Raw genomic sequence first — 57,671 nt, 5'->3', positions numbered from 1 at the left:
TTGTATTAGCTGATTACAACGCCTCGACGTTTGTGGATGCAGTCATCCAAGAACGGGCGTACGAATTTTTGTATTTGGGCAAACGTTGGCTTGACCTCAAACGAATTGGAAAAGTGAAAGAGGCGATAAAAGCGGCCAAAAATGTCAATGTTGCTGATAAGCATTTGCTATGGCCTGTGCCAACGTCAGAGCTTAACTTTAACAAAGCAATGGATCCTGTCAAAGACCAAAATCCAGGCTATTAGCACTTGGGACTTTAAAAAACTATTTTATGGAAAAAATGAAACGAAGAGCGGCATTAGCCTCATTAGGAAGCCTTTCGTTGGGAGTATCGACTCCCATATTGGAAAAAGGGGAGGTTTTCCAAGCGCCTTATTCCGTAAAAAAAACGAGCTTAAAAACAGATATATTGGTAGTTGGTGGTGGCACAGCAGGGGTGATTGCTGCCATTCAGGCAGGGCGTGCTGGCCGTAAAACCATTTTGGTTGAAAACGGAAGCCAATTGGGCGGCACCACTACTACTGGAGGTGTGGCTTTCCCTGGTATTTTTTTTGCGTGGGGCAAACAGGTCATTAGTGGGATTGGCTGGGAGTTGGTACAGGCTGCCGTCGCTATGAACGATGATCAATTGCCGAATTTTTCTATTCCCCACGGTAAAAATCACCCACGGCATCAAGTGCGCCTTAATGGTCAGTTATACGCCATGCTTATCGAAGAAAAGTGTGTGGAGGCAGGAGTACAATTGCGTTTTTATGAAACCCCCACCAAAGTAACGCCGCAAAAAAACGGTTGGCTGGTGCAAACAATGGGAAAAGGAGTGATTGCCGAAATCTCTTGTAACCAACTCATTGACTGTACAGGAAACGCGTTTGTGACCTCAATGGCAGGTTTTCCTGTACTACGTGAAGCCGAGACGCAGCCAGGTTCATTAATGTTTCAAATTGGAGGATATGATTTTAAATCGTTGGATTTAAAGCTGATTCAAGCGCGTTATCAAGAAGCTATCCAGAAAGGAGAGTTGGTAAAAACCGACTTTCGTAACAATATCGCAGGGGTGCTACGCTCGGCAGGTGACAACATTTCGCACGTCATGGGGGCTGATTCTACTACCTCCGAAACGCACACAGTAGCTAATCTGAAAGGACGGAAAGCGTTATTAGATACGCTACGGTTTTTGCGCAGCTTACCTGGGTTAGAAAAAACAAAACTGATTGACATGCAAAACGAAACGGCCGTTCGCGAAACGTTTCGGATTGATGGTCACTACAAAATTACCCATGCCGACTACGTAACGGGTAAAATGTTCGACGATTCGGTTTCGTATTCATATTATCCGATTGACGTTCACGATGAGAATGGCGTCGTACCTGATCACTTGAATGAGGGCATTGTCCCGACGGTTCCGTTGCGAGCGTTGGTGCCCAAAAACAGCCGTAATTTTTTGGTGGCGGGTCGTTGTGTCAGCAGCGACCGTTTGGCCAATTCGGCATTGCGGGTACAGGCATCTTGTATGGGAATGGGGCAAGCAGCAGGAGCTACGGCGGTACTGGCAAGCCTTCAAAATAAGAGCCCACTCGAAGTATCAATAAAAGATATTAAACAGCTTATTGAAGAGCACGGCGGTATTGTGCCCACGTTTGTATAAATAGAATGGTGAATACATGTTGGGTAGGCACGCTATGGCCTGCCCACATTACTTACTTATATGTCGTTGAAACTAATAAGCGTATTGAAGTTAACTGCTTTATTTCTTTTACTGTGGGGAATCAGCGGTTTTGTCTCTGAAGTGGCGGAGCCTATCCGTTATTTTCGGCCATACACACTTGCATTACCCGTTGCCAAAACAATCCCTTATCTTGTTGATTTTGAAGAGGAAACAGGTACAGATACTTTGTTTCAGGCAGTATCTCAGGAAGGGTGTCCTGTTTCGTATTTTAGACACATCCAAAACAATGTTTGCTTTGATGGAAAGTGCCGTATGTTGGTAGCTACGCTTTATTGGAATCCCACAGGTCGATATTTAGGGTTTGAGCTACCCAAAGGAGAGTTTTTGAGTAAAACCGATCATGACCCTTTTACTCCCGAAGAATACACACGTTTGAGCGAGATACTTGCTGATTCTTTATCGCCTCTCGGCACTTTTACTTACAATGCTTTGGTGCCAAAAGCTGCTGTGGACGTTCAAAAAGTGGATGCAGTGTCGTCGCCTACTGCGCCCGACGTCCTCGACTACATCATCAAGGGCGCAGCTTATACAACTTATAAATTATGGCATTTGGTGTATGGGCCAACTCAGCTAGAAATAGAAAAGTTGACCCAAAAAACACTCTCGGCTGATTTACTTTTGAAAATACTGGAAAGCAATGATTTGGGGGATAAAATGTGGGCTGTTCGTCGTGTCCGACCTTTTATTTCAGCACACATTTTGTTGCAGCAAAAAGTAATATCGCTTATTCAGGACAATCAATATAATCTTTCGGAACAAATCATTAGGGAATTACCTACAACAGACTCGACGATTCAACGAGGTTTGGCAATGGCTTTTTTGAAAAACAACTACGCGATTAAAAAACTTATTGTGGAAAAGCTAAAAATGGCATCTTCGTTGACACCAGAGATGGTGGCTTTATTTACTTCGGCTTTGCCCTCACTTCAAGGGGAGTCGGTGGCTAGTATATTGGAGCTTTTGAGAATAAAAAAAATAAATGACCCTGTTACGGGGCGGGCTATTGCTGATTTATTACGTAGTGACAATAATTTTGTGGCTCGTAAAGCCTATGATTTTTTAACTAAACAAAAAATCAATGACCCGTACATTGAAGAGCAGTTAACGCGCTTTCAATCAAAGCAAAAGTAAAATTTCTACGCTTGTCGCTTCTACTGTAAAGTTATCCTGCACGCGCTATGAAATGGGTCAGTTCTTGGTTTGTTGCTATCTCTTTGGCTCTTTTTACTTTTTCTTCCTTCAAGAGCCCATCGTCAACTTCTCGTCCCAACATCATTTTCCTCCTCACCGACGACCACCGATGGAACTCCTTGGGAGCGATGGGAAATCCGATTATTAAAACACCGCATTTGGACCAACTTGCCTCGCGTGGCGTCCTTTTCAAAAAGGCGTATGTTACGACGGCCATTTGCTGCGTGAGTCGAGCGAGTATTTTGAGTGGGCAGTACATGTCACGGCACAAAATCGAAGATTTTAATACAAGTTTTAAGCCCGCTGCTTTGGCCAATACTTATCCGTTATTGTTGAAAAAGGCAGGTTATCAAATCGGTTTTATTGGAAAATACGGCGTTGGAGAACCCAAAGCACAGCCTAGCAATGCCTTCGATTTTTGGGCGGGTTCGGAAAAACCACAGTCCGATTACGAAATGAAGGACGCACAAGGTAATTTTATTCACCATACCGATAAAGTCAACAACGATATTCAACAGTTTTTGGCGCAAACCCAACCCGATGCGCCGTTTTGCTTGTCGGTGAGTTTCAAAGCGCCGCATATTCAGGACGGCGACCCGCGTCCGTTTATTGTTCAAGAACGTTATAAGCCAATGTACGCCAACGATTCGATTCCTGAACCCGAAAAAGCCGACCCGAAGTACTGGCAATCGTTTCCCGACTTTTTCCGAACCGATAAAAACATTGCCCGCGAACGCTGGTATTTTCAGTTTGACGGAAACCGAATGTACCAAGAAAGCGTGCGACAGTATTATCGTTTGATTAGCGGCGTGGATGAAGTTGTTGGAAACATGGTGAAAACCTTGCAAGACAAAGGCTTGGCTTCTAACACCGTGATTATCTTCATGGGCGACAACGGCTATTATTTGGGCGAATACGGCTTGTCGGGAAAATGGTTTGGCCACGAAGAGTCGATTCGGGTGCCGCTCATTATGTACGACCCGCGTATTCCTCAACTTCGTAAAAAGACGTCCAACCAATTGGCGCTTAATATCGACATTGCCCCAACGATTTTGAAATTGGCGGGAGTTCAGGTGCCTGCGGAAATGCAAGGTGTGAGCTTGGCAGAACTCGTGACGAAGCCAAAACAAATCGCTCGAAGCGCCTTTTTCTACGAGCATACGTTTTTGGGTTCGCCTCGTTTGCCTAAGGTGGAAGGGGTAGTCCGTAACGACCTCAAATACATGAAGTACATTGAGCATAATTATGAAGAACTGTACGACCTCCGCAACGACCCCGACGAGAAAATCAATCGGGCTAAGGACGCAAACTACCTTTCTCAACTCGAAACCATGCGCACTCAGTACCAAACTTGGAAACAAAAAGTGCGTTGATAACAAATGGGTAGGGTAGTGAAGGATAGTTGTGGGTAGTATTTCTTCCAACTTTACTCGTAGTAGTAGTGAAAACCCTTAACTGATATGTTTCAACGATTTTTTTCCTTGGCAGCCGCCCTGCTGTTGGGCGTTAGCGTGTATGCACAGAGCGACCTCAAGGCCGTTTATTTACGGTGCGAGTATAAAATCAACCCCGTCACGGACGTAACTCAGCCGCGTTTGAGCTGGGAGCTGACTTCGGCCGTCAATAGTCAATACCAAACGGGCTATCAAATTTTGGTGGCGACTTCGGTGGCGCTGTTGGAGGAAGGTAAAGCCGATTTGTGGGACAGTAAAAAAGTGGCAGGAGAAACTACTTCCCAAATTGAATATGCGGGTAAACCGCTGGAATCGCGAGAAATCTGCTATTGGAAAGTAAGGAGTTGGGATAAAAAAAATGTGCCTGGGTCGTGGAGTGAACCTGCAAGATGGGAAATGGGTTTGCTGCAAAAAAACGATTGGAAAGCCAGTTTTATCGGGCTTAATCTGAACCATTTAGGAAAGGGCAAAGAATACCACCTACCACCCGCGCCGTTTCTTCGCAAAGAAATTGACGTAAAAGGCCCCATCAAAAAAGCGCGATTGTACGTGACGGCACTTGGGCTGTACGAATTTCAAATCAACGGGCGAAAAATCGGGAATGATTACCTGACACCAGGCTGGACTGACTACAACAAACGCCTCTATTACCAAACGTTTGACGTAACTAAAGAACTGAAACTTGGCAAAAATGCGCTGGGGTCTATCCTTTCTTACGGTTGGTACGCGGGCTATTTGGGGTATGCGTTGTTGGTAGGAAATCCTGTCGTCAAAAACTTTTATGGTGACGTGCCTGCTTTGAAAGCGCAGTTGGAAATTGAATACACCAATGGCCAAAAAGAAACGATTGCGACTGATAATACGTGGAAAGCCAACTATGGCCCCATCGTGGAGTCGGACATTCTGAACGGTGAAGTGTATGATGCTAACAAAGAACTAACGGGCTGGAATCAAACGGGATACAATGAAACCGCTTGGAAAAAAGTCGTGACGGTTTCGGAAAAAGCCGAACGCCTACTTCAATCTTTTCCTGGCGACCCCGTGCGGGAAGTAGCCCGACTTACTCCCAAAAATATTAAACCTGTTGGTTCAAAAGCGTATTTGGTTGACATGGGTCAAAACTTTGCGGGCATCATCAAGGTACGTTTCAAGGCTGCCAAAGGCGATTCTATTCTTTTTCGGTTTGGTGAAATGCTGTATCCCGACGGAAAACTCATGACCGAAAACCTCCGAAAGGCACGCGGTACGGATTTGTACATTGCCAAAGGCGACCCCAACGGCGAAATTTATGAACCCCGTTTTACCTATCACGGCTTTCAGTACGTGCAGGTCGAAGGGCTAAAAAATGGTCTTGGAATGCAGGATATTTTGGGATTGGTGCTGTCGTCGGCGACGCCAAAAGCAGGAACATTTGAAACGGACAATGCTTTTGTTAATCAATTGTATCATAATATTGTTTGGACGCAACAGTCTAATTATCTGGAAGTTCCGACCGACTGCCCGCAACGCGATGAGCGTTTGGGCTGGACGGGCGATGCCCAAGCGTACGTAAAAAGTGCCACGCTCAACAACGATATTGCGGCTTTTGGGACAAAATGGGTAGTGGACCTCAACGACGCTCAACTTCCCAACGGAGCCTATCCGCTGTACGCGCCTGCGCCATCGGTTCGCAAAACCGATACCTATTCACCTGGTTGGATGGAAGCGGGGATTGTTTACCCGTACCAAATTTTCCGCTCCTACGGCGACACCCGAATCATCAAAGCGCACTGGTCAGAAATGAAGAAATTTATGCAGTTTCTGGAAACAAAAAGCAAAGGCGAGTACGTGTTTAAGGAAACGGCCTTTGCGGAAGTTGATCCCAAAGGCGGGTTTGGAGATTGGTTGAGCGTGGGTAAAAAAACACCGCCCGATATGTTGGCCACGATGTATTACGCGTACTCCGCCCAATTGATGCAGGAAATGGCCTTGGCCATTGGCGACGAAAAAGAAGCAAGTCATTTTAAAGAAATAAATGCCAAGGTGAAGTCGGCTTTTCTCAAACATTACACCAATGCCGATGGAAAGTTTGTTTGCAACGCCGCGGCGTACGGCGACGGTCGGGGCTACGTGGACGGTGAGCAAGGGTTTGATGGACATACCCAAACAGCCTACGCTAATGCGATTTTTATGAATCTTTTGGACAGCACCCACACGCTCAAAGCGGCCAAATGGCTGAATGAATTGGTGGTTAAAAACGGCAATAAACTCACCACGGGCTTTTTGGGCGTGCGGCCCATGTTGCCAGTGCTTTCAAACACAGGCTACAGCGAAACGGCCTATAAGTTGTTGTTCCAAAAAGAATATCCTTCGTGGGGTTTTGAGATTGAAAACGGGGCTAATACCATTTGGGAACGCTGGAATAGTTTCACCAAAGAAGGTGGATTTCCTGCGGGAATGAACTCGTTTAATCACTATGCGTTTGGTTCTATTTGCGAATGGATGTTTGAAAATATGGCGGGAATCAAAGAGACGTCGCCTGGATTTAAGACGTTTCTGATTCAACCTGAACCGATGAATGCCAACCTCAACTCACTCAAAGCTACGCATCGATCGCTCCACGGAATGATTACTTCGGCTTGGCAAAAAAAGGGTGACCTAATTACGATGACCATTGAGGTACCTGTCAACACCACGGCCACGATTTGTTTGCCACCAACGCCAACCAATAACATCACTTTCAACGGAAAAACGCTGGTGGCCTCTACTGTTAAGCCCAGGTGGATTAATCGCCGTGAGCGCAATACCGTGACGGTGGGCTCGGGGAAATACGTGTTGAGTTACAAAAAATCGGCTTTGTCAGGGTTTTAACAATGAACGCAATAAAATGAATTATGAAAACCTTCATTTTGATTTTCTTGGGTGCTTGGGCAGGCATTAGCTTTGCCCAACGTCCTGCCCAGCCCCCGATGTCGCAGGAGCAATTTACGCCCGAAAAACTAGGGTATTCCCTATTTTGGGAAGATAATTTTAATGGTAATCAACTCGACCCGAAAAAATGGGCGGTGAGGGGAGTGGGGCCGCGTGCCTTAGGGTATGTGTCGCCCGAAGCGGTGGAAGTGAAAGATGGCTTGCTGAAATTGCACGCTATCCAAAAAGGAGACAGCATTCTGATTGGAGCGGTGGGCACGCAAGGAAAACTGATGACCAAATACGGTTACTTTGAATGTCGGGCGCAGTTGCAAAAATCGCCAGGCGTGTGGGCGGCATTCTGGATTCAGTCGCCCGATATTTCCAAAGGCGAAGACCCCGCCGTTTATGGAGCCGAAATAGATATTTTTGAGTTTTTCAAAAAACTGGGTGTGGATATTGTCTCCCACAACGTGCATTGGGCGTATGGCCCCAACCAAAAAAGTACGCGCGGAATGCAAAGTTATCTCAAAGGAGTGAGCGAAGGATTCCACACTTTTGCGTTGGAATGGACGCCCGACAAATACGCTTTTTTTATTGATGGCTACAAGTTTTACGAAGTAACCATCGGTATTTCACGGATTGAAGAGTACCTGATTTTGAGCATGGAGCTTCCATCCGAAAAGAAAGATTTACAATACACTGTTTACCCCGACGTATTTTTGGTGGATTACGTAAAGGTGTATAAAAAATAGTTTTTTGGCTGTGGTGTTCAAACATAGTATTAAGTTTTTGTGAAATGGGGCATGAAAAGTAGTATTTTGCACGGTCATTTCGTAACCTTGCCAAAATTCATCACACCATGAAATTTTTTTTTATTTGTGCCTTATGCTATCTATTATGTAGCTGCGGAGAGCAATGTGGTATCACAGCCGAACCAGTAGCTGCTATCCAATTCCCCTTTAACACAGAGGCTTCTATCTCCAAGGTGTCTATATTAGGAGCGTTACAAGATGTGTCTAATGAGCGTGTTCAATTCCCGCTCAATCTCAATGCAGATTCCACCACTTACATTTTTACTCAATCTAATCGTATTGATACATTAACTGTTTACTACAAAAAGCGTATCTACAATGCCAGTAATACCTGTGGTTATGTACTGGATCTAGAAGCACCCGCTTCTGGTAAAACCCACACGACTACCTTCAAACAAATTGAAGTAGAATATCGTAGTTATTATACTCCCTCGCATGGCGCCAAATTATATTATCCAGAAGAAGAAAGTGGTATTATTGTCAAAATCAATGAACTATGAAAAAATTAGGCTACTTGATTTTTGTATTGATACCTCTTTCGATTCAAGCCCAAGATAGTACGTTGAAAATAAGAGCTGTTGGGGTTGACGTAGTTAAGAATGTTACGCATTACGTATCTGGCTTTGATTTCCAAAATCCAATCATCGCCGAATGTTATGTGCAGTTTTTTACCCCTAAACCCAATCATTATTTTAGTGTAAGTCTAGGCTACGCAAGTATGGCACGAAGAGCCCAAAATCATTTTTTACAATCTTTTAGAGGTTATTCTGTTAAAACGACTTGGGAACAATACAGTAAAACTAGCAGAAAATTTTTCGGCTATAGTGGGGTGTTCTCATATGGGACAGTAAAAGGTGAATTAGAAATTCAGGGTAATTATTTCCCTAATTACAAAACAGGCACGCCCTACAACCAAGGTATAGGAGTTGCCTTAGAGGGGTTTGCTGGAACCTCAGCTTTACTGTTTAAGCGTATAGAAACGCGATTTTTACTTCGAGGGGGTACCATCATTGCTGATATAGGCAATCCTCAATTCCCTTACTTAACAGGTTTAGGAATTTCTTATTTGCCAGAAATGCTTTCCTTTAATGTGGGAGCGACTATCCAATTATTTTATCTAATCAAACGTGCCCCCAAACATCATCTCACAAATTGATTTTTTGTTTTCGATTCAAAAACCGAAATTTGTACTAATTACCATTAACATAAATAAAAATGCTTTCTCGCCGCCAAGAACGTGAACAAATCAAAAAATCCCTTGGGTTTCGTATTTGGAGCGTTGCTTTTACTATTTTTTACCCAGTGATTTCGCTTTTTACGTGGATATTTACGGGGATTGTTCTGCTATTTTCGGGGCTTTCGCGAGGGTTAGTGTGGGTGTTGAAGGGAGGTCGTAGCATCTAATGACCAACTATGTGGTGGAGCTGCTGGAGGAAAAAGTAGCTCAGTACAACCAGCCCAATTTTATTCCCAACGACCCCATTAGTATTCCGCATCAGTTTTCGAAGTTGCAAGACATCGAAATCATGGGTTTTTGGGCGGCAGTATTGGCGTGGGGACAGCGAAAAACGATTATCAACAAATGCCAAGAGTTGATTCAACTCATGGATGGTGCTCCTTACGACTTTGTACGTAATCACACGGATACTGACCTAAAGCGCTTTTTAAACTTCAAACATCGGACGTTCAACGCGACCGATACACTCTATTTTCTTCATTTTTTTAAGCACTTTTACCAACATCATCACTCGCTAGAAGAAGCGTTTGTTCATGCTCTTCCCGTGGAGGCACTTCACGTTGAAATGGGTCTTGCAGGCTTCCATGAGTTGTTTTTTAGCCTCGAAGATTTTCCAGAACGTACCCGTAAACACATTGCCACGCCCGTGCGAAAATCATCGTGTAAGCGGCTCAATATGTTTTTGCGCTGGATGGTGCGCAAAGACGATAAAGGAGTTGATTTTGGCCTTTGGAATGCCCTGAAACCTTCGCAATTGATATGCCCGTGCGATGTACACGTAGATCGGGTAGCGCGTAAACTGGGTCTTATTCAGCGTCCCACTACCGACTGGCAAACAGCCTTAGAACTCACCGAAAACCTCAGACAACTCGACCCCAACGATCCCGTTAAGTATGACTTTGCCTTGTTTGGGCTGGGTGTAGAGGGGGAAATGTGAGAACTTAAGCCATAAACGCAAAGACAACCGCATCTTCATGCCCTTCAAAGACGGTTGTTACTTGCTTCATGCCCGCTTTTTCTAATACGTGCCGTGAACTTTGATGATTGGGGTGGATGAAGGCAATGATGGGGCGTCCTGCAAAATTCGTTTGAAGATGTTCGATGGATGCACGAGTCACTTCGGTGGCGTAGCCTTTACCCCAAGCTTCGGGCACAAATCCGTATCCTACTTCGATGGCATCGGTGTTTTCTACGTGTTTGATTTTGACAAGACCTACAAACGCACTACTTTCTTTCTCGTAACAAGCACATAATCCTAACCCTTCGTTTTCGGCGGCATAAAGAAGCTCATTGGCGATGCGCTGGCGGCTGTGCGAAATGTCTGCTGCTGGGGTACGGATGAATCGCATAACATCGGCATCTCCTTCGATTCGGAATAGGTCAGCGGCGTCTTCGGGTTGGAAAATACGGAAATACAGGCGTGGGGTTTCTAAGTAAAGCATTGTAAGGACGTTTTGGGTAAAAATAAGGTAAATGCGTCGGAGACGCAAAACCTATTTGCGCCCCAAACTGGAATTTGGAGCGGATGCTCGTCCCGAACTGTGTTTCGGGACGGTTGTGGTATTGCGTCTCTGACGCCACTATTCTATTAAATGCGTTGGAGACGCAAAGCCTTTTTTCGCCCCAAACTGGAATTTGGGGCGTTGGTGCTCGTCCCGAACTGCGTTTCGGGGCGGTTGTGGTATTGCGTCTCTGACGCCACTATTCTATTAAATGCGTCGGAGACGCGAAGCCTTTTTTCGCCCCAAACTCCAGTTTGGGGCGGGCAGGCACTCGTCCCGAACTGTGTTTCGGGACGGTTGTGGTATTGCGTCTCCGACGCACCTTCAGCCATAAATGCTAGTAATGTCAAGAAGTCCTTTTTTTCCTACATAATTTCGTGCAGAGCTATATAGATATTCTTCGGGATACTCTACAATGGCTGCTCTTACTGGGTTTTGATGAATGTAGTTTAGTTTTTGTTCAATGTACGCAAACGAAAAACACTCTTTGGCATGATTTCCCGCTTGCCAAAATTGATACTTCTCGTGGCTAGATTTATATTTTGCATTCCATTCCATTCAAACTTATGCATTAACCACTCTTTACGGCTTTCATTTTCAAACTGAACAGCTTCAAGAAGGCGATTGGCGGTGAATCGTTTGAAGTCTCGCATAATGTCACCTAATAACTTACCCTCTTTGGCTTGAACCAGTAAATGAAGATGATTACTCATCAATACCCAGCCATACAGCATTAATCCTTTATGAGATTGACAATAACGTAGGGAGTCCACGATGATATCTTTGTAGATGGGTCGAGTAAAGACATCTACCCAATCCACAACGGTTGATGTGAGAAAATACACTTCTTCAGGATTACGAATGTAGTACTTACTTGAGGCCATCGGTTACGATATTCTTGGTTTGCTATCGTAAGGTCGGCGAAATAGAAAGATGAATTTTAAAATATCCTAGAAGATTTTTTGGAATGAGCTGATTGTTAGTGTTTTGGGAGATTTTGTGCTTTGTGCTCGTCCCGAACTGTGTTTCGGGACGGGTATGGTACCGCGTTTCTGACGCCACTATTGTATTAAATGTGTCGGAGACGCGAAGCCTTTTTGCGCCCCAAACTGGAATTTGGGGCGAGCTAGCGCTCGTCTCGAGCTGCGTTTCGGGACGGGTATGGTACCGCGTTTCTGACGCCACTATTGTATTAAATGCGTCGGAGACGCGAAGCCTTTTTTCGCCCCAAATTGGAATTTGGGGCGAGCTGGCGCTCGTCCCGAACTGCGTTTCGGGACGGGTATGGTACCGCGTCTCCGACGCGCTTTGATTTATGCAGCAGACCTATTTTTGAGCTGATTTGATTTTTCCTTGAACTCGGTAGGGGAGAGGTTTTTCTTTTTCTTGAAAATACGGCAGAAGTACGAAAAGCTATTGAACCCACTGGCCATAAAAGCCTCTTTGACGCTCATTTTAGGGTCACGAAGCAGACTTTCTGCTAATTTTAGACGCTCTTCGATGATAAAATCAATGGGAGTAGAACCTGTCTCGTGCTTAAACGTACGATAAAAATTGGACTCACTCATGTAGGCTTTTTCACTCAGCAGCTCAATGGTAAGGTCTTCAGTGATATTTTCCCGAATAAAGTTAAGGACAAACGAAATACGGTCGTTGTTGGGCTGGGTGTAAGACTTTTTAAGGTAAATACTCTTCGATTCAGTTTGCAAAATGCGGATGATAAGCTCTTGGAGCAGCATATCGGCAAAAATATCTTTAGAAGGGTGGTTTTCGGTGAAAATAAAAATAAGCCGTTGCAGGATTTGGTTGATGGCAATGTCGTTGGTAAAATGATAATTATAATCGGTCATGCTCCATTCCTTCCCATTTTGTTTCAGCCCACGTTCATTGAGCAAATTGACGGCCTGTTGGAGCTTCGCTTCGTTGAAAGCCAACGCTAGGCACTGCGTAGGGTTTTGTTCGGTAGCTTCTGGAAAATCAATACACATCAATTCGTTGGAGGGCAAAATCACTGATTCTCCAGGTAAAAACCCGAACGAAGGCGTGTTCTGAAGGTGCATAATTTTCTTACCGCGTATCATACTTGCCAACACAGGTTCGCTAAACTGCAACATCACTTGCGCCGCCTTTTGATGCGTCTCAAAAATGTTCAATTCTGCATTGTTAAGCGTATGCAGGGTACGATTTTCTACCAACGTTTCGAGGCGGCGGTTTTGATAATGCAAGGGATTCAACTCAACCATGGGTATATGTTGCTAAAGAATTTGTTGTATTAATTCTTAAAATCATACTAAAAGTACTTCAAAAACGCATACAATGGTAGTATAGTACAACAGTTGATAGAATAGTGCAATCAGTTGATAGGATAGGGAAAATGGTGAGCAGAATAGGTCAATTAAATGTGATTTTTTGAAGGTTGTTTTGTGCAAAATCTTTTTGAAACACAAAGCCCTTATAACTATGTCAACTGTAATCACCCAACAAAACAACTTGGTAGCGAAGCCAATCTTTAAAACCCACTATGATAACTTCATTGGCGGACAATGGGTCAGCCCTGTGAAAGGAGAGTATTTTGAAACTACTTCTCCTGTTGATGGTCAGGTATTTACGAAAGTAGCTCGTTCGACTGAAGAAGATATTAACCTTGCTTTGGATGCCGCTTGGGCCGCCGCTCCGCAGTGGAATAACAGCTCGGTGACGACGAGAAGCAACATTTTGCTAAAAATTGCGGATGCGATGGAGGCAAATTTGGAACTGTTGGCAAGTGTAGAAACGTGGGACAACGGCAAGCCAATTCGTGAAACTAAAGCCGCTGATTTACCCTTGGCAATCGACCACTTCCGCTACTTTGCAGGCGTAATTCGGGCCGAAGAAGGTTCAGCTTCGGAGTTGGATTCCAACACATTGTCGTTGATTGTACACGAACCACTTGGTGTAGTCGGACAAATCATTCCTTGGAATTTCCCGTTGTTGATGGCCACTTGGAAAATTGCACCTGCTTTGGCCGCAGGAAATTGCGTGGTGTTGAAGCCTGCCGAACAAACGCCCGTGGGAATCATGGTGTTGGCTGAATTGATTCAAGATTTGTTGCCAGCGGGTGTACTGAACATCGTCAACGGCTTTGGCATTGAAGCAGGTAAGCCATTAGCATCTAGCCCTCGTATCAATAAAATTGCGTTTACGGGAGAAACGACAACGGGGCAATTGATTATGCAATATGCGTCTAAAAATATCATTCCTGTTACGCTTGAACTGGGAGGAAAATCACCAAATATTTTCTTCAAAAGCATCATGGATGCCGACGACGAATTCTTCGATAAGTGTTTGGAAGGTGCAACCATGTTTGCCCTCAACCAAGGCGAAGTATGTACGTGTCCGTCGCGTATTTTGGTGGATGAATCTATCTACGATGCTTTTATTCAGCGCGTAGTAGAGCGTATTGAGGCCATTAAGTTGGGACACCCGCTCGATCCAAGTACGATGATGGGAGCACAGGCATCGAACGACCAATACCAAAAAATTCTGCATTACATCGACCTTGGTAAAGAAGAAGGGGCAGAGTTGCTCACAGGTGGTGGAGCTGCTTATAACGAAGGACTTGAAGGTGGATATTATATCAAACCAACGTTGTTCAAAGGCAATAACAAAATGCGCATTTTCCAAGAAGAAATTTTTGGGCCAGTGGTGTGCGTAGCTACCTTCAAAACGGAAGAGGAAGCGATTGCGATTGCCAATGATACACTTTATGGCCTCGGCGCAGGGGTATGGACGCGTGACACGCACCAAGCCTACAAAGTAGCGCGTGCGGTACAAGCGGGTCGTGTTTGGGTAAACTGCTACCATGCGTATCCTGCTCATGCGCCATTTGGTGGCTACAAGAAATCAGGTATTGGCCGAGAGACGCATAAAATGATGTTAAATCATTATCGTCAGGCCAAAAACATGTTGATTTCGTACGACAAAAATAAATTAGGGTTCTTTTAGGCTAGTAGGGAAGAGGGTAAACCTGTGGGGCTAAACCCTCACAGGTTTTTTAATAAATATCGCTATGGCTAGAATTGCAATTACGAAAGAAGCAGCGCAGGGCATTGATACATTACGAGCCAAATTATTTTTTGTAAGCCACAGTCACATCATGTGAGCAGGGCTTGCCATTGAGTGTATAACTTACGAGCAAATCGGCAAAAAGGGCGTCGTCTAAACCGACTGAGGGTTCGAGCAAAGTGTTGAGCTGAATTAGTTTTTTGAAGCTTTTCTTACGGCTTTTGGAGTCGGTGTTTAGGCTAACGGCAGGGTTTATGAGTGTACTTCCCATGAGTATTGATTCGACCTTCAACCCACAACTCGACTCATTTTTAAAGCTCAAATTTACATCGTAAGTATGCCCTTTAGCTTTGCTTGTGCCTTTATAAATAACCGTGCCTTCGATTGTAAGTGAATAATTGCCTTGCTTGGTCGTACAATTACAGGACGATTTTTGTGCTTTGACTACAAATACAGAAATCAAACAGGAAAAAACCAGAAGCAGATATTTCATAGGTAATGTTTATGATAGTTGTAAAATTGAAGCTGTCGCTGAGTGGTTCAAAATGACGCTACTAAGACTTCGACTCTTCGGTTTTTCTTGCGATTTTCATCATTGTTGTTGGGAACTGTTGGGTTTTGTTCTCCGTAACCTTTGGTTTTGAATACAAACCTATTGCTACCTCCAACTTCTTGTTGCAATACCTTAGAAACAGACGCAGCTCTGGCCAAAGATAGTTTTTGGTTGGTATCGTCACTGCCAATATCGTCAGTATAGCCTGCTATATTGAGGGTCGCTTTTTGGATGTCTTTGAGCTGCGTTGCCAGTTTTTTAATGGCGGCAACGCCTTCGGGTTTCAGGTCTGATTTGCCAGTATCAAACAGTACTTCTGCATTTAGGCTCAATCGCATAGCCCCGCCAATGGTAGCCACGGCATCTATGTCAGCTCCAGGTACGGTTGACGATGATTTTAGATCAGTCAGTCGGACATAATAGTAATATTCATTTGGTTTGGCCATTTTGCTGATGTCCACCTCGGCTACGCCACCACTGATTGTGCCTACACTTATCCAATTACTACCATCGGTGCTGATTTCTAAGTTGGTAGGCTCTACTTGCCCCATTTCAAAGACATATAAATCGGGGCCTTTTACGTCAACCAAAGCGTTGTTGGTGAATTTGACGATAAGCGACCCACCCAGCCCCAAGCTATATACTCCTTTGTTTTCGCGGCGGTTAGATGTTTCTACATAGTCTGGAGCATTAAGACTGTTTTTTTCGGGAAAACGAATGTCGCCACCGCCGTAGTTGACCGACACAACTTCATCCGCGAAGGAGGCATCGCCGAGTGGTAAATAAATGACGTCATTTTTGCAGACATAGGTTTTGCCCGTTGCTTCGCCAAAATTGATGCTGGGGTTTTCTTGTTGAAATTTGGCTTTTTTGGTGGCGGCTTCTTTTACAATTCTCATCGCTTTCTGATGAATTCCTTGATAACTTATCAAGTGTAATTTGAAAGCTATTGAAGCCGTCGGGTTTGCATTGATCATCTTTGTGACGTCTTTACCTTTAAGTTTGTCTTCAAAAGCTTGGGCTTCATCGGCAGTGCGAAAAACATCGGGTGGCATGGGCCAATCTTTTAGCATTGCTTTTTCGGCATCGCTCAACCGCTCATAAGATGCTTTCGGGTTAGCCCCGCGACTACTACCCCTACTTGGCGTGCTGCTTTGATTCGTAGTTTTAGCCTCTTTTTCTTTCTTCGACATAGCTTCTACTTGGGCCTTAAAAGCCTCAATGTCAAAGTTTTCTTTAGGTTTTGGCGTTTGTGCAGTTAGTGTTTCAAATAACAATAACAAAGCTGTAATACAAATGAGGTGTTTCATAGTTAGTCGGCTCGTTTGTAGCGTTCTTGCATAAACTCGAAATAAATAAAGCCTGACTTGGTGTACCAATTATTCTCGCCAGCTATGTACATACAGGTATTAAGTTCTTGCAAAGAGTCATAGAGTCCTTCCAAAAATTGGGTGCTTTTGGCGTCGTAAGTTTTTTGCATATTCTTGTAGGTATTCATAATGGTGACTCGTTCTTTTTGCCAAGCCATTCCTGCCATCGCATGAATACCACTGGTGTTGTCACCAAGGGCAACTGCGGCGTCTTTATACGTCTTTGTGTTATTGTAGATACATCGTAATCGAGCCAATTGTCTTCGGTAAAAATTTACTTTTGCGTACGCTTTTTCGAAACAATCAATACAGCTTGGTTCCTCGTTGCAGCTCACTATCACATCTTGGCTCAAATCTTGGGTAAAATCGGGAACACATTCGGTTGAAGAAAGGGTTGCTGTACCATCTCTCATATCAGAAACACTACCTCCTGATGTTATAATAGTCTCCATGCCATCAAGCATCGCACCTGTAAAATCATCCGTAAGCACATCACCTATATTCATCATTGTTTGTGTTACGCGTCCTTGGGCCAAACTACCTAGACAAAAACTACTTATGCAGATACAGAAAATAATAATGCTTTTCATGGTTTCTTCTTGTTGTTAGTAGTTTTAGTAGTTTTCAAGCGAAAGGCATCGGGTATTTTTATGGTCTTGGGTTCATCACTAATCCATACCATAATCTGATATTCATTCTTTGCTTGCTTAGGAATGACTCTGATACCGAAGCTACCTTCGGTCCTGAACTTTTCATAATAAGTCTTTGAGCCTTCTACCTTAGCCATTCGGTCGGGTTTGTTCCAGCTATCTTTACACAAAGTGACTCCTAGCACTTGATTAGTTTTTTTGTTGGCTATTGCTACTATGACTGTTTGGTATATGCCTGCTCCTTTTACAAAAAAATACGCCGTATCTTTTTCTTGCTTAAAGACCGAACTGTGGATCTTTCCATTCATCAGAGGTTCTCCCTTTTTCTTGTAATCAAACATTTTCAACTCTATTGGCTTTATTTTTTTGTCCAAAGTATAAGGCTGCGCAGCTACCTTGCCCAAGACCGCCAACAGTAAAAGAAGGCTTGTTGTAATTTTTTTTATGACCATTTGCTTGCTTGATTATGGAGAATAAGAATGATACTTTATGGGCTAAAAACAGGGTGGTTCGTCGCCGCGCTCAAAGCTGGTCAGGTTTGAATTTACAACAAAAAAACTGCAAAGCCTTCCGTGTGGTTAGCTCTGCAGTTTATCACATTCTCCATCATTTTCAGATGAAAAAATGCTCATGTTTCCACTAAGACCATTGCAAAGGAATACTATAAATGATTCTTGAACAATCTCATGGTAGATATTTCGAGATGTTTTGATTAAACGGTTGATAACCTTTGGCTTGTTGGGTGTTTTTTGTAAAAATCGTGCAACATAAAAGAAGTAACTACACTCTAAATCAACTTTCGTAGGTTTTGATGAATTTCCAAATCCAGTGGGCAATAGGCACCGCAACAATGACCCCAACCGCATCGGCCAAGGCGTCATACAAGTCGAATGTGCGGCCAATGGGCATTACATATTGCCATACTTCAATAAATAATCCGTACAAACTTCCGCCAATAATCACCCACCAAGGGTTAGGTTTAGCCCAGTACCAAAGTGCGCCTAATATTCCAAACGCTCCAAAGTGATGGAGTTTGTCAGAACCCATTCCATCGGGCATTTCTTGACGTGGAATAGAGCAAAGCCCCAAAATAACCACCGTCCAAACGATGGCTATGTGGGGCTTTGAAAACATTTTTGTGAGTTGTTTAATCATTGTGTTCAGATTTGCCAAAGCGATTTTAACTACCTAACTTTGGCAATAAATACATCAGAAAATAGCTATGCAAATTACTAATTTCTCTTACATCGTTGCTGATTCAGGTATTTGTCAAGGTTTACCACGAATCAAAGATACGCGTATTACGGTATCATCTATTTTAGCGCATCTTGCTGGTGGAATGTCGGTTGGTGATTTACTTGTGGCTTTTCCTCAGTTATCAGAAACGGCTATTAACGAGGCAATTATGTTTGCAGCGCAGCGCATACAAGAAATATACATTCCGATGAAAGCAGCATGAAGTTTCTACTAGACGAAAATCTGCCTTCGTACTACAGTGAAGTATTTTGTATTGACAACAATCACGAAAGTTTTCATGTTTCTGATTACAGGCTAACCAATACGCCTGATGAAGTCATAAGACTATTTGCCCAAGAAAATGGCTTCATTATCGTAACTTTTGATTTAGATTTCTCTCGATTGGCGGCTTTGAATAATGAAACTAAGCCTTCTATATTAACATTCCGAACTTCAAAAATGAGTAAAACGTTTTTAAAGGCATTTGTCGAGGATCACTTATCTGAATTGATTCCCTATCTTGAAGCTGGAGCTACTGTTACGGTAGATGACCGTAAGATTAGGATTAAACAGTTACCTTTTTAAATGAGTATTATCAAAGCCCCAAAATAGCCACCGTCCAAACGATGGCTATGTGGGGCTTTGTTAGTATGTTTCTAATCGTTTGAATCATTGATTCCTACAAATGCTTCAACAACTCTGCACCCATGGCATCAGTACCTAGGATTTTATCGGCTGGAGTTTCGCTGTTGGCGATGTCGCGTGTACGGAAACCGTCTTTCAATACTTTGTCAACCGCTGCGATGATGGCATCTGCTTCGGCTTTTAGGCCAAACGAAATATCCAACAACAACGCGGCAGAAAGAACAGAGGCCAATGGGTTGGCTACGCCTTTGCCCGTAATATCGTGCGCCGAACCGTGGATAGGCTCATAAACGCCCGTGCTGTCGCCTACCGATGCCGACGCCAACATTCCCATCGAACCTGCAATTTGACTGGCTTCGTCGGTCAAAATATCACCGAAAAGGTTACCCGTTACCACTACATCAAAACGACGTGGATCTTTGATGAGCAACATTGCAGCGGCGTCAATGAACTGATGCTCAACTTCTACATCTGGATATTCGGGAGCAATTTTTTGAATTACTTCGCGCCACAAACGGCTCGACTCCAAAACGTTAGCTTTATCAACTGACATCAATTTTTTGCTACGGGTACGAGCTGCTTCAAATGCTTTACGAGCAATACGCTCTACTTCGTATTTGCTGTAAATCATGGTGTCGTACGCCGTGTTGCCGTCGTCGAGACGCTCGCGTTTTCCAAAATACACGTCGCCCGTCAACTCGCGGAAGAAGAGGATATCGCTGCCTTTTAGGATTTCGGGCTTGATACTTGAGGCTTCCAACAATTCGTCGAACAACTTGATAGGGCGGAGGTTGGCGTACAAACCAAGTTCTTTACGCATTTTCAACAAGCCCTGCTCTGGGCGTACTTTCGCCGATGGGTCGTTGTCGTATTTTGGGTGACCTACGGCGCCAAACAAAATAGCGTCCGAAGCACGCATTTTAACGAGGGTTTCTTCAGGAAGCGGGTCGCCCGTTGCTTCGATGGCTACGTGGCCGATGAGGGCTTCGTCGTAGGTAAATTCATGGCCGAATTTTTCGGCGATACGGTCTAAAACTTGTTTACCAACCGTGGTAACTTCTTGCCCGATTCCATCACCGGGTACGATAAGGATGTGTTTTTTTGCCATTTGTAATTTTGAATTTTAACCACTGAGTTACACGGAGCGGTCCGCCGCAGCGGTTTGTCACCGAGTTACACAGAGTTTTATAATACATACCTTTTGATGCCATTCCGTAAGCTGCTTACATTAAAATTCATCAAATACCCAATTTTGTATTCGCCTAAACGCATATAAGTCAATATTTGTGCTGTATGGACATCATTTAAAGATTCTACTGACTTCAATTCTAATACAATTGATTTCTCGACCAAGATGTCAATTCGGTAACCACACTCAAGTTTTACTTCTTCAAAAATTAGGGGCATTGCTTTCTCTTTTTCAACAAATAACCCTTCTGCTTGTAATTTGTAGGCTAGGCACTCCTTATAAGCACTTTCTAACAAACCTGGCCCTAATTTTGTATGTACCTCGTAGGCACATTTTAAAATATTGCCAGTAAGATTATCAAACTCCGTATAACTCCGTGCCATAACTCTGTGATACTCCGTGGTTAATCAATTATCTTTTAAAGCGAAATCAAGTTTAGCATTTTTTGAGTGGCTTTGATGGCTGAGACCGTTTGGTCAGAGTCGAGGCCACGCGTTTTAAACTCTTTTTGATTCCAATTCCACGTGATTACAGTCTCACAAAGCGCGTCGGTTTGTCCACCCGTTGGGATACGAACTGCATAGTCCGTCAGCAAAGGAAGTTCCAAATCTTTCTTTGCATAAATCTTTTTCAACGCATTCATAAACGCATCGTACTGGCCGTCGCCTTGCGCATTTTCTTCAAACGTTTCATCCTCAATTTTGAGTTTGAGCGTCGCTGAAGGGCGAAGGTCTTTGGAGTGCGTCAGGACGTAGTTAAGAATCTCAATCTTAAACTCAATCGCGTTGCTATCCAACACGTCCGAAATAATATACGGCAAGTCTTCTTGCGTTACTACTTCCTTGCGGTCGCCAAGTTCGATGATACGCTGCGTTACCTTTTTGAGGTCTTCGTCGGAAAGCTTAATGCCCAATTCGTGAAGGTTGTTCTCGATATTGGCCTTGCCCGACGTTTTGCCCAAGGCGTACGAACGCTTCCGCCCGAAACGCTCAGGCATTAACTCGTTGAAGTAGAGGTTGTTTTTTTTGTCGCCGTCGGCGTGAATTCCTGCGGTTTGGGTAAACACATTGTCACCGACAATCGGTTTGTTTGCAGGAATGCGTAACCCAGAGAAGGTTTCGACAATCTTACTTACAGAAAACAACGACTCCTCCACGACGCCCGTCTCTACTTCTGGCATAAAGTCTTTCAAAACGGCAATGGCACTAGCCAACGGCGCATTACCTGCTCGTTCGCCCATCCCGTTTACGGTCAAGTGAAGCCCATGAGCTCCCGCGCGTACGGCTTCCATGACGTTAGCGATGCCGAGGTCATAGTCGTTGTGGGCGTGGAAATCAAAGTGGTGATTGGGGTAGCGTTCAACGATTGACTTGATGTACGAATACGACTCAGCAGGGGTTAAGACGCCCAAGGTATCAGGGAGCAACACCCGTAAAATCGGCTGGGTAGTTAGAAAATCAAGAAATTGAAATACATATTCGGGTGAATTGCGCATTCCATTGCTCCAGTCTTCGAGGTAAACATTGGCCGAAATTCCTTTTGATTGCGCTAATTCGATTACTTTTTGAATGTCAGCAAAGTGCGCTTCAGGCGTTTTTTTGAGTTGGTGCGTCAAGTGATTAAGCGACCCTTTGGTAAGAAGATTCATCACTTTAGCCCCTGACTCAAGCATCCAGTTAATAGATGCCTCACCGTCGACAAATGTGAGTACTTCCACCTTGTCGATATAGCCATTTTCTTGCGCCCACTTCGTGATTTTTTGAACCGCTTTCAATTCCCCTGCTGATACCCGTGCAGAAGCAATCTCGATTCGGTCCACTTTTACTTCGGTAAGGAGCAATTGCGCCAAGGCCAATTTCTCCGAAGCCGAAAAAGACACTCCGCTGGTTTGTTCACCATCGCGGAGTGTCGTATCCATTATTTCGATGTAGCTCATAGAAATTAATAAGGCCGAGCGGCTTCAAATACACCGATTTCCTCTTTCATGGCTTGTAGATAGTCGATATCGTCGTAACCATTGATGAGATTGTGTTTTTTGTAGCCATTGATGTCAAATGACTCCGATTCGCCCGTCGAAACAATCGTAATAGTTTGTTCAGCAAGATTAACCGTCAATTCGGAGTTAGCATCTTTTTCGATGGCTTGGAAAATTTTATCCAAAAATTCAGGCGTTACCGTCACGGGTAAAATCCCTACGTTGATGGAGTTATTTTTGAAGATATCAGCAAAAAAGCTGGACACTACACAACGGAATCCGTAATCGTAGATAGCCCAGGCAGCGTGCTCACGGCTCGAACCGCTACCGAAGTTACGGCCGCCTACTAAGATTTTACCGCTGTAAAGAGGATTGTTTAAAACGAAATCGGCCTTAGGCGTATCGTCGCCGTTGTAGCGCCAATCGCGGAAAAGGTTGTCGCCGAATCCTTTACGCTCAGTAGCTTTCAAGAAACGAGCAGGGATGATTTGGTCAGTGTCCACGTTTTCCAACGGAAGCGGCACTGCCGAACTGGTTAGTATGGTGAATTTATCGTATGCCATGATGAATGATTATTAGACCCTTGCAGGGTGACAATGTACGCGAAATAGAACTACAAAAACTCCCGTGGGTCAGTGACTTTACCAGTAATAGCGGCGGCAGCGGCTACCAATGGGCTAGCCAATAACGTACGTGCTCCTGGGCCTTGACGACCTTCGAAGTTACGGTTAGAGGTACTTACGGCATATTTACCCGCAGGAATTTTGTCGTCATTCATCGCCAAGCAAGCCGAGCAGCCTGGCTGACGAAGTTGGAAACCTGCGTCGGTCAAAATATCCAAAATGCCTTCTTCTTTGATTTGTGCCTCCACAATGTGTGAACCAGGAACCAACCAAGCGGTTACATTGTCAGCTTTCTTACGGCCTTTCACTATGGAAGCAAACGCGCGGAAGTCTTCAATACGGCCGTTGGTACAGCTACCCAAGAAAACATAATCAATGGGTTTTTCTAAGATGCTTTCGTCTTCGGCGAAGCCCATGTAATTCAATGACTTAGCATAAGAGGCGGCTCCGTCAAGTACATCAGCAGCTTTCGGAATGTGTCTAGTGATACCCGTTCCTAAACCTGGGTTCGTTCCGTAGGTGATTTGAGGCTCAATGTCGGCCGCGTTGTAGGTGTATTCCAAGTCAAACCCAGCGCCTTCGTCGGTTTTGAGGGTTTGCCAGTACGCAACGGCATTTTCCCAAGCTTCGCCTTTTGGCGATTGCTCGCGTCCGTTTAGGTAAGCAAACGTCTTTTCGTCGGGGGCAATCATACCACCGCGCGCACCCATTTCAATCGACATGTTACAAACCGTCATACGGCCTTCCATGCTCATGTTTTCAAATACATCCCCAGCGTATTCTACGAAGTAACCCGTAGCACCACTGGCCGAAATTTGAGAAATGATGTACAATACCGCATCTTTAGGAAGTACCCCTTTGCCTAATTGACCGTTGATGGTAATGCGCATTTTCTTTGGTTTAGGCTGCATAATACACTGCGACGCCAAGACCATTTCTACTTCGGAGGTACCTATACCAAACGCAATTGCTCCAAATGCTCCGTGGGTAGAAGTGTGTGAATCACCGCAGACAATCGTCATACCTGGAAGGGTGATGCCGTTTTCAGGCCCAACTACGTGTACAATCCCGTTCTTTTGGTGGCCCAAGCCCCAGTGTGAAATACCGTATTTGGCGGTGTTGGTTTCCAACGCTTTGAGCTGATTGGCCGAAAGAGGGTCTTCTACGGGTAAATGTTGGTTAATGGTAGGGGTGTTGTGGTCGGCCGTAGCAAACGTACGATTCGGAAACAACACGCCAATGCCTCTGCTCTCCAAGCCCAAAAACGCTACTGGACTGGTTACTTCGTGAATAAAGTGGCGGTCGATAAATAAAACATCGGGACCGTCTGCAATCTTGCGGACAACGTGCGCATCCCACACTTTGTCGAAGAGAGTTGTTGGTTGGTTTGACATATCAATTTGAGATTAATGCAATGGGAAAATAATACGATACAAAATTGCAAGATTCCTTTCAAAGAGACATGACGTCGTACGCTCAAACAATAGCGATTTTGGTTCTTTGTAGATATTTGACCCAATTTAATACTTTGATTGCTTTTGAATAATTGATTATTTTTGCAAAAAGACGCTACAGCTATGCCTATCACTTCGCTATCGCAATTGGATAAGAATGGTAGCTATACCTACTCAGAATATCTCCAATGGCAATTTGAGGAGTTTGTAGAACTTATTAAAGGGAAGATTTTTGAAATACCTACGCCCTATACGCAACATCAACAAGTAGTAGGAAATCTGTATGGTATAATTGGTTTTTATCTTCGACGTAAAAAGTACCTGATATTTGGACGTCCGTTTGATGTTCGCTTGCCGACGTATGATGCCAATGGTGAATTAATGCCTGATACTAAGACTGTTGTGCAACCAGACATTTGTGTGATTTGTGATCCTACTAAAATTGATGAACGAGGCTGTAACGGGGTTCCTGATATGGTAATTGAAGTTTTGTCACCTTCAACGGCCAAAAAAGACCTGAACGAAAAATTTAACCTTTACGAAGAAGTAGGCGTAAGCGAATATTGGATTGTATTTCCTGAGGCAAAAACCGTTAGTATTTATTTACTTGAGGGGCATAAATACGCCCTTCTGGGGCATTTTGGACACCTTCAACAACCTGGGCCATTGCAAGTTCGTACACTGCCTGAGTTGGAGGTGGAGTTGGAAGATGTTTTTGAAAATGTGGTTTAATCATTTATTTCTCTTCGGGGTTTCCCCATATTTCTCCTTATAGGCTTTGATAAAATGCGAAACACTCTCATAGCCAATTTCCATACTAACTTCGGATACGTTTTTATTGGCGTTTTTGAGTAAAAAAGCCGCTTGTTCTAGGCGTTTTTGTTTAATCCAATGGGCAGGTGAGGCGTGAAATTGGGCTTCAAACTCGCGCTTAAAGGCAGACAAACTTCGTCCAGAAAGATGAGCTAATTCACTTATTGTCAGAGGTTTTAGGTAGTAGTTGTTGAGCAAGTATTCCAAGTCTGTTTTTTGCCCTTTGTAAATATTAAACAAAATGGTTTTGAGTTGATTGGAGCCGTCGATTTCCAATAAATGAAGCAGTAATTCCTGAAACTTGAGTCGTAAAAACTGATTCAAGTAGGGCGTTTGTGAGTTGAAATAGGGAAAAAGGGAATCAATGAACTTTTCAAAAGCCGAAGAGGACTGTAACGCCAAAATAGGCTGAGGGTTTTCGACATCTGCTTTGTCGAACAACGATTGATTTTGGCTTACAAACTCTTTCAGTAGCTTTTCGTGAAAGAAAAAAACAAGGCTGCGGTAGTCGCTTCCGATGGATTCGTTCATGGAATAGCAGCCTCGCTGAAAAAATAAAATTTGTCCTTTGCGAACGTGGAGGTCTTGGTTGGGGGAGATAAACTTCTTTTCTCCTTCCAGCACGACAACGACGGCGTGTTCTTCAAAGAAAATCTCGTTACGCTCGGGATACACGTCGCTTCGGTAGGCCACAAAAGTCGTGTCCTGAATTTTCAGAGACTGAAACTGTTGGGCGCTGATGGAAGAAGGGACGCGAAGCATGAGGAAAGTTAATCGGGGTTAGTTTAACGCGCCGCCATCTTTCAGCGCCTGATACTCATCGCCGATGGCTTTGTATTGGGATACCAAAAACTTCTGTAGCTCTTCACTGAACACTTTTTTATCGTCATCAGACAATGAGTCGTACAAATCTTTCAACTCTTGGTTGATGGCCGCCTTTTCGGCTTCGTCGCGGGCATTGATGGCGCGCACGTGGTATTTTCTAAAATCAAAGTTCATTTTCTATCTCTTCAATCAATTTTTTTAATTCTTTATCAGTAAGTGTACTCTGTTCTGATTTATCATAAATATCAGCTAGATACACTCGATTATTTAGGAAAACTACTACTGTTATAATACGAATTCCACCACTTTTTCCTCCTCCTTTACTCTTGACAGCCAAGCGAATTTTGAAAGCATTAGCTCCTAAAGAGACACCAATAGTTGGGTTTTCTCGTAATTGTGCTACCAAGACTGCCAAATCGGATTTTAACGAAGCATATTTTTTCAAAAGCCTTTTGGCTCGTCGTTGAAAATCGGGCGTTACTGTTATCTCAAAGCTCATTGAGGAAATCTTCGATGGTTTTGGATGGGAGTTTGCCAGCCTCCATTTTCTTGACCTGATTGATAGAAGATTTCAAACGTTTTTTCCAATATAGTCTTATTTTCATTTGCTCATATTGACGACTGTATCGCTCCCATTCTTCAACTGGCATCTGAACAACTCTTCCTTGAGAAGTATCTATTTCTTTTAAATGGAGTTTCATGCTCTTTTAAAGTTTATATCAAAAACTCAAACAAATCAGGTTTATTATTGATGTACTCAAACTGAATATTATGCTCTTTCATGCGGGCTAAAAGCGGCTCAAAATCTTCTTTGTTTCTCAGTTCGATTCCTACCAAAGCAGGGCCTCGTTCACGCGCGGTTTTTTTAGAATATTCAAAGTGAGCAATGTCATCGTTGGGGCCGAGTACGTGGTTTAAAAACTCTTTGAATGCGCCCGAACGCTGCGGAAAGCGAATGATAAAGTAGTGTTTTAAGCCTTCGTACAGCAGCGAACGTTCCTTGATTTCTTCGGTACGGGTGATGTCGTTGTTGCCACCTCCAATCAATAACACTACGTCTTTGCCTTTAATTTCGTCTTTGATTTGGTCAAGTGCGGCTACGGTAAGCGCTCCTGCGGGCTCAACCACAATGGCTTCTTCGTTGTACAGTTGCAAAATCGTGGAGCAGACTTTTCCTTCGGGAATCAGCAAAATATCGTCCAAATTTTTGCGACACACCTCAAAGGTATGTTCACCAGCGCGTTTGACGGCGGCCCCGTCCACAAACTTATCAATGTTGTCGAGTGTAACGACGTGTCCCTCTTTAATAGCCGTGTGCATTGTGGGAGAGCCTACGGGTTCTACGCCAATGAGCTTGGTAGCTGGGCTGAGTTGTTTAAAAACGGTAGTCACCCCAGAGGCTAGTCCACCTCCGCCAATGGCAAAAAGTAGATAATCGATTTTAAAATCAGCATCGCGGAAAATTTCCAAACCTACGGTTCCTTGGCCTTCCATCACCTGCACGTCGTCAAAAGGGTGGATGAACGTAGCGGCGTGGGCTTCACAAAAGTGCTTCGCAGCGTGATAAGCATCATCGTACGTGTCGCCGTGGAGGACAACCTCAATCTGGTTTTTTCCAAACAACTTCACCTGTTTTACTTTTTGAGCAGGGGTCGTGCTTGGCATAAAAATCGTGCCGCGTACTTGCATCTTATTGCAAGCATAGGCTACTCCTTGCGCGTGGTTTCCTGCACTAGCACATACGACTCCTTTTTCGAGGGCTTCGGCCGACAGACTAGCCATTTTGTTGTAAGCCCCTCTAATTTTGTACGAACGAACCACTTGCAAGTCTTCCCGTTTAAAATAGATATTGGCTTCGTAGCGCTCCGAAAAGTTGAGATTAAGTTCTAAATCAGTGTGTTTGGCGACTTTACGAATGCGTTCGGCGGCTTGTAATATATTGTCGAACGTCGGAAAATCGGCATTTTTGGCTTTATGTTTGTCGGGTGCAAGGCTCATAGAAATAGATGAAGTTGGGTGGTTGCAAAAATCCCCCGAAGTTACACAACTCGGGGGATTTTCTATATTCTCAAATAAAGATACTATAACAACCGCGGCAAGGGTTTGAACGGGGGTACCAGCCCTTATCGAGGTTAATAGTATTAGTTACGCTCTGGACGCAAGCTGCGAACAGCTGCTCCTGCTTGCCACATTTCAGACTCGCGGAGTTCAGCCAATTCTACTTCAAGTTTCTCGCGGTAGTCTGACTGCGAGTTACGAGTGATAGAGATGTTTGCTTGCTCACCTGATTTTACTGAGTTGTAAAGTTGTTGGAACACAGGCTTAGTAGCTTCTTTGAAAGGCTTCCACCAGTCAAGCGCACCACGTTGAGCAGTAGTTGAACAGTTAGCGTACATCCAGTCCATACCGTTTTCAGCCACCAATGGCATCAACGACTGCGTCAATTCTTCTACCGTTTCGTTGAACGCTTCTGATGGAGAGTGGCCGTTTTCGCGCAATACTTCGTACTGAGCCGCGAAAATTCCTTGGATAGCACCCATCAATGTTCCACGCTCACCTGTAAGGTCAGACGTTACTTCACGGTAGAAGTCAGTTTCAAACAAGTAGCCTGAACCTACTCCGATACCCATTGCGATACACTTCGTACGGGCTTCGCCAGTAGCGTTTTGGAATACCGCAAACGATGAGTTAAGACCTTTTCCTTCTACGAACAAACGACGGAGTGAAGTACCTGAGCCTTTAGGAGCTACCAAGAATACGTCCACGTCAGCTGGAGGAACGATACCTGTTTGGTCGTTGTAAGTTACTCCAAATCCGTGAGAGAAATACAATGACTTACCAGCAGTCAAATATTTTTTAACGGTTGGCCACAATTCGATTTGGGCTGCATCCGACAATAAGAAACAAATGATTGTGCCTTTTTCCAAGGCTTCTTCGATTTCGAAAAGGGTTTCGCCTGGTACCCAACCATCAGCGATTGCCTTGTCGTATGTTTTGCCTTTACGCTGACCAACGATAACGTTGAAGCCGTTGTCGCGCATGTTAAGGCCTTGGCCTGGACCTTGAACACCGTAACCGATTACCGCGATAGTTTCGTTTGCCAATACTTCACGCGCTTTCTCTAAAGGAAATTCTTCGCGGGTTACTACTTCTTCTACGGTCCCGCCGAAATTGATTTGTGCCATTGAATTGATTTGTTTATTTGGGTAATACAATAACTGTGGTTTTATTTCTTCTGCCAACTAAGTAGCAATGATACGCCCACTGGGAGCTGAATGCCACTTTTGATAAAGGCATTTTCAGTGTTGAAAATACCGTAAAATACTTTTTGAAAAACAGAACCGTTCATGACCGTAAAATCTGAACCTGCTTCTTCAATTTTTCGATGATGAAGCGGCAATAACCGCGACAACAACCTAAATCCCGCAATGGGAAAAAATAACCAAAAATTAAAATAGCTACTGAAAGTGATTTTGCCTGTGGATTGAAACAGACCCTCTAACAGCGGCCGAGTATATCGCCGAACGTGGTGATTGACGTCGTCGTGCTGGTTCCATAAAAAATTAAACGCAGGAACAGTGACGCAGACAAAACCGCCTGGTTTACAAACTCGCTGCATTTCTTGTACCGCCAACTGATGCTCTTCGACGTGTTCAATGACATCGAGCGCGCATACTAGGTCGTACGATTGATCTTCAAAAGGAAGTTCAAGAATCGAACCTTGGATGATGTCGAGCGATGGTACTGCGGCTTTGGTAAACTCAAAACACGCTTGGTCGTATTCTACTGACTTGACCGAGCCAAACTCGGTAAGTAGTTCTGAGGTACGTCCTGTGGCAACTCCAATGTTAAGTACTTTGAGAGGTCGGTTATTACTAAGTTGACCACGCAGGTGGTTCATAATGATTTGATTACGAACCAAAAACCACCAGTGCTTGCGTTCAATGTGATAATATTCTTTGTAGTACGCCTGATTCATAAGAGGTTAAGGAAAGGAGATAGGAAGCATAAGTGAAATGAGGGTACTTACTATGAACAAATAAGTGAGCTGAGAGACAGGAATGTGCTTTCGTAAGGTGGAAAGCATGAAAAAGAAAATCATGTAACCAAACGAAAGCGACCGTGTGCCATCGGCAACCATGATACTAATGGCTGCGGTAGCCATAAAGCACCCTAGTAGCAACCCAAACGTGAGCCAATCTTTGAGCATAACCAAAACGGCCATGCCTGCAAAAATAATTAGCCAAAATCCTTCAAAGCCTCGCGTAAACTTATCTCCTAAAATACTCAAACTCCACCAAGTAGTACGGTGAGAAAGCGCATTGTCATGGCCTACTTTTAAGCCATAGGTGCTTGATAACCATTGCCTAACAATCAAATACAAACCCGCACTTACCACCAATGCTACTGCCTGAAGAGGAATTTGTTTTAGGCGAAGCTGTTTGGTTTCAATTACTTCTTTTAGCATTGGAAGAACAAACCACAACCCCAAGTAGGAGGAGTTGATGATGGCTCGTTCGTCGCACCAAAAAGCTAATTGGGTAAACAAGAGCATCCAAAACGGGTTACGTAGGTAAAAAGCCAACGCCAAAAAACAAAACGGAAAAACATCGGCATGACCTAGGTAATTGATGTAAAAATTAGCTCCCGCATAAATGGCCGTAAAGCCTGTCAGGAAATAAAACACCAATAACCGATTTTGGAGAATTTGGTAGGTGATTTGAATAACTAACCACAAAAATACCAATCCTACAATGACATGAAGCAAGTACAAACCTGCGACATTGAGGTGCAAGGCATACGCAATGAGCGGTACGGTAAGTCTGAACGTTTGATTGGCTTCGTGTGAACCTGCTTCGTAATCTTTGGGTGTAAATGGGTCAGCACCTTGCTTGATGATGTCGTCCCAAAAAAGACCACCTATTGACCCGGGGTGACGCATTTCTTGGTATAAATCACGAAAGCCACGGTCAACAAAGATGAAATTGAATACTAACAAAGTACTCACTGAAATAGCCAAGGACAAAAATAATACCTTGAATTGCCAGAATCTACTGTCAAAGAACGCTTTTAGTCGGGTTTCTAATCCCTTAAAAGGAGTAGTGAGAGATTGCAGTTGTTCCATGTATTGATTTGAAAAGAACTACAAATAACGCACTTTTATACATAATACTCCCAATGTACTTCTTCGGGTAGGTATTCGACTAAGCCAGCGGGGGTTTTTCCGACGGCTACTCTACCCGATTTTACGAATTCTAAAATACCATACGACTTGATGTAGCGGAAGAAATCAAGGATTTCGTTTTCATTTCCCGCTTTTTCAATCACAACGTAGTCAAGTCCCCAATACACGACCCATGCTTTGTAAATTTTGTTGATGGTTTCGATGTCAATGGGTTTTCCGCCGATAGGCGTGGCTACTTTAAAGAGGGCGATTTCGTTGTAAACGATTTCGTCATCTAAATAACCAAACACCGCAAGAACTTCTACCACCTTACGAATTTGGCGAACGAGCTTTTCTACTTCCTCGCGTTTGTCGTGTTTGATGGTAATTGTATAACGAGACACGCCTTGGCGCTCGGTTTCGGATACCGTAAGGCTTTCAATATTGATACGACGACGGGTAAAGATGACTGTAATCTTATTCAGTAACCCGAAGGTATTTTCTGTAAATACGCAAATAGTGTAAGTTGTCATAACCCTCGTTTAGTCTAGGCGAATATCGGCAACGGCCGCACCCGCAGGTACCATTGGGAAAACGTTTTCTTCTTTTTCAACCATCACTTCTAACAAGTACGGTTTGTCTGACTGGAGAAGGCGATTGAGCGATTCGCCCAAATTCTCGCGATCGGAGCAGGTATGTCCAGCGATGCCAAAACCTTTGGCAATGGTGACAAAATCAGGGTTTTGAAGCTCCACAAACGAGTAGCGTTTTTCAAAAAACAACTGCTGCCACTGACGCACCATGCCTAAGTAATTGTTGTTGAGGATAATCAACTTCACAGGAAGACCACTTTGCGCAATTGTCCCAAGTTCTTGAATGGTCATTTGGAAACAACCATCACCAATAAAGGCAACAACTTCGCGCTCAGGAGCGCCTTTTTTAGCGCCAAAAGCCGCTGGAATGGCAAAGCCCATGGTGCCGAGGCCGCCAGAGGCAATGTAAGAACGCGGATTTTTGAATTTGTAATAACGCGCCGCAATCATCTGGTGCTGACCTACATCGGCAATTACGCACGCTTCCCCATTGGTTTTCTCCGAAAGCATATTTACCACCTCTGCCATTTTGATTTGGCCTTCGGGAGTAAGCTCACGTTGCGTAATTTTTTGCTCTTCGATGAGGTCGTATTTTTTGAACTCATTACGCCAAGCAGCATGGTTATTTTGCTTGACTAATGGCAAAAGACGCTTCAAAGTTTCTTTGGCATCGCCGACCACAGGCGCATCAGCCTTGATGATTTTATCAATTTCGGCGGGGTCAATTTCAATATGAATGACTTTGGCTTGGCGGATGTACTTGGTTGCGTCGCCTGTGACACGGTCATCAAAACGCATTCCAATCGCAATCACAACGTCGGCTTGGGTAGTCAATACGTTAGGTCCGTAGTTGCCGTGCATGCCGAGCCAACCCACGTAGTTAGGGTGGTCAATTGGCATGGCCGAAAGCCCGAGAAGAGTACTCGCACATGGGATGTCGGTTTTTTCAGCAAAGGCTTTCAGTTCTTCTTCGGCTCCCGAAATTAGTACCCCTTGACCAAACAAAACATAGGGTCGTTGGGCGTTATTGATGAGCTGTGCTGCCCTTTCGAGGTGCTCATCTTTCGGAATGACGCGGGGTTTATAGCTGGCCAACGTCTCTACTTTTTTGTATTCGTAGGGTTTGGTCATCGGGCTCACTTGCGCGTCACGCGTAAAGTCGATGACTACTGGGCCAGGTTTGCCTGATTTAGCAATGTAAAAAGCTTTGGCGATAATAGCTGGAACATCGTCGGCGTTGGTAATTTGGTAATTCCACTTGCAGACGGGGGTAGTTACGCCAATAATGTCCGTTTCTTGAAATGCGTCGGTACCTAACAGCGTTGACTTTACTTGTCCAATAATGCAGACCAATGGCGTACAGTCGATGATGGCATCGGCGATAGGTGTGACTAAGTTGGTACCCCCTGGGCCAGACGTTACCAAGCAGACCCCAGGCTTGCCACTGGTACGAGCATAGCCTTGTGCCGCGTGGCCTGCTCCTTGCTCGTGACGTACCAAGATGTGGTCGAGGCGGTCGGTGTAGTCAAAAAGGGCATCGTAGGTAGGCATGATAGCTCCCCCTGGGTAGCCAAAAATCACCTCTGTCCCTTCGGCAATAAGCGACTCCATGAGGGCTTGCGCTCCCGACAAAATACGTGGAGCTTCAGTCTGTGCTGGTGTTTGTACTTCTTCGAGGGCAGCGGCATCTTGCGCAGCTACCATAGTCATGTAATTTCCCATGGTTTTGGGGATTTTATGTGTTCAATGACTTGTATTTCAACTTAGGTACTTTCAAAAAATCACTATCATTGGCAGATAGTAAAGTCAAAATTAGACACTACGCTTCGTCCGTTACGCAACCCTCGCTTGCCGATTTCACATTGCGGATATACTTACCTAATGTTCCTCTCGTAAACGGAGGCTCTGGTTGTTTCCAAAGCTTACGACGCTCCGCCAATTCTTCGTCGGATACGTGCAATTGGAGTACGTTGTTGACGGCATCAATCGTAATTTTATCGCCGTCTTGTACCAAAGCGATGTTTCCGCCAAGGTATGCTTCAGGTGTGACGTGACCGACCACGAAACCGTGCGTTCCTCCTGAGAAGCGGCCGTCGGTAATCATCGCGATTTTATCGCCAAGTCCAGCGCCCATTACTGCCGAAGTAGGTTTAAGCATTTCGGGCATCCCTGGGCCGCCTTTCGGGCCTTCGTTGCGAATCACAAGCACGTGGCCTGCTTTTACTTCTCCTTTAGAAATGAATTCAATCACTTCTTCTTCGCGCTCACATACCTTCGCAATTCCCTCAAAACGTTCACCTTCTTTGCCCGTGATTTTTGCTACGGCACCGCCTGTCGCTAGGTTTCCGTACAAAATTTGTAAGTGACCTGTTGGTTTAAGTGGGGTTTCGAGCGGGAAGATAATTTTCTGACTATCGAAACTCAATTCAGGGACATCTTCTAAGTTTTCGGCAATGGTTTTGCCCGTTACGGTCAAGCAATCACCGTGGAGAAGTCCTTTTTGGAGGAGGTATTTCATGATGGCAGGTACACCACCGATGGCCAATACATCTTCCATGTAGTATTTACCAGATGGCTTAAGGTCGGCAATCAATGGCGTACGGTCCGAAATATCTTGGATGTCTTTCAACGTAAACTCAACTTCGGCCGCGCGGGCAATCGCCAAATAGTGCAATACGGCGTTGGTTGAGCCACCAAGCGCCATGACTACCGTAAGCGCATTTTCAAATGCCTTGCGCGTCATGATGTCGCGTGGGCAGATATTTTTTTCGAGCAACTGCTTCATGGCTGCGCCGATGGCAATACACTCTGCTTTTTTACCTTCGTGCGTAGCTGGGTAGGTCGAAGAGTTGGGAAGGGTAAGACCCATGGCTTCCATCGAACTCGCCATGGTATTGGCCGTGTACATCCCGCCGCAAGCTCCTGCGCCTGGAATGGCGTTTTGAATCACACCTTCGTAATCTTCGTCCGAGATGGTTCCCGCAAATTTCTTTCCAAGGGCTTCAAATGCTGAGATAATATCAAGCTTTTGACCTTTGTATTCTCCCGTACGGATGGTTCCGCCATAAACAAGCATACCAGGGCGATTGAGGCGTGCTAGAGCCATCATGGCACCTGGCATATTTTTGTCACAACCTACAACCGCAATTACGCCGTCGTACCATTGTGCACCTACTACGTTTTCGATGGAGTCTGCAATCAAGTCACGCGAGGGCAGCGAGTAGCTCATCCCAGCGTTTCCGTTGGTCATTCCGTCAGAGACCCCTATGGTGTGGAAGATAAGCCCCACCATGCCGTTTTCTTGAATTCCTTTTTTGACGTGCACCGAAAGCCCGTTAAGGTGCATGTTACAAGTATTTCCTTCATAACCCGTACTTGCAATCCCGATTTGGGCTTTTTGCATGTCTTCTTGGGTTAGACCTACTCCGTAAAGCATCGCTTTAGCGGCGGGGTTGGTCACTTCTTGGGTAAGTGTGCGGCTGAATTTGTTTAGTTGCTCTGACATAATAGAAAGGTTTTTTTACAAAAAAGCCTCACTCGTTGTTGGTGTGAGTGAGGCTTCTGAGGGCAATCGGGTTTCACTCACACCGTTTGGGTGCTAATAATGAGGACCACGACCACGCCTGTTATAGTGAACATTTTAAAGCAAATTTTTTCTGTGAGCGAAATTACGCTAATTGCGTAATTGCGTTACAAATAAATAGGGTCGGTTTTTATTTTCCAAACAAAAAACGGTTTTTTTGCTTGTGGGCAACAAAAAAGCCCCCTCTCGGTGTGAGAAGGGGCTTTTTTGTTTGGTGGACATACGCGCCTTGCTCACACTGTGGAGGGTGTAATAATTGAGACGAGAATGGCAGTATTTTTTATTCTAATAATCATTTGTTGTATTATTTAAAGAACTTTGCGTTGATAAGAAACTTTTTCTATAACTTTTCCGATAAATAGTAAAAAGGACTCAAATACACAACGCCATGTTAGAGACATTAGGGTACATCGCAGGAATTTTGACGACGGTTGCCTTCGTTCCACAAGTGATGCAAATATATCGAACAAAATCGGCAAAGGACGTTTCTTTGGCCATGTTTTTACTTTTTACCGTGGGGGTAGCGCTTTGGCTAGCCTACGGACTGATGACGCATTCATTTCCCGTCATCGCTGCCAATACCGTTACTTTGATGCTTTCCTTCGTGATTCTGTATTTTAAGTGGAAATACAGCAAAACCTCAAACACCTAGAAAAGAAGAAGGGCAACAACGCTGCTGCGTCATTGCCCTTTTTACCTTTTATTTCAATCAGGTCTCTCTGATTATTCAACAATACTGAGCTTCACTGCATTTGTTTTACGATGCTCAGTGACAGGCATACTCAAGGTATTGACAAAAACATCGCCCGATTGGAGCGCGCCTTTTTCAATCAATACTTGTTTGATGTCTTCGATGAGGGCGTCGCTCGAAAGATCTTCGCGGTCGTAATAAATAGTTTTTACTCCCCAATACAATGAAAGTGTGTCAATCAATTTCTGGTTAGAAGTAAAGACGTACAAATTGGCCTCTGGACGGTGGTGCGACAAACGGAACGCAGTATAACCCGAACGAGTTACCCCAATGATTGCTTTTGCTTGTGTATCACGTGCCAAACGGCAAGCACTCATGACGACGTTGTCGTTGAGGACATTAGCGCTGCTATGGTCATTAACTGCCGCGTGGTGCTTGAAATAAATTTTGGTTTCTTTGGCATCTTTCGCTGCTTCGGTTTCTTCCACTCGCTTGATGGTCTGTGCCATGCTTGTGACAGACTCTACTGGATATTTTCCAGAGGCAGTTTCTGCGCTCAACATCACGGCATCGGCGCCATCGAGAACGGAGTTGGCAATGTCGTTGATTTCGGCACGCGTCGGGCGTGGGGCGTCAATCATACTTTCCAACATCTGCGTAGCCACGATGACAGGCTTGGCTGCACGATTACATTTCTCTACAATCATTTTCTGAATCATAGGTACTTCTTCGGCAGGGAGCTCAACCCCCAAGTCGCCGCGAGCTACCATGATAGCATCTGTAATAGCGATGATTTCGTCGATATTATCAATCGCCTCTGGCTTTTCGATTTTAGCCACTACGCGGCAATTTTTACCTTTCGATTTGATATAGTCTTTTACTTCTTGAATGTCAGAAGCATAGCGTACAAATGAAAGTGCAATCCATTCTACATCGTTTTGAAGACCAAATTCCAAGTCCTCGTAGTCTTTTTCCGTCACCGATGGCATCGAAACCTTGGTATTAGGAAGGTTTACGCCTTTTTTCGATTTCAAAATCCCGTCGTAAATAACTTCGGTCACCACGTCTGTTCCGTCAATACCAACTACTTTTACTTCGAGTTTTCCGTCGTCCATCAAAATCCGCTCACCCATGCGCACGTCGCGGTACATACCTTTATAAGGTGTACTTACGCGCTCAGAGGTACCGATGATTTCTTCGTTGGTAAAAACTAATTTTTGTCCTGCCGTAATTTTCACACCGTCTTTGTGTTCTACGTTACCGATGCGAATTTTAGGGCCTTGCAAATCTTGTAAAATTCCGACGCTAAAACCGTATTTTGCATTGTTCTCACGAATGCGGTTGATACGTTCTTGGTGGTCGGCATGAGTGCCGTGAGAGAAATTGAGACGAAATACGTTTACTCCTGCTTGTACTAATGCTTGGAGCATTTCAGACGTTTCGGAAGCAGGACCTACGGTAGCAACAATTTTAGCTTTTTTGTCAATCATCGTGTTAGGTTTTGATGGGTACAATCACAGGCAATCTACATCTATAGTCACGTCGGTACCTTTTAAGGTCTTGTCCGTCAGAATATCCGTAACTTTTTCGAGTATAAAAGCCTTTGCGGCCCTAAAATTAACTTTTTCGCGTTCGAGTTTTATAAGAATGTCAAACAAAAACCTATTTCGTATGCGTTCGACCAGTGGTGGTTGGGGGCCTAAAACCCTATCTTCACCCATTTTTTCGAGTAAAAGTTGGGTCAATTTTTGCGCTGATTGTAAGGCGGTTGTTTGGTCAAAGTGCTTGACTGTCAGTTTGATAAGTCGAGTGAAGGGTGGGTACTTAAAGTTTTCTCTTTCCTTGATTTCCTCCTCGTACATCCCGATATAATCGTTCGTAATAATTTTTTGTAAAATCTTTTGTGAAGGGTTCCCTGTTTGAATCAAAACCCGCCCTTTTCGGTCGGCGCGGCGTCCAGCACGCCCACTTACCTGCGTGATCAATTGGAAGGCGCGTTCGGCCGAGCGGAGGTCAGGAAAATGAATCATTCGGTCGGCATCAAATACGCCTACTGTACTGACATTTTCAAAGTCAAGCCCTTTGCTAATCATTTGGGTGCCCACCAAAATATCCACGTTACCCTGTTCGATGTCTTCAATCATTTCTTTGTACGCATTTTTGGCGCGGGTAGTGTCCAAATCCATGCGGGCAATGCGGGCCGTTGGAAAGAAAATCTTGAGCTGGTCTTCCAACTTTTCAGTGCCAAAGCCTACCGTTCTTACTTTGGTAGAACTGCAACCTGGACACAGCTTCGGTACTTTCTCTTTGTGACCACAATAATGGCAACGCAGCTCGGCGTCTTTTTGGTGATACGTAAGGCTGACCGCGCAGTTTTCACATTCGCCAATCCACCCACATTCTTCACATTGTAAATAGGAAGAATAACCACGTCGGTTTTGGAAAATAATACTCTGTTCGTTACGATTGAGCGCTTCTTGAAGTTCGTTGAGTAATACCGAAGAAAACTCAAACTTCATTTTTTTGCTCTTTCGCTCCTTTTTGGTGTCAATGAGCACAAACTCGGGTAAGTTGGCCTTACCATAACGTTCGAGCAATTGTACAAAACCATAGCGTCCATTGAGGGCTTGATAATAGGATTCGAGCGCTGGTGTGGCCGAACCGAGCAGCACCTTGGCTTGCTGGCGTTGAGCGGCTACAATGGCAACGTCACGCGCGTGGTAGCGCGGGGCTGGGTCGTATTGTTTGTAAGAACTTTCGTGTTCTTCATCAACAATAATAAGCCCAAGGCTATCGAAGGGCAAGAAAATAGCCGAACGAACGCCAACGACCAGCTGAAATTGTCCCGATACCACGCCTTTCCAAACTTCCACGCGCTCGTTGTCGGAGAATTTGGAATGGTAAATGCCGAGTTTATCCCCAAAGACTTTTTTGAGGCGAACCACAATTTGGGTTGTGAGGGCAATTTCGGGCAATAGAAACAAGACTTGCGAGCCGCTTGCGAGTACTTGTTGGGCTAAATTAATATATACTTCCGTTTTTCCGCTTCCTGTAACACCATGCAACAAAACAGTGTCTTTGGATTGGAATTGGGTAATGATTTCGTCAAAAGCGCGCTGTTGAGCGGTAGTGAGGTGGATGTTGGTGCCTTCCGAGAAATCAGGAGCCACATCAGCAAAGCGAGAAACCGTAATCTCAAATTCTTCGAGGGTTCCTTTTTTGATCAGCGTACTTAATGCCGAATCGGAGAATGCATCGTTTTGGGTGAAAAAACTTTTTTCAAGCCCCGCGCGATTAGAATAAGGCACATTTTGAATCGGAACTTGGCTGACATAGCTCATGATAATTTCCTGTTGTTTGGGAAACTTATCGAGCTGGGCAATGAGCTCCATCAAGTTTTCGCGCGTCTCAAAACGCCCATTTAGCTTGACTTTTTTGAGCACTTTGGGCTTGTATTTTTCTTTAACTTCTTCAAAAAGAATAATGGCCCGCTTGCCAATAAGCGACTTAATGATGTGGTTGATGTTTGTCGCACCTACACGCTTCTCGACCTCTTCGTAGGTAAGCGATTGGTACTTTTTGATTTCCTCCAAAAGATTGGCTTCTTCTTCTGTCAATAAATCGTAGTACTCAAAGTCAGGGTTATACTGAATTTTGGATTGGCTGGTAATTTTCAAACCCGAGGGCAGGGCTACGTTTAGTACTTCACCCACCGTACACAAGTAGTAGTCGGCAATCCAATGAAAAAGTTCGATTTGATAAGGTGTTACTAATGGCTCATCGTCAAGGAGTTCGGCGATGTACCTTGCTTGGTATTTAGTAGGAGGAGTCTGGTGGATTTTTGCCACAACGCCCGTCACTACTCTATTTTTGCCAAAAGGTACTACTACTCTGGCACCATTTTTGATATATGGATTTATCACCCTTGGAACCCGATAGGTGAATAACTGGGCTACAGGTACGGGCAAAATTAGGTCGGCAAACAGAGTTATTTCTTCTGAGCCAAAATCGTCATTTTCTGCAATCTGCACGTTGTTTTCAACCGAATGTACGATGCAAGATAACGCTTTCCCCGCAAAAACTTCAAGCTGGCAAGATATTTGACATAATGAGTTATGCCTAATATCACTTTTACCCCTCTATGAAAATTATGAACTTGGAAATGATTCAACGGTACCATGAGCTGGAGGCCGACGACCTCAAACTGAGGCGGCTTACAGGGCTTAAACGCTCAGAATTTGAGCTTCTTCACGGGTATTTTCGAGCTGCTTGGAACGCCTATTTTGCGGAGTACACCCTCGACGGTGTGGCGAGACTTAGGCAGGCGTCGGTGCGGAAAAATAGCATTTTTGGAGACACCCATGACGCGCTTCTTTTTGGCCTTATTTATCTAAACGGAAATTTGAGACAAGACCAACTGGCGACTTTCTTTGGAATTGACCAACCCAAAGCTAGTAAATACTTGAGCCTTATTCAGCGGATTTTACTTCAAGTGATTGAGGCCACGCCCCGTGCCGTACCCAAAAGAAAACTAGATAAACTTTTGGATATGCTCACCTAAAGAGAATTAATATACCCTGTACGAAAAAGTGTACCTATAAGCGAAAAAATGCGAAGGGTCGTTGTTGTTTTCTTTGAGCTAACTAATTGATTGGCATTGTTTTTGCAGCGAGGTTGATTTCTGAATTTGGCTTATTTGTAGGGTGCATTTTTCCTAAATAACAGATAACTGATTTTAATTAAATGATCATAAGTGTCTATAAATAAAAGCATTAGCTTGTGTGGGAGAGCTGGGGAATTTTTATGGATATTTTTTTATTGACAGGCCAGAGAGTGGCAAGGTAATTGAAATATCATTATGTCGAATAGAGATGTTAAAAAACATAAACAGATTTTCTAATTTCTTTATATACAAAATAGATAAAGTAGAAGAGTATGTAAATGGGATATAATTCGCCGAAGGTTTTTTTCGGGCATCTCAAAAGTGAGTTCCTAACCCAGCCAGATGAACAAATTAGACCAAAACCGTTCGAGGTACTTGATTAAAGTGCTTTGATTACCCCAAATTTTTACAAAAAATGAAAAGGATTTTACACCTTATTACGAAGGCAAACCACTTTTCTTACTTTTTAGTGAGCACACTATTGATGGTAATGGTAGCCAATCTCGCTCATTCGCAGGTGAGAGGGGTAGTGTATTTCGACTATGACCTAAATGGAAAACGAACTGCCGCTAGTCCTACGGAACCTGGCGTCGCGGGTGTTAAGGTGCAATTATTTGTAGGTAAGAACCCCACACCTTTTGTTACGACTACCAATGCTTTGGGAGAGTACGCCTTTACCCAAAGCCAAGTACCCATTGATAGCATGGCACGGGTCGAATTTAGCGATTTCCCTGAGACGTTTTCGCCAAGCATGATAGGGCTACAAAATGCGACAGATGTCCAGTTTGTAAGGGCTCCATCATTGCAAACAAACCTCGGAATTGCCAACGATGATGAGTTTTGTCCTGTAGCAAAAGAGCTACGGGTCACTACTGCTTGTTATGTGATGGGCGATCCACTGGCGGGAGGCTCGGCAGCAGATGATCCTGCGCTGATTTTATTTGACCATAAAGCGAGCGGTTTGGCGGGAGTTGATGATTTCTCAATGGTGAAATTAGCTACTGCGGCACAAATTGGCCCTACCTGGATTGCATCCTTTCAGCGTGATTCGCGCCGAATGTTGGTAGGGGCTATTGTGAGACGTCACGTAGGTATGGGACCTTTGGGGACAGGTGGGTTTTATTACGTAGATTTAGCCAACGGAAATCAGGTACATGAGTTTTTGGATGTAAAAACGATTGGAATTGATACGGGACCCGATCCGCACATTGACCCCATTACAGGATTAAACATCTTACCTGCCTCCAAAACCGCCCGAAGCCGAGATTCGCTCGCCTTTCACATGGCGGGAAAAGTAGGGATGGGAGGTGTGCAGCTATCACGCTATCAGGATACACTTTACTTAATCAATTTGTATGATAAAAAACTGTATAGCTTTAATGTAGGAAAGCCCCTTGCTGCCCCTCAGTCGGCAGCTACTGCCAATATAAAAAGCTATACTATCCCTAACCCCAATTGTGCAAATGGAGATTTTGCACCGTGGGCATTAAAATATTATCGTAACAAAATGTACATAGGTGTAGTATGTACGGCAGAAACTTCTCAGAAAAAATCAGATTTAAAAGGATCTATTTACGAGTTCGACCCTAAAACCTCTCAGTTTAAGAATATTTTTGAGTTTCCATTGGGCTATAAACGCGACCCACTAGATGCTACGCAAGGATGTGATACCATTAATACTTGGAAACCATGGTCGGGGGTTTTTCCAAAGCAATGTAACTACCCACTTGGCGCTCCCGATCCAGTAAGTGCATTCTTGGTAAATCCACAACCTATTATTTCGGATATTGAATTTGATGACGATGGGTCGATGTTTATTGGAATGTTGGACCGAGGGGGCTTACAAACAGGACAAAATCAACCAGGGATTGCAGCCGATGACACACTCAACTACTATGGTTTTATGAGCGGCGATTTGCTTCGTGCACAGCGCAACCCTGATGGAACATACAGCATGGAAAGCAATGGAGTTTCTGGTGCATACGTAGCCGACGGCCCAAGTGGCCCGGGAGTTCCAAGTGCCCATGATAAGGACGCTGGCCCTGGCGGTGGTGAGTTTTTCTTTGAAGATTACTGGATCAACGGGCAAGGGGAAATTGGCCACGCCGAACTTAACAACGGGGGTATTTTTAAAATACCTGGTGAAGATGAGATATTTAGTTCAGCTTTTGACCCACTTCATCAAATCTATTTGGCAACAGGTTTTTTGGTATTTGATACAAAAACTGGAAAACGAAAAAGAGGATATGCTGTCTATTCTATTCGTGCAGGATCGCTTGGGAAATCAGGAGGTGTAGGTGACTTAACCGCTGCGTGTGAACCTTCGCCGCTTGCCATCGGTAACCGTATTTGGTTTGATGCCGATCGCGATGGTATCCAAGATCCGAATGAAACGGGGATTGATGGATTAGTGGTGACACTCCACGATATGGGAAATAATGGCACCGAAGTAGGGCGAGATACGACGGCTAATGGCGGTCAATTTTATTTCTCTGATTTTAATGTGACGGCAGGATTGAAGAGAAACCATCCGTATGAAATACGCCAAAGTACCCAACAAATATTAGGAACAGCTGCTGCTAACGTACTGCAAGCTGCCGAAGCTGCTGGTATAAAAATCTCTAACCTACCAGCAAATGGTAATGTGCCTGCTGCGGCAAACATCGCCACGGCAAATGCTGACGAAAACACAGTAGCTAATTTGATGCAACTTGTGCCTATTGATAGCCTAACCTCAACAAGTTATATACGAAATTCTGATGCAAATTATAATGCTGATTCTTCGGGGGCGATAGTTGCGTTTAGAACAGGCAACAACAGCGAGAATAACTATACCTTCGACATTGGTTGGATGCTCAACTTACCGCCTGCTTCGATGGGAGATCATGCTTGGTATGATTTGAACCGCAACGGGATTCAAGACCTTAGAAAAGATCCTTTTGGAAATATATTAGGGCCAGAGCTTCCTGCAAAAGGAGTAATTATGGAATTGTATGATGCCAACGATACGTTTGTCAAATCAGATACTACGGGTGTCGATGGGAAGTACCGCATCGGTGATGTTGAAGCAGGACAATACTATGTGAAGTTTAATCCAGTGTCGTATCCAGCAACGGATTTTGTCGTGACTGATTTGAACAAAGGCACCAACGATTCTTTGGATAATGACATCGAACGAGCAGTGTACAAATCTTCTACATTCACTTTAGCGCCTAATCAGCATGATCCACGTTGGGATATTGGATTCTTTAGAACTTCATCGCCTGAGATTTCAGATCCGTGTGCTTGTGACTCGACAATTTTGTATTTGCCAGGGGATGATCAATTTAGTAGGTATGTTTACCGAGAAAAAGTAACGATTAAGGCAACACCAGGAGGGAAATGGGCGATTATTCCGTTTGATGCCAAGAAAAATGTATATACCTACGGACTCTACGAAGACGACGGGGAGGGTTACATTGACTCCATTGATTTGAGTAAAAAGCAGTATTTCTTTACCGAAGTACCAGATTCGCTAGGTTTATATGAATTTAAGTTTGCGCATAAGTCGCAGGATGGATATGCGTTAGTCGCTACAGATGGGGTGGATACACTGAGTATAGGGGCGATTTGCTACGAAGTCAAAGAACAATATGATACGCGACTGGATACACTCTGTGCCAATGGAGACAAAATTCAGTTGCAACGAAACTTTGCGAATGGCAAGGCAACTTATTACTTCATTGCAGACTCTGCCTTTGTATTTAGAGATGGATTTAATGAGTTTACGCTAATTGAGGCAGCCGTAGCTAGAGGAGCAATTACAGAACTTGATCCTAAATTGTATAGACCTAATTCGACCATTAGTTTGTACGTAAAGTGGGAACCAAATGGCATTGTCAATCAGAAAGGAGCGTGTCAAAAATCTATGATTCTCAATATCAGTATAAGCAATAGTGGCACTTGTACTCCTTTCAAAGACCTCGAACTCACCAAAAAACTGGTGGGTGACTGCCGACGAGAAGTGGGTAATACAGTAGAATTTAAGATAGCTGTAACCAACAAAAGTGTCAATGGAACTCCTGCCGCCGACAGTGTTTACGTACAAGACTATTTACCAGCCAATTTCACGTTTGTCAGCGCAACGTCAACAAGCGGAGTATTCAATCAGCAAACTTTGAAGTGGGGGCCGTTGAAGCTCAATCCAGGCCAAACGGATACCCTGACCGTTTCTGTCAAAATCAACAATGCGGGAGGCTTTATTGGTGGGTCGATTTGTAACGAAGCCGAAATTGTATCAATGGTAGGTTTGGACAGCGACTCTCAGCCAGGAAACAAGGTCATTACGGAAGATGATTATGACATTGCTTGTGTAAGTGTGCCACTGAAAATATGTCCTGAAAGACGTGATACGGTGATCATCTCTGCCCCAGCGGGTTATCAGACATACCAATGGTTTAAAAATGGTACAAAAATTGACGGTGCTACTTCGCAGACCTTAGAAGTGGGCGACGTAGGCTCTTACACCGTTGAGGTATCCGACGGGCAATGTCCAACCAAAAACTGCTGCCCTGCGATTGTGGAAGCAGAGTGTATTTGCCCAGAAGATATTTGCATCCCTGTGATTATTAAGAAGACGAAAGCTAAAAATAAGGCGCTAGTACCGCCCAAATAATGAACAACTAGAAAATACTCCTCAGCGGGATGTGGGGAGTAGTTTCAAAATCTAACATCGAGTTGATGATTCGGGCAGAAACGTACTTGGGTAGGTCTTCTGTCCGAATTTTTTTTTCTGCAATTTTTCCCTGCTCTAACAGAAACGCACGTTGCGTACCAGCGAGTAAAAAAGTTGTAGGAGTAACCCACTGTCGTTCATCCCAAAAAACGATATTGGCGTACGACGTATCGGTAAGGTGGCCGTTTTTGACAATCAGCACATCGTCGGCCGTGCCTTTTTGAGCAGCAAGTGCATTCAAACTGCTTCGGTCTTGGTACTTAAAAGAGTACAAAATGTCGTTTGCCTCCACAAGTCGAAGCGATTGGATAGTACGAGGGTGGTAAGGTTCAAATTCAATTTTCTCAATCGAAAACTCATACGTAACACGGCACTTAAACAAACCCAACTGAAGATTTTGTGGAATACTAATCTCTTGGGCCAACTCTTTGACCTGAACGCCTTCAAAATGATGAAGTTGGGTGCGGTACATGCGCTCATTGTGAAAGCGAATGTTAGACAACTGCCCGTTGAAAAGCCGAAGGGTTTCGATGAATAGTGGCATTAGAAATAGGTAAATAGATTTTGTCAATCATTTCTTGGTATTCAGCCTGCGCTTGACTGCGTGCGGTAATTCCTCCGCCACTCTTAAAAATAAGCTGTTTTTCGGTTTGTTCAATGTACCGAATCAGAACGCCGCTGTCAAAATTTTCCCCATCAAATATTCCCGTAATTCCTGTGTAATACCCGCGTTCATAGCCTTCAGCACGTCGGATAATATCGAGGGTACTTGGCTTGGGAGCGCCACTAATTGAACCTGCTGGTAAAAGTCGAAAAAGCCAGTTACCGATAAAATCGCGCCAATTAGATGGCATAAGACCCGCAATCTCAGAACTTACTTGTAGCAGTGCTTTTTGGTTGGTTTCAAGTTTGTCCAAATAACGATAGCGTTCGACCCATACTTTATCGGCAATCATACTGAGGTCATTGCGAATCAAATCAACAATGGTAGCGTGTTCGGCAGCCTCTTTTTTATCGTTCAAAATGTTTTGAGCGGCGTCTGGCAAATTGGCGTCGATCGTCCCTTTCATCGGGAACGAAGCAATGCGGTTGTTTTTGACTTGCACAAAAATTTCGGGCGAAAAACAAACAAAATGGTCTTTCCACCACAAACGATATTTAGCATTGCTTTGTAAAAAAATCGTTTTTAGTGAGAGATTCGTATTTATTGGGGTGGGAATGGATAAATTTGTTAAAAAAGAATCGCCGCGCTTGAGGTGATTGGTAACCAATTCAAACTTGGGAAGATATTCTTCTAATGAAAGTGGCGATTTAGAAAATACAAATGATTTGGGAGAATGCGGAGGTTTTTCAGTACAATTGTTGAACCCATTGAAATCAAATAAAATGATCGCTGGGTCAACTTGAGATAATGGTATGACTACGGGGCTTTTGGCTAAAAAATCAATGATGAACAAAAAGGGCGTTCGCTCACGTCCTAACTGATTCATTTTTTCGATGGCCTCAAGCGTAGAAAGGGTATTTATCATATTTTATTAAACGCCTATGGTAAGAACAATTTTCCAGTCTCAACTAAGCCTTGGAATTGTGTTTCCCCATGACAAACAATCGCTCTACCACTTACCGTTCCAATTGTACCCTCAAAATGGCAACTATTACTTCTATGGAGAGGATAAATACTAAGTTTATTTCAGTCATTATCCCCACGCTAAACGAGGAAATCAACGTCGGTCGTTTGGTGAAATTCCTTTATAGATATGGTTGGCGCTATGTGTTAGACGTTATTGTCGTCGATGGCGGAAGTACCGATAATACCGTGCAAGTGGCCGAAGCGGCAGGCGCTGTGGTGGTTACATCACCGAAGGGAAGAGCGCTACAAATGAACGCAGGAGCAGCGCGAGCGGCGGGGGAGGTGCTCTATTTTGTTCATGCCGATACGCATGTGGTTGAGAGTTTTGCGGAAGATATTTTTGAAGCGATTCAAGAAGATTACCAAGCAGGAGGGTATCGTTTTCGCTTTGATTCAGACCGATGGGTGCTCAAAATCAATAGCTATTTTACAAGGTTTGATACTTTATTTGTGAGAGGTGGAGACCAAACCCTATTTGTGACACGCGCTTTGTTTAGAAGTTTGGGAGGTTTCGATGAGCGATATGTAATCATGGAAGAGTATGATTTTTTGCGTAGAATGTGGAAATCGCAGCGCAATTTGTTTAAACTAATTCCGAAAGAGGTGGTGGTATCGGCACGGAAATACGAAACAAATAGCTGGTTGAGCGTACAGTTGGCAAACTTAGTCGCCGTCCTTCAGTTTAAAATGGGAAGAAATCCGCAATCCATTGCCCATTTGTACAAAAAGATGTTGAACTATCGGTAGCCTCCATTTTTTTTGCGACCTTTGCCGAAATTTTGTTCCGAAAACGGATAACTAAACAACGGACAAACCGACCAAAAATGGAATTATATCTTGATTCTGCCGATTTTAAAGAAATAGAAACCGCCTTCCAACTTGGGTTTTTAGCAGGTCTTACTACGACACCAACGTTTATGCACCGCGAGGGGGTTACTGACCTCGATGGCATGATTGTTAAATTGTCGAAAATTGTACCTGTTCTTCAGATTGAGGCGTTGGGTGATACCGCCGAAGACATTGTAAAAGACGCCGAACGGCAATTGGAATTGGGCCTTGACCCAGCCAAAACCGTGTTTAAAGTGCCTGTTTCTCTTGAAGGAGTTCGTGCTTGTAAAATGCTCCGTGACCGTGGCATGATGGTAAATGTTCACTTGGTTTACACAATTCAGCAAGCCTACATGGCCATGACCGCGGGAGCAAGCTACATTTGTGTGTTGGCAGGCCGTATGCAAGATCAAGGCTATGACGCCATCAAATTGATTGGAGAGTGCGTAGAAATGGTTAACTTTTATGGCTCTTCGTCAAAAGTAATGTTCTCGTCGGTACGTAATGCCGAGCACGTTCGCAATGCACTTGACTTAGGCTGCCACACCATCACGGTGCCTTGGAAAATCATGAAAGTGTTGACTGAAAATAGCTTTACGGCCATTGGTACGCAGCAGTTTGTGGAACATACGCGCCTAATCACAGTGACAGTAGGAGAAGCAATCAATGGCGTAAATCCATTGGTGTCAGCAGATACTACCTTGGCCGATGCGATTGTAAAAATGACTGAATTCGGTTTTGGCTCTGTAACGGTAACAAATGCCGACGGAAGCGTGAAAGGCGTATTTACGGACGGCGATTTGCGTCGTAAATTGTCGAGCGAAGGACGTGATGTATTGAACAAAACCATCGGTGAGTTTGAATACAAAATGCCTGTTTCTATCGAAGCAACGGCGCTGTTGGATGCTGCCGCTGCACTTTTCAAGAAAACAAGCGTAGATACCATTTTAGTAACCGAAGGTGGCAAGCCTGTAGGAATGCTTGATATTCAAGATTTGAAATAATCATGCGGACAGTTTTTGTCCACTAATTTACGATTTTATGAAACGGTTCGTCAATTTGGCGAACCGTTTACCATTCACAGAAAACCCAGAAAAATATGGATTCGCAATCACTCCAACTACCCGTAATGGAAGCTTTTTATACGCTACAAGGCGAAGGGTATCATAGTGGAAAAGCGGCCTATTTTATTCGCTTGGGTGGCTGCGATGTAGGGTGCGTATGGTGCGACGTGAAAGAGTCGTGGGATGCCGATATTCACCCCAAGCATACGCTAACACAAATAGTAAACGAAGCATTGCAGTATCCTGCACGCATGGCTGTCGTAACGGGAGGTGAGCCGTTGATGTATGATTTGGGGGCATTGACCACGGAACTTCACAATGCTGGGTTTGAGACCAATATCGAAACTTCGGGAGCACACCCATTTTCGGGCACGTGGGATTGGGTTTGCTTTTCTCCCAAAAAATTCAAAACGCCGCACGAGAGCATTTATGCGCAAGCCGACGAACTGAAAGTCGTTATTTACCACAAATCAGATTTTGAGTTTGCCGAATACCACGCAGCGCGTGTCAACAAGGACTGTGTGCTTCTGCTCCAACCCGAGTGGAGCCGAATGCAAGAAATGACGCCTTTAATCGTTGAGTATGTAAAACAGCATCCCCAATGGCGCGTCTCCTTGCAAACGCACAAATACATGGATATACCGTAGGAATTGGTGGCGACTTGTCGGTCGTGGGGGTAAAGGTTAGTACTTTTTATTTCTTCTTCTATTCTTTATTATTATCGCCAAGTGTTTTAGCTCAAAACGGGCGTATAAGCGCCAGCACCCGAAAACTGTACGATTCGGCAGAGAGGCTGCTCCCTTTTGACAGAGAGCAAGCCTTGAAACTCTACAAAAAAACGATTGAAACTGATAGCTCTTTTGCGGCTCCTTACATGCGGATAGGGCAACTACTCTTTGACTCAAAAGAGACCAAAGAAGAGGCGTATCTGTATTTTGAAAAAGCGATAAAAAACGATTCAAACGAAAGAGCATTTCTTAGAATTTATGAAATTTTAGGAAAGCAGTACCTTCAAAAAGGAGATTATTCCAAAGCCGAGGCGTATTTTAAAGGATATGTAAGACTCAGCCCTCAGCCCAAATCGAGCGCTCATCGAAGCGTTTTACGTTATTTAAAGCAGTGCGAATACGCCCAATACCACCTACCTCCTAGCACAAAACAGGGCAAACACCAACGTCTTTCTTTTCCTATTAATAAAGCCTTAGCACAGTCTTATCCTGTCCTATCAGCCGATTTGCAGACGCTGATTTATACGCACAATAATGGTGATGAGGATATATTCGTCAGTAAACGAACGCTTCAAGGCTGGACAGAACCCAAAAGTGTATCGGGACAAATTAATAAAGCGACCAATGAAGGGACTTGTTCTATCTCATCAGATGGTAATGTACTAGTTTTTACGGCTTGCCATCGAAAAACAAACATTGGAAAGTGTGATTTATATATATCTCATAAAACGGGCAACGCTTGGAGCGAACCAATTAATTTGGGACCAACGGTCAATTCGCAGGGTTGGCAGTCTCAACCTGCTCTTTCGGCAGATGGTACAGTTTTGTATTTTTCGTCAGACCGCCAAGGTGGATTAGGTGGAAAAGATATCTGGTGTACATCACTCAATACATTTGGCGAGTGGCGTGTGCCTATTAATTTGGGAGCTCAAATAAATACTGAATTTGATGAAATTTCTCCATTCATACATTCCAATAACCAGACGTTGTTTTTCGCTTCCGATGGCTGGCCGAGCGTGGGAGGATTTGATATTTTTATTTCAAAAAAAGAATATGCAGGATGGACTACCACTCAAAATTTGGGTTTCCCATTAAATGATTTTGCTGACCAAATGGGGTTTTATATTACTCCCGATTGCCAAGAGGCGTTTTATTCGTATCATGACAGAAGTGTACCTAGTGAAAATGGGGCAGTTGTCAGTAGTTTGTGTCATTATTCTTTACCCGATTCGCTCAAGCAACTTTGCCCTGCTATGACCTTTGTAAAAGGTAGGGTGGTAGATTCAGAAACAAAACGACCCTTAAAAGCCATGATAGGGCTGTCAGAAAAAGCGGAGCAAATCGCAACTTTTTATTCAGATGATTCGACGGGAGTATTTCTATTTGTGGTATCCCCACAGGCAAAAACTCAAGTGGAGGTGAAACGTAAAAACTACCTTTCTCAACATTTCAACCTTAGGTTAGCCGCCGATTCGTCTTTTCAAAACGGAACTTGGGAAATTCTATTGACGCCGATTAAGGTGGATTCAACTCTTGTTTTGCAGCACACATTATTTACAAAGAATAGCTCGGCGTTGCTCGTTGCACCATATTCGGCACTAGAACATTTAGCGGAGTATCTAAAACAAAATCTCGCAACTCAACTTATAATCGAAGGGCACACGGATGATGTTGGAACAGCGGAGGCAAATTATACATTGTCGTTACAAAGGGCAGAAGCGGTCAAAAGGTACTTACTTGAAAAAGGAATTGAAGAACAACGGCTACGCGTTAAGGGCTACGGAAAAAGCAGGCCATTGGTACAGCATGGTTCTGAGCAAGCAAGGCAGCAAAACCGTAGAGTTGAGTGTAAAATCGTAGAATAGTTAGCAAGAGAGGAGGGTTATTGTGGTTTTATTAAAGATGAGGGAAACGATTTGTTTTTGGAAGTTTAATGGGCTGTTTACTAGAGTGGCAGTCTGTTGGGTATTGGGTACATTATTTTCGTGTACTCTTTTTGCGCAAGCACCAGCTTCTTATCTGCCGACGACCAACAAAAAAGCAGCGGAGGCTTTGGAGAGAAGTACAAAGTTTTACAATGAAAAAAACTTTGAAAAAGCGTCGCAGTTTGCTGATGAAGCGCTCCGCCATGATTCTACCTTGGCAGAAGCCTATTTTCGTAAGGGGCAATTGTATGAAGTTTTTACCCAACCTGACTTGGCCTTACAATCATACCGTAAAACAGTAGGACTAAAGCCCGATGCGCCTCAATTTGCCCTGGCGTATCAACGCCTCATTGAGCACCAGTTGCGTGAAGGTGACTATGCGCAAGCGAAAAACGATTTAGAACACTACATCACGTTTCTTAAACCCAATAGCATGGCGCAAAAAAGAGCGCAACGGCAGCTTCAAACTTGTATTTACGGAGCAAAGGCTATTCTCAATCCCCTCGTGATTCATCCCGAAGAGCTTTCTGACACGGTCAATCAATTTATTCTGCAATATTTTCCTGCGCTGACAGGAGATGGAGAAACCTTGCTTTTTACGGGGCTAAAGCCCGAAAACGACGAGGATTTATTTACCTGTACCTACAAAAATGGGCGTTGGAGTTCGCCCGTGTCAGTATCGGATAAAATTAATACGGCTGATAACGAAGGCACAGGAACGCTGTCGGCCGATGGAAGAACGCTTGTTTTTACTGCCTGCAATCGCCGAGAAGGCTATGGGAGTTGCGACCTATACATTAGCCATAAAGTAGGGGATGAATGGGAAAAACCAAAAAACTTGGGGATAGTTGTTAACTCTCCCTATTGGGAGTCGCAACCAGCACTGTCCCCCGACGGACAGCTACTTTACTTTATTTCTGACCGCCCAGGAGGTGTAGGCGGGCGAGATATTTGGTACACTACCTTGCAATCAAATGGAGAATGGGAAAAAGCGAAAAATTTGGACAAAACCATCAATACACCATTTGACGAAGCCTCTCCTTTTTTGTATGCCAATGGGCGGACGTTATTTTTTGCATCGGAAGGCCACGAAGGATTGGGCGGGTATGACCTGTTTTTTGCGGATAGTACAGCTACTGGTTGGCAAAATCCCCAAAATATTGGCTATCCTATCAATACCTCCGACAACCAAGTGGCGCTTGTCATTACCGCCGATGGTAAGTATGGTTACTATTCATTGGATGCAAAGCGAGTCGGAAATCAGCGGGTATCGAGACTTTACCGTTTTCGTTTGCCCGATGAATTGACCAAACGGTTTAATACGGCCAATTACTTGCGAGGAGTTGTCACCGACGTTCGTACCAAAAAACCAATTCAAGCCAACATCGAACTGATGAATTTGACTACGGGCAAACGTGTACAACTGCTGTCGTCTGATGCCACTACTGGTAATTACCTCACTACCTTGCCCAATGGCAGTGAGTGGGGCTTGTACGTAAGTGCCAAAGGATATTTTTACAAAAGTTTGTCGTTCGATTATAGCCAAAAGAACAATGCGGAAGGGTATCAATTGGACATCGCTTTGGAGCCACTTCAGCGAGAAGCTTATGGCGTGTTGAGTAATATTTATTTTGAAACAGGTAAAGCCGAGTTGCAAGAAAAATCCCGAACAGAACTAAACAAATTGATTGAGCAGCTTCGTTCACAGTCAACACTTCGGATTGAGATTACGGGCCATACCGATGATGTGGGTGATGCAAAGCAAAATCAGCTTCTTTCCCAAAAAAGGGCACAAAGCGTGGTGGACTATCTGGTTGAATCAGGCGTGGCCAAAGAAAGAATAAAAGCCGTTGGGATGGGCGAAGCAAAACCTATCGTTCCGAATATCTCAGACGAAAACCGACAGCTTAACCGCCGTATAGAGTGGAGAATATGGTAAACCGTGCGGCATTAAAATATATCAGAGTAACTAAGGCTACTTTGTCTTCTCAGCCTTTTTTGCTTAATTTTGCAACCGCCTTGCAAAAACTTGCAAAAAGACGATGAACGATTTTGGAAGTTAGATTGTAAATTTAATGAATAGATTCGTCGTTCTTAAAGACCAATCTACCATCGTCAATTTTATCAAACGCTTTTACTAATGTCTTCTGAAAAAGTATCTTGTTTAATCATAGGTTCGGGCCCAGCGGGTTATACTGCGGCCATTTATGCTTCTCGTGCGGGCCTTTCACCTGTTTTATATACAGGAGGTCAGCCAGGAGGTCAGCTTACCATTACGACTGAGGTTGAAAACTACCCAGGTTACCCAGAGGGAGTACAAGGCCCTCAAATGATGATTGATTTTGAAAACCAAGCACGCCGCTTTGGGGCTGATATTCGCTATGGATTGGCTACAAAAGTTGATTTTTCTGATCCAACCCTGCACAAAGTTTGGATTGATGATACAACGCTTATCGAAAGCCCAGCGGTTATTATCGCAACAGGAGCTTCTGCCAAGTGGTTGGGGCTAGAATCAGAACAGCGTCTCAATGGTTATGGAGTATCTGCTTGTGCCGTTTGTGATGGTTTTTTCTTCCGTAACCAAGAAGTAGCCATCGTAGGTGGAGGCGACACGGCTTGCGAAGAAGCAAGTTATTTAGCCAAATTATGTAAGAAGGTATATATGATTGTACGCCGCGACGAACTTCGGGCGTCTCAAGTAATGCAGAACCGCGTCAAGTCAACGCCGAACATTGAGATTCTTTGGAACTCCGAAACCGAAGAAGTCCTCGGCGACCAAGGCGTAACGGGAGTTAGACTAAAGAACATCCAAACAGAAGAATCATATACGATTGATGTAACAGGTTTTTTTGTGGCCATTGGGCATCAACCAAACACCGAAATTTTCAAAGAGTATATAGATATGGATAATGCTGGGTACATCCAAACAATAAAAGGAAGTGCCAAAACCAATGTAGAAGGCGTGTTTGCTTGTGGTGATGCCCAAGACAATATTTATCGCCAAGCAATCACCGCAGCAGGTTCAGGCTGTATGGCAGCATTGGATGCAGAGCGTTATTTAACTGAAAAAGGCATACATTAATTTTGAATTGGTAACAGTAGGCAAATGGGGCTTACTGTTACTTTTTTTTAATGGCTCACCGAATTTAATTATAAGTTTTACTCCCATTCCTTGAGTGGGCATGGATATGTTCCCCCCTCTCAAAGAATGGCTAAACCAACGACGGATGAAAGCCCAATTACTTTTAGTACTAATGTTTGCTCTTTGTTTAGGAGTAAATCTTCAAGCCCAAGAACGAGGGTTGTTCAAAAAAAACCCAAAGATTAAACCCAACAAAACAGAAGCGCCAAGTACGCCTGTTATCAAGCCTCAGAAAGACGAGTTTGAAGAATTTGAGGTAGAAAAGCCCCAAATGCGTTTTTCAAACACGTTTGAGCCTGTCAAACAAGTAAACCCAACGGTAGCAGATGACACAACGGGGACAATTGATGAGGGAGAAACCTCCGTGGCCGAAATTATTGATTCGGTACAAGTAGGAGACGATTGGGTGCAGGTCGCCGACTACTTCGCTATTTGGGATTCACGTACCATCGATCCTTACAATCTTAACCCTTTAGAGTTTGAAGAAAACATTTCACTCCGTTTGTTTGATCCAGGCAAAGGTCGTTTTTGGAACTTGCCCACGAGTGAAGTAAAGGTGACATCTCAGTTTGGCCCACGCTGGGGACGTTGGCACGAAGGAATGGATCTAGACTTAAATACGGGAGACCCCGTTTACAGTACTTACGATGGCATTGTCCGAGTGACTGCTTATGATGGAAACGGATACGGTCGATTTGTTTTAGTAAGGCATTATAATGGACTTGAAACCTTGTATGGCCACTTGTCTAAAATTACGGTAGAGGTAGGCCAACTAATCAAGGCAGGAGATATGTTAGGTCTAGGTGGAAATACGGGAAGAAGTTTTGGGGACCACCTCCACTACGAAAACCGATACGAAGGAAACCCCTTTAGCCCAGCATGGATTTGGGATTTTCCAGGACAGACGATTCGTAACGAACGTTTTGTGCTTACCTCAAAGGTATGGGATCACCTCCGAGGGGGGCGCTCAATAGATAGCGAGTTTGATATTAGCAAAGCAAAAGTAAAACGTACGGTCCTTCACAGGGTTCGCCGTGGAGAAACATTAGATACAATTGCAAGCAAATATGGAATGTCCACTTCAGAGTTAGCCCAAAAGAATCATCTTCGGTTGACAGCACGCTTAAAAATAGGCCAACGACTTCGAGTAAAATAATATATTAAGGATGAAATTAGACTTATTGGCAATCTCAGCGCACCCCGACGACGTCGAATTAGGGTGCGCTGGTACTATATTAGCTACTTTACAAAGTGGCAAAACGGTCGGTATTTTAGATCTTACGAAAGGGGAGTTAGGAACCCGTGGTACACCTGAGATAAGAAAACAAGAAGCAGATGCGGCCGCTGCTATATTAGGAGTGAGTGTTCGGGACAATGTAGGAATACCTGACGGTTTTTTTCAAAACACGCGGGAGCATCAAATGGCGATTGTTCCTTTTATAAGGAAATACCAACCAGAGATAGTATTGGCTAATGCGATTGATGATCGCCACCCAGACCATGGGCGCGGGGCAAAGCTTATTTATGATGCTTGTTTCTTAGCAGGCTTACGTCAAATCGCTACGTTTGATGAAAATGGGCAGCCCCAGTTGGCTTGGCGTCCTAAATATATATATCACTTTATACAGGATAGGTACATTAAACCAGACTTTGTGGTTGATATAACTCCTCATTGGCCTAAAAAGGAAGAAGCCATTCGTGCTTTTAGAAGTCAATTCTATGATCCAACCAGTCCAGAACCCAATAGTTATATCTCTTCACCAGAGTTTTTAGAGTTTATAGAAGCCCGTGCCAAGGAGTATGGACATGCAATTGGAGTGAAATATGGTGAAGGTTTCACTTCTCAACGGTTTCTTGGAATAAAAGATTTGTGGACTTTATCCTAAGTTAATCGTCTTAAATAGGATTATGAACAGGGTAGTATTTTACGATTTAAAGAACTTTTAGAAAAGAGCTCTTTTTTTTTAGAAAAAGCTTGGATAGTCATCCTACTCCTAGTACTTTTGCAACCCCAAACAACGAGAGAGGGAAGGAAAAGCAAAAAGATTTCAAGTAAAAATTTCAGCGAATAAAAAAAGTTGAAAAAATATTTGGAAATAAGATTTAAAAGTCAGACCTTTGCAACCCCAAACAACGAGAGAAAGGAAAAGCAAAAAGATTTCAAGTAAAAATTTCAGCGAATAAAAAAAGTTGAAAAAATATTTGGAAATAAGATTTAAAAGTCAGACCTTTGCAACCCCAAACAACGAGAGAGGGTAAAAGCAAGGAAATTTCAAGTAAAAATTTCAGCGAATAAAAAAGGTTGAAAAAATATTTGGAAATAAGATTTAAAAGTCAGACCTTTGCAATCCCAAATCGAACAAAGCTTAAAAAGTTAAGCCCGAAAATTTGGGTCTGGTTCTTTGAAATAATGAGTAAGTTAAGGTTAATAGTGAGTCTTTACAGATTCAGTCAAATTGAATTTTTATAATATTTACGATGGAGAGTTTGATCCTGGCTCAGGATGAACGCTAGCGGCAGGCCTAATACATGCAAGACTAGGGGGCAGCAATGTCACCGTCGCACGGGTGCGTAACGCGTATGCAACCTACCTATCACAGGGGGATAGCCTTTGGAAACAGGGATTAATACCGCATGATACTATTGGATAGCATTATTTAATAGTTAAAGATTTATTGGTGATAGATGGGCATGCGTCTGATTAGTTAGATGGTGGGGTAACGGCCTACCATGACGATGATCAGTAGGGGGCGTC

Annotated in this window: 55 protein-coding genes and 1 rRNA gene (1 of these 56 running past the window's edge); 27 read left to right on the top strand and 29 right to left on the bottom strand. The window is 43.9% G+C overall.

All coding sequences use genetic code 11. The features are described from left to right. The 10 genes from K339_RS0101945 to K339_RS0101900 all read left to right on the top strand — a co-directional run. Positions 1–245, top strand: the 3' end of a protein-coding gene (locus K339_RS0101945) for a RagB/SusD family nutrient uptake outer membrane protein (protein ID WP_084332082.1). It extends 1,237 nt beyond the left edge of the window; 245 of the gene's 1,482 nt are visible here — the last part of the coding sequence; its start codon lies off the left edge, out of view; it ends in the stop codon at positions 243–245. Positions 246–280: 35 nt separating this feature from the next. Beyond that, on the top strand, positions 281–1,645 hold the full coding sequence (locus tag K339_RS0101940) for an FAD-dependent oxidoreductase (RefSeq protein WP_028522096.1): 1,365 nt from the start codon (positions 281–283) through the stop codon (positions 1,643–1,645). A gap of 60 nt (positions 1,646–1,705) precedes the next feature. Next, positions 1,706–2,857 carry a hypothetical protein gene (locus K339_RS0101935; RefSeq protein WP_028522095.1) on the top strand — a complete coding sequence of 384 codons (1,152 nt, stop codon included), beginning with the start codon at positions 1,706–1,708 and terminating at the stop codon, positions 2,855–2,857. A gap of 47 nt (positions 2,858–2,904) precedes the next feature. Further along, entirely contained in the window at positions 2,905–4,290 is a 1,386-nt protein-coding gene (locus K339_RS0101930; protein WP_064750940.1) for a sulfatase family protein, read from the top strand. 87 nt (positions 4,291–4,377) lie between these two features. Continuing rightward, the gene (locus K339_RS0101925) at positions 4,378–7,221 is read left to right on the top strand and encodes a family 78 glycoside hydrolase catalytic domain (RefSeq protein ID WP_028522093.1); all 2,844 of its coding nucleotides are present in this window, start codon (positions 4,378–4,380) and stop codon (positions 7,219–7,221) included. Positions 7,222–7,244: 23 nt separating this feature from the next. Further along, positions 7,245–8,015 carry a glycoside hydrolase family 16 protein gene (locus K339_RS0101920; protein WP_028522092.1) on the top strand — a complete coding sequence of 257 codons (771 nt, stop codon included), beginning with the start codon at positions 7,245–7,247 and terminating at the stop codon, positions 8,013–8,015. 107 nt (positions 8,016–8,122) lie between these two features. Then, complete coding sequence (locus tag K339_RS32350) at positions 8,123–8,575, top strand: DUF6452 family protein (protein WP_037298983.1); 453 nt, start codon at positions 8,123–8,125, stop codon at positions 8,573–8,575. Continuing rightward, positions 8,572–9,231, top strand: coding sequence for a hypothetical protein (locus K339_RS0101910; RefSeq protein ID WP_028522090.1), 660 nt, complete (start codon positions 8,572–8,574; stop codon positions 9,229–9,231). Before K339_RS32350 ends, K339_RS0101910 begins: the two co-directional genes overlap by 4 nt. Before the next feature lie 59 nt (positions 9,232–9,290). After that, on the top strand, positions 9,291–9,479 hold the full coding sequence (locus K339_RS0101905) for a hypothetical protein (RefSeq protein WP_037298981.1): 189 nt from the start codon (positions 9,291–9,293) through the stop codon (positions 9,477–9,479). Continuing rightward, positions 9,479–10,249 carry a TIGR02757 family protein gene (locus K339_RS0101900; protein ID WP_028522088.1) on the top strand — a complete coding sequence of 257 codons (771 nt, stop codon included), beginning with the start codon at positions 9,479–9,481 and terminating at the stop codon, positions 10,247–10,249. Before K339_RS0101905 ends, K339_RS0101900 begins: the two co-directional genes overlap by 1 nt. A 4-nt stretch (positions 10,250–10,253) precedes the next feature. On the opposite strand, the gene K339_RS0101895 is transcribed toward K339_RS0101900, so the two are convergent. The 3 genes from K339_RS0101895 to K339_RS32345 all read right to left on the bottom strand — a co-directional run bounded on the left by K339_RS0101895 (position 10,254) and on the right by K339_RS32345 (position 11,698). Then, positions 10,254–10,754, bottom strand: coding sequence for a GNAT family N-acetyltransferase (locus K339_RS0101895; RefSeq protein WP_028522087.1), 501 nt, complete (start codon positions 10,752–10,754; stop codon positions 10,254–10,256). A 146-nt stretch (positions 10,755–10,900) separates the two neighbouring features. After that, the gene (locus K339_RS0101890) at positions 10,901–11,164 is read right to left on the bottom strand and encodes a hypothetical protein (protein WP_169731802.1); all 264 of its coding nucleotides are present in this window, start codon (positions 11,162–11,164) and stop codon (positions 10,901–10,903) included. A 99-nt stretch (positions 11,165–11,263) separates the two neighbouring features. Next, on the bottom strand, positions 11,264–11,698 hold the full coding sequence (locus K339_RS32345) for a transposase (protein ID WP_229598678.1): 435 nt from the start codon (positions 11,696–11,698) through the stop codon (positions 11,264–11,266). 191 nt (positions 11,699–11,889) lie between these two features. Between K339_RS32345 and K339_RS0101880 the strand changes: the two genes are divergently transcribed. Beyond that, the gene (locus tag K339_RS0101880; RefSeq protein WP_211243773.1) at positions 11,890–12,126 is read left to right on the top strand and encodes a hypothetical protein; all 237 of its coding nucleotides are present in this window, start codon (positions 11,890–11,892) and stop codon (positions 12,124–12,126) included. Position 12,127: 1 nt separating this feature from the next. On the opposite strand, the gene K339_RS0101875 is transcribed toward K339_RS0101880, so the two are convergent. After that, positions 12,128–13,057 carry an AraC family transcriptional regulator gene (locus tag K339_RS0101875; protein ID WP_028522084.1) on the bottom strand — a complete coding sequence of 310 codons (930 nt, stop codon included), beginning with the start codon at positions 13,055–13,057 and terminating at the stop codon, positions 12,128–12,130. Between the two features lie 217 nt (positions 13,058–13,274). On the opposite strand from K339_RS0101875, the gene K339_RS0101870 reads away from it, so the two are divergent. Then, positions 13,275–14,798 (top strand): aldehyde dehydrogenase family protein, encoded by a 1,524-nt coding sequence (locus K339_RS0101870; RefSeq protein WP_028522083.1) that lies wholly within the window; start codon positions 13,275–13,277, stop codon positions 14,796–14,798. Between the two features lie 124 nt (positions 14,799–14,922). On the opposite strand, the gene K339_RS0101865 is transcribed toward K339_RS0101870, so the two are convergent. The 5 genes from K339_RS0101865 to K339_RS0101845 all read right to left on the bottom strand — a co-directional run bounded on the left by K339_RS0101865 (position 14,923) and on the right by K339_RS0101845 (position 18,565). After that, positions 14,923–15,351: a hypothetical protein gene (locus K339_RS0101865; RefSeq protein WP_028522082.1), complete on the bottom strand. Its 429-nt coding sequence runs from the start codon at positions 15,349–15,351 to the stop codon at positions 14,923–14,925. A gap of 47 nt (positions 15,352–15,398) precedes the next feature. Then, positions 15,399–16,721 (bottom strand): OmpA family protein, encoded by a 1,323-nt coding sequence (locus tag K339_RS35680; RefSeq protein ID WP_051397743.1) that lies wholly within the window; start codon positions 16,719–16,721, stop codon positions 15,399–15,401. A 2-nt stretch (positions 16,722–16,723) separates the two neighbouring features. Next, complete coding sequence (locus tag K339_RS0101855; protein WP_211243772.1) at positions 16,724–17,290, bottom strand: hypothetical protein; 567 nt, start codon at positions 17,288–17,290, stop codon at positions 16,724–16,726. A gap of 77 nt (positions 17,291–17,367) precedes the next feature. Then, on the bottom strand, positions 17,368–17,883 hold the full coding sequence (locus K339_RS0101850) for a hypothetical protein (RefSeq protein WP_028522080.1): 516 nt from the start codon (positions 17,881–17,883) through the stop codon (positions 17,368–17,370). A 340-nt stretch (positions 17,884–18,223) separates the two neighbouring features. Continuing rightward, a complete protein-coding gene (locus K339_RS0101845) occupies positions 18,224–18,565 on the bottom strand; it encodes a VanZ family protein (RefSeq protein WP_169731803.1) in 342 nt (113 codons plus the stop codon). An 88-nt stretch (positions 18,566–18,653) separates the two neighbouring features. Between K339_RS0101845 and K339_RS0101840 the strand changes: the two genes are divergently transcribed. Both K339_RS0101840 and K339_RS0101835 read left to right on the top strand, forming a co-directional pair. Further along, positions 18,654–18,890 carry a DUF433 domain-containing protein gene (locus K339_RS0101840; RefSeq protein ID WP_037298977.1) on the top strand — a complete coding sequence of 79 codons (237 nt, stop codon included), beginning with the start codon at positions 18,654–18,656 and terminating at the stop codon, positions 18,888–18,890. Next, entirely contained in the window at positions 18,887–19,252 is a 366-nt protein-coding gene (locus K339_RS0101835; RefSeq protein ID WP_028522077.1) for a DUF5615 family PIN-like protein, read from the top strand. Before K339_RS0101840 ends, K339_RS0101835 begins: the two co-directional genes overlap by 4 nt. Positions 19,253–19,346: 94 nt before the next feature. Here K339_RS0101835 and leuB read toward each other — a convergent pair whose 3' ends face one another. From leuB to leuC, 5 genes are all read right to left on the bottom strand, one after another. Continuing rightward, complete coding sequence (leuB, locus tag K339_RS0101830) at positions 19,347–20,420, bottom strand: 3-isopropylmalate dehydrogenase (protein ID WP_028522076.1); 1,074 nt, start codon at positions 20,418–20,420, stop codon at positions 19,347–19,349. A gap of 77 nt (positions 20,421–20,497) precedes the next feature. Next, on the bottom strand, positions 20,498–20,884 hold the full coding sequence (locus tag K339_RS0101825; RefSeq protein ID WP_028522075.1) for a GxxExxY protein: 387 nt from the start codon (positions 20,882–20,884) through the stop codon (positions 20,498–20,500). Positions 20,885–20,919: 35 nt separating this feature from the next. After that, the gene (locus K339_RS0101820; protein ID WP_037298974.1) at positions 20,920–22,437 is read right to left on the bottom strand and encodes a hydroxymethylglutaryl-CoA lyase-like TIM-barrel protein; all 1,518 of its coding nucleotides are present in this window, start codon (positions 22,435–22,437) and stop codon (positions 20,920–20,922) included. Positions 22,438–22,442: 5 nt separating this feature from the next. Then, positions 22,443–23,039, bottom strand: coding sequence for a 3-isopropylmalate dehydratase small subunit (gene leuD / locus K339_RS0101815; protein WP_028522073.1), 597 nt, complete (start codon positions 23,037–23,039; stop codon positions 22,443–22,445). Positions 23,040–23,089: 50 nt separating this feature from the next. Next, positions 23,090–24,493, bottom strand: a complete 1,404-nt coding sequence (gene leuC, locus K339_RS0101810) for a 3-isopropylmalate dehydratase large subunit (RefSeq protein ID WP_028522072.1) — start codon at positions 24,491–24,493, stop codon at positions 23,090–23,092. 183 nt (positions 24,494–24,676) lie between these two features. Here leuC and K339_RS0101805 point away from each other — a divergent pair, with 183 nt between their 5' ends. Then, positions 24,677–25,285, top strand: coding sequence for a Uma2 family endonuclease (locus tag K339_RS0101805; protein WP_037298972.1), 609 nt, complete (start codon positions 24,677–24,679; stop codon positions 25,283–25,285). Here K339_RS0101805 and K339_RS0101800 read toward each other — a convergent pair whose 3' ends face one another. From K339_RS0101800 to ilvD, 11 genes are all read right to left on the bottom strand, one after another. After that, complete coding sequence (locus K339_RS0101800) at positions 25,286–26,128, bottom strand: helix-turn-helix domain-containing protein (RefSeq protein WP_028522070.1); 843 nt, start codon at positions 26,126–26,128, stop codon at positions 25,286–25,288. 18 nt (positions 26,129–26,146) lie between these two features. Beyond that, positions 26,147–26,365, bottom strand: coding sequence for a hypothetical protein (locus K339_RS0101795; RefSeq protein ID WP_028522069.1), 219 nt, complete (start codon positions 26,363–26,365; stop codon positions 26,147–26,149). Next, the gene (locus tag K339_RS0101790; protein WP_028522068.1) at positions 26,355–26,690 is read right to left on the bottom strand and encodes a type II toxin-antitoxin system RelE/ParE family toxin; all 336 of its coding nucleotides are present in this window, start codon (positions 26,688–26,690) and stop codon (positions 26,355–26,357) included. The genes K339_RS0101795 and K339_RS0101790 overlap by 11 nt, the downstream gene beginning before the upstream one ends. Continuing rightward, positions 26,680–26,892 carry a hypothetical protein gene (locus K339_RS0101785; protein WP_028522067.1) on the bottom strand — a complete coding sequence of 71 codons (213 nt, stop codon included), beginning with the start codon at positions 26,890–26,892 and terminating at the stop codon, positions 26,680–26,682. Before K339_RS0101785 ends, K339_RS0101790 begins: the two co-directional genes overlap by 11 nt. 13 nt (positions 26,893–26,905) lie before the next feature. After that, positions 26,906–28,189 (bottom strand): threonine ammonia-lyase, encoded by a 1,284-nt coding sequence (gene ilvA, locus K339_RS0101780; protein WP_028522066.1) that lies wholly within the window; start codon positions 28,187–28,189, stop codon positions 26,906–26,908. 143 nt (positions 28,190–28,332) lie between these two features. Further along, entirely contained in the window at positions 28,333–29,376 is a 1,044-nt protein-coding gene (gene ilvC, locus K339_RS0101775; protein ID WP_028522065.1) for a ketol-acid reductoisomerase, read from the bottom strand. A gap of 41 nt (positions 29,377–29,417) precedes the next feature. Further along, positions 29,418–30,170: a class I SAM-dependent methyltransferase gene (locus tag K339_RS0101770; RefSeq protein ID WP_028522064.1), complete on the bottom strand. Its 753-nt coding sequence runs from the start codon at positions 30,168–30,170 to the stop codon at positions 29,418–29,420. Positions 30,171–30,176: 6 nt separating this feature from the next. Further along, the gene (locus tag K339_RS0101765; RefSeq protein WP_028522063.1) at positions 30,177–31,316 is read right to left on the bottom strand and encodes a hypothetical protein; all 1,140 of its coding nucleotides are present in this window, start codon (positions 31,314–31,316) and stop codon (positions 30,177–30,179) included. A gap of 35 nt (positions 31,317–31,351) precedes the next feature. Then, complete coding sequence (gene ilvN, locus K339_RS0101760) at positions 31,352–31,888, bottom strand: acetolactate synthase small subunit (protein ID WP_028522062.1); 537 nt, start codon at positions 31,886–31,888, stop codon at positions 31,352–31,354. 9 nt (positions 31,889–31,897) lie between these two features. Further along, entirely contained in the window at positions 31,898–33,670 is a 1,773-nt protein-coding gene (ilvB, locus tag K339_RS0101755) for a biosynthetic-type acetolactate synthase large subunit (RefSeq protein ID WP_157607445.1), read from the bottom strand. Positions 33,671–33,767: 97 nt separating this feature from the next. Then, positions 33,768–35,453 carry a dihydroxy-acid dehydratase gene (gene ilvD / locus K339_RS0101750; RefSeq protein ID WP_028522060.1) on the bottom strand — a complete coding sequence of 562 codons (1,686 nt, stop codon included), beginning with the start codon at positions 35,451–35,453 and terminating at the stop codon, positions 33,768–33,770. A 466-nt stretch (positions 35,454–35,919) separates the two neighbouring features. Here ilvD and K339_RS0101740 point away from each other — a divergent pair, with 466 nt between their 5' ends. After that, complete coding sequence (locus K339_RS0101740; protein ID WP_028522059.1) at positions 35,920–36,183, top strand: SWEET family sugar transporter; 264 nt, start codon at positions 35,920–35,922, stop codon at positions 36,181–36,183. Between the two features lie 71 nt (positions 36,184–36,254). Here the strand turns inward: K339_RS0101740 and pyk are convergent, their stop codons facing one another. Together pyk and priA are read right to left on the bottom strand one after the other, a co-directional pair. Next, positions 36,255–37,712 carry a pyruvate kinase gene (pyk, locus tag K339_RS0101735; protein ID WP_084332080.1) on the bottom strand — a complete coding sequence of 486 codons (1,458 nt, stop codon included), beginning with the start codon at positions 37,710–37,712 and terminating at the stop codon, positions 36,255–36,257. A 24-nt stretch (positions 37,713–37,736) separates the two neighbouring features. Then, the gene (gene priA / locus K339_RS0101730) at positions 37,737–40,253 is read right to left on the bottom strand and encodes a replication restart helicase PriA (protein WP_028522057.1); all 2,517 of its coding nucleotides are present in this window, start codon (positions 40,251–40,253) and stop codon (positions 37,737–37,739) included. Positions 40,254–40,363: 110 nt separating this feature from the next. Here priA and K339_RS0101725 point away from each other — a divergent pair, with 110 nt between their 5' ends. After that, complete coding sequence (locus K339_RS0101725) at positions 40,364–40,783, top strand: helix-turn-helix domain-containing protein (protein ID WP_028522056.1); 420 nt, start codon at positions 40,364–40,366, stop codon at positions 40,781–40,783. A 517-nt stretch (positions 40,784–41,300) separates the two neighbouring features. After that, positions 41,301–45,539: an SdrD B-like domain-containing protein gene (locus K339_RS35675; protein ID WP_084332079.1), complete on the top strand. Its 4,239-nt coding sequence runs from the start codon at positions 41,301–41,303 to the stop codon at positions 45,537–45,539. A 7-nt stretch (positions 45,540–45,546) separates the two neighbouring features. On the opposite strand, the gene K339_RS32330 is transcribed toward K339_RS35675, so the two are convergent. Both K339_RS32330 and K339_RS32325 read right to left on the bottom strand, forming a co-directional pair. Beyond that, on the bottom strand, positions 45,547–46,143 hold the full coding sequence (locus K339_RS32330) for an aminotransferase class IV (RefSeq protein WP_037298968.1): 597 nt from the start codon (positions 46,141–46,143) through the stop codon (positions 45,547–45,549). Beyond that, the gene (locus tag K339_RS32325) at positions 46,094–47,128 is read right to left on the bottom strand and encodes an aminodeoxychorismate synthase component I (RefSeq protein WP_037298966.1); all 1,035 of its coding nucleotides are present in this window, start codon (positions 47,126–47,128) and stop codon (positions 46,094–46,096) included. The genes K339_RS32330 and K339_RS32325 overlap by 50 nt, the downstream gene beginning before the upstream one ends. 68 nt (positions 47,129–47,196) lie before the next feature. Between K339_RS32325 and K339_RS0101705 the strand changes: the two genes are divergently transcribed. The 9 genes from K339_RS0101705 to K339_RS0101665 all read left to right on the top strand — a co-directional run. Further along, a complete protein-coding gene (locus K339_RS0101705; protein WP_229598677.1) occupies positions 47,197–47,976 on the top strand; it encodes a TIGR04283 family arsenosugar biosynthesis glycosyltransferase in 780 nt (259 codons plus the stop codon). A gap of 77 nt (positions 47,977–48,053) precedes the next feature. After that, complete coding sequence (locus K339_RS0101700) at positions 48,054–49,061, top strand: transaldolase family protein (RefSeq protein WP_028522054.1); 1,008 nt, start codon at positions 48,054–48,056, stop codon at positions 49,059–49,061. A 95-nt stretch (positions 49,062–49,156) separates the two neighbouring features. Next, complete coding sequence (locus tag K339_RS0101695) at positions 49,157–49,768, top strand: 7-carboxy-7-deazaguanine synthase QueE (protein WP_028522053.1); 612 nt, start codon at positions 49,157–49,159, stop codon at positions 49,766–49,768. Continuing rightward, positions 49,723–51,714 (top strand): OmpA family protein, encoded by a 1,992-nt coding sequence (locus tag K339_RS0101690; RefSeq protein ID WP_028522052.1) that lies wholly within the window; start codon positions 49,723–49,725, stop codon positions 51,712–51,714. Before K339_RS0101695 ends, K339_RS0101690 begins: the two co-directional genes overlap by 46 nt. A gap of 37 nt (positions 51,715–51,751) precedes the next feature. Next, positions 51,752–53,713 carry an OmpA family protein gene (locus K339_RS0101685; RefSeq protein WP_064750939.1) on the top strand — a complete coding sequence of 654 codons (1,962 nt, stop codon included), beginning with the start codon at positions 51,752–51,754 and terminating at the stop codon, positions 53,711–53,713. Positions 53,714–53,914: 201 nt separating this feature from the next. Continuing rightward, positions 53,915–54,856 carry a thioredoxin-disulfide reductase gene (trxB, locus tag K339_RS0101680; protein ID WP_028522050.1) on the top strand — a complete coding sequence of 314 codons (942 nt, stop codon included), beginning with the start codon at positions 53,915–53,917 and terminating at the stop codon, positions 54,854–54,856. A 145-nt stretch (positions 54,857–55,001) separates the two neighbouring features. Further along, positions 55,002–56,072, top strand: a complete 1,071-nt coding sequence (locus K339_RS0101675) for a M23 family metallopeptidase (RefSeq protein WP_037299016.1) — start codon at positions 55,002–55,004, stop codon at positions 56,070–56,072. Between the two features lie 10 nt (positions 56,073–56,082). Then, complete coding sequence (gene bshB1, locus K339_RS0101670) at positions 56,083–56,802, top strand: bacillithiol biosynthesis deacetylase BshB1 (protein WP_028522048.1); 720 nt, start codon at positions 56,083–56,085, stop codon at positions 56,800–56,802. A 589-nt stretch (positions 56,803–57,391) separates the two neighbouring features. Further along, positions 57,392–57,671 (top strand): 16S ribosomal RNA (locus K339_RS0101665); the annotation flags it as partial.

Origin of the sequence: Runella limosa DSM 17973 (assembly GCF_000482465.1) — a bacterium.
GTDB classification, from domain to species: domain Bacteria; phylum Bacteroidota; class Bacteroidia; order Cytophagales; family Spirosomataceae; genus Runella; species Runella limosa.
The sequence above is the reverse complement of the archived record's forward strand: the minus strand, read 5'-3'. Positions and strand labels throughout refer to the sequence as shown.

Bases quoted from the DNA above. Each gene is read 5' to 3' on its own strand.
- K339_RS0101940 (WP_028522096.1), top strand. From the start codon at position 281: ATGAAACGAAGAGCGGCATTAGCCTCATTAGGAAGCCTTTCGTTGGGA.
- K339_RS0101935 (WP_028522095.1), top strand. From the start codon at position 1,706: ATGTCGTTGAAACTAATAAGCGTATTGAAGTTAACTGCTTTATTTCTT.
- K339_RS0101930 (WP_064750940.1), top strand. From the start codon at position 2,905: ATGAAATGGGTCAGTTCTTGGTTTGTTGCTATCTCTTTGGCTCTTTTT.
- K339_RS0101925 (WP_028522093.1), top strand. From the start codon at position 4,378: ATGTTTCAACGATTTTTTTCCTTGGCAGCCGCCCTGCTGTTGGGCGTT.
- K339_RS0101920 (WP_028522092.1), top strand. From the start codon at position 7,245: ATGAAAACCTTCATTTTGATTTTCTTGGGTGCTTGGGCAGGCATTAGC.
- K339_RS32350 (WP_037298983.1), top strand. From the start codon at position 8,123: ATGAAATTTTTTTTTATTTGTGCCTTATGCTATCTATTATGTAGCTGC.
- K339_RS0101910 (WP_028522090.1), top strand. From the start codon at position 8,572: ATGAAAAAATTAGGCTACTTGATTTTTGTATTGATACCTCTTTCGATT.
- K339_RS0101905 (WP_037298981.1), top strand. From the start codon at position 9,291: ATGCTTTCTCGCCGCCAAGAACGTGAACAAATCAAAAAATCCCTTGGG.
- K339_RS0101900 (WP_028522088.1), top strand. From the start codon at position 9,479: ATGACCAACTATGTGGTGGAGCTGCTGGAGGAAAAAGTAGCTCAGTAC.
- K339_RS0101895 (WP_028522087.1), bottom strand. From the start codon at position 10,754: ATGCTTTACTTAGAAACCCCACGCCTGTATTTCCGTATTTTCCAACCC.
- K339_RS32345 (WP_229598678.1), bottom strand. From the start codon at position 11,698: ATGGCCTCAAGTAAGTACTACATTCGTAATCCTGAAGAAGTGTATTTT.
- K339_RS0101875 (WP_028522084.1), bottom strand. From the start codon at position 13,057: ATGGTTGAGTTGAATCCCTTGCATTATCAAAACCGCCGCCTCGAAACG.
- K339_RS0101870 (WP_028522083.1), top strand. From the start codon at position 13,275: ATGTCAACTGTAATCACCCAACAAAACAACTTGGTAGCGAAGCCAATC.
- K339_RS0101865 (WP_028522082.1), bottom strand. From the start codon at position 15,351: ATGAAATATCTGCTTCTGGTTTTTTCCTGTTTGATTTCTGTATTTGTA.
- K339_RS35680 (WP_051397743.1), bottom strand. From the start codon at position 16,721: ATGAAACACCTCATTTGTATTACAGCTTTGTTATTGTTATTTGAAACA.
- K339_RS0101855 (WP_211243772.1), bottom strand. From the start codon at position 17,290: ATGATGAATATAGGTGATGTGCTTACGGATGATTTTACAGGTGCGATG.
- K339_RS0101850 (WP_028522080.1), bottom strand. From the start codon at position 17,883: ATGGTCATAAAAAAAATTACAACAAGCCTTCTTTTACTGTTGGCGGTC.
- K339_RS0101845 (WP_169731803.1), bottom strand. From the start codon at position 18,565: ATGTTTTCAAAGCCCCACATAGCCATCGTTTGGACGGTGGTTATTTTG.
- K339_RS0101840 (WP_037298977.1), top strand. From the start codon at position 18,654: ATGCAAATTACTAATTTCTCTTACATCGTTGCTGATTCAGGTATTTGT.
- K339_RS0101835 (WP_028522077.1), top strand. From the start codon at position 18,887: ATGAAGTTTCTACTAGACGAAAATCTGCCTTCGTACTACAGTGAAGTA.
- leuB (WP_028522076.1), bottom strand. From the start codon at position 20,420: ATGGCAAAAAAACACATCCTTATCGTACCCGGTGATGGAATCGGGCAA.
- K339_RS0101825 (WP_028522075.1), bottom strand. From the start codon at position 20,884: ATGGCACGGAGTTATACGGAGTTTGATAATCTTACTGGCAATATTTTA.
- K339_RS0101820 (WP_037298974.1), bottom strand. From the start codon at position 22,437: ATGAGCTACATCGAAATAATGGATACGACACTCCGCGATGGTGAACAA.
- leuD (WP_028522073.1), bottom strand. From the start codon at position 23,039: ATGGCATACGATAAATTCACCATACTAACCAGTTCGGCAGTGCCGCTT.
- leuC (WP_028522072.1), bottom strand. From the start codon at position 24,493: ATGTCAAACCAACCAACAACTCTCTTCGACAAAGTGTGGGATGCGCAC.
- K339_RS0101805 (WP_037298972.1), top strand. From the start codon at position 24,677: ATGCCTATCACTTCGCTATCGCAATTGGATAAGAATGGTAGCTATACC.
- K339_RS0101800 (WP_028522070.1), bottom strand. From the start codon at position 26,128: ATGCTTCGCGTCCCTTCTTCCATCAGCGCCCAACAGTTTCAGTCTCTG.
- K339_RS0101795 (WP_028522069.1), bottom strand. From the start codon at position 26,365: ATGAACTTTGATTTTAGAAAATACCACGTGCGCGCCATCAATGCCCGC.
- K339_RS0101790 (WP_028522068.1), bottom strand. From the start codon at position 26,690: ATGAGCTTTGAGATAACAGTAACGCCCGATTTTCAACGACGAGCCAAA.
- K339_RS0101785 (WP_028522067.1), bottom strand. From the start codon at position 26,892: ATGAAACTCCATTTAAAAGAAATAGATACTTCTCAAGGAAGAGTTGTT.
- ilvA (WP_028522066.1), bottom strand. From the start codon at position 28,189: ATGAGCCTTGCACCCGACAAACATAAAGCCAAAAATGCCGATTTTCCG.
- ilvC (WP_028522065.1), bottom strand. From the start codon at position 29,376: ATGGCACAAATCAATTTCGGCGGGACCGTAGAAGAAGTAGTAACCCGC.
- K339_RS0101770 (WP_028522064.1), bottom strand. From the start codon at position 30,170: ATGAATCAGGCGTACTACAAAGAATATTATCACATTGAACGCAAGCAC.
- K339_RS0101765 (WP_028522063.1), bottom strand. From the start codon at position 31,316: ATGGAACAACTGCAATCTCTCACTACTCCTTTTAAGGGATTAGAAACC.
- ilvN (WP_028522062.1), bottom strand. From the start codon at position 31,888: ATGACAACTTACACTATTTGCGTATTTACAGAAAATACCTTCGGGTTA.
- ilvB (WP_157607445.1), bottom strand. From the start codon at position 33,670: ATGGGAAATTACATGACTATGGTAGCTGCGCAAGATGCCGCTGCCCTC.
- ilvD (WP_028522060.1), bottom strand. From the start codon at position 35,453: ATGTCAGAGCAACTAAACAAATTCAGCCGCACACTTACCCAAGAAGTG.
- K339_RS0101740 (WP_028522059.1), top strand. From the start codon at position 35,920: ATGTTAGAGACATTAGGGTACATCGCAGGAATTTTGACGACGGTTGCC.
- pyk (WP_084332080.1), bottom strand. From the start codon at position 37,712: ATGATTGACAAAAAAGCTAAAATTGTTGCTACCGTAGGTCCTGCTTCC.
- K339_RS0101725 (WP_028522056.1), top strand. From the start codon at position 40,364: ATGAAAATTATGAACTTGGAAATGATTCAACGGTACCATGAGCTGGAG.
- K339_RS35675 (WP_084332079.1), top strand. From the start codon at position 41,301: ATGAAAAGGATTTTACACCTTATTACGAAGGCAAACCACTTTTCTTAC.
- K339_RS32330 (WP_037298968.1), bottom strand. From the start codon at position 46,143: ATGCCACTATTCATCGAAACCCTTCGGCTTTTCAACGGGCAGTTGTCT.
- K339_RS32325 (WP_037298966.1), bottom strand. From the start codon at position 47,128: ATGATAAATACCCTTTCTACGCTTGAGGCCATCGAAAAAATGAATCAG.
- K339_RS0101705 (WP_229598677.1), top strand. From the start codon at position 47,197: ATGACAAACAATCGCTCTACCACTTACCGTTCCAATTGTACCCTCAAA.
- K339_RS0101700 (WP_028522054.1), top strand. From the start codon at position 48,054: ATGGAATTATATCTTGATTCTGCCGATTTTAAAGAAATAGAAACCGCC.
- K339_RS0101695 (WP_028522053.1), top strand. From the start codon at position 49,157: ATGGATTCGCAATCACTCCAACTACCCGTAATGGAAGCTTTTTATACG.
- K339_RS0101690 (WP_028522052.1), top strand. From the start codon at position 49,723: ATGGCGCGTCTCCTTGCAAACGCACAAATACATGGATATACCGTAGGA.
- K339_RS0101685 (WP_064750939.1), top strand. From the start codon at position 51,752: ATGAGGGAAACGATTTGTTTTTGGAAGTTTAATGGGCTGTTTACTAGA.
- trxB (WP_028522050.1), top strand. From the start codon at position 53,915: ATGTCTTCTGAAAAAGTATCTTGTTTAATCATAGGTTCGGGCCCAGCG.
- K339_RS0101675 (WP_037299016.1), top strand. From the start codon at position 55,002: ATGAAAGCCCAATTACTTTTAGTACTAATGTTTGCTCTTTGTTTAGGA.
- bshB1 (WP_028522048.1), top strand. From the start codon at position 56,083: ATGAAATTAGACTTATTGGCAATCTCAGCGCACCCCGACGACGTCGAA.